This is a genomic window from Herbiconiux liangxiaofengii (genome assembly GCF_041927335.1).
GTDB lineage: Bacteria > Actinomycetota > Actinomycetes > Actinomycetales > Microbacteriaceae > Herbiconiux > Herbiconiux liangxiaofengii.
Genome location: NZ_JBHFHD010000005.1, coordinates 1 through 56,077 on the forward strand (window position 1 = coordinate 1; position 56,077 = coordinate 56,077).

Here is a 56,077-nt window from a genome sequence, read left to right on the forward strand (position 1 = left end):
TGGGGGCAAGAGGCGTTTTTTTGTGGGGGCGAGAATCACCCCCCCCCCCCCCCCCAACCCGCGCGCGAGCACGAGTTTGCGCAACCCGAGGGCGCGCGCGGAGCTCGCTAGCGGCCCTGGCGGTTCTTGTAGGGCTTGGGCTGGCCCTTGACCACGGGCGCCCGGCCCCGGCCCTTCGACGCCTTGGCCTTGCCGCCGGCCCTGGGGGCCGGGGCGGGTGCCGCGGCCACGCGGGCGCGAGCCTCGGGGCGGAACGCGATTCCGGCCGCGGTGAGCGTCACGCCCGACTCGTCCTCGACGAGGAGCTGCTCGTCCCGCAACTCCTCCAGTGCCTTCACCGAGGCCTGCACGGTCGCCCGCGAGACGTGCGCCGCGTTGGCGCCCTCAGACCAGCCGCCCTCGTCGGCGACCGCGAGAAAGTGCCGAAGCGCATCGATGTCCACCACTCCAGAGTACCGTCGCGCGTGGTGCCCGGCCCGCGCGCCTCTTGCCGCATCCGCCGTCACCAGCGTTGACTGGGGTCATGAGTTCCGAGATCGACGACCCCACCCGCCGACCGCAGACCCTTCAGAAGCCGCGCGGAGGCGTCGACGCCATCGCCGTGGTCTCGCTGCTGGCCGGCATCGGGGCCATCGTCACCCTCGCCGTCGGCATCCCCACCTGGCTGCCGCTGCTGCTCGCGGCGGTGGGCCTGTTCCTGGGCATGATCTCCGTGCTGCGTTCGCGACCCTCGGCCGCGCGCTGGGTGAGCACCATCGCCATTCTGGCCTCGGCGGTTCCGTTCGTGATGATGTTCTTCTTCATCACGACCTGATCGCCCGGTCACCGTGGCTGAACCCGACGTCTCCGACCAGGAGCGCATCCCCGACGAGCCCCCGCGCCACACCGCGCTGTGGGTCGTGCTGTCGCGCTGGCTGCTCGGCACCGAGGCCTGGCTCCGCTCGCACGGCGGTGCGCGCCTGCGCAACGGCATCCGGGCCTTCTGGGCCGTGGTGGCCGCGGCTGGGCTGGTGCTGCTCTTCGGCCCGGTGATCAACGCCCCTCTCACCCTCGACGACATCACGGGATCGGCCGAGACCGTCACCGACACGTGGATCGCCCGCGACTTCACCGTCTCGTACGACATCCAGAGAACGGATGACGGCCGCCTCACCGCCCGCGTCGAAGAACGCATCACCGCGCAGTTCCCCGACGGCGTCGACGAGCACGGCATCCGCCGGGTGCTCGCCACGCAGTATCAGGGGCACGACCTCGCGCCCAGCGACATCACGGCCACGATGGACGGCGAGCCCGTCGACCTCGGCCGCGCCGAGACCTCGGAAGACCTCACTCTGACGCTCGACAGACCGGGCGGCGACCAGACGGCCCTCGACGGCACTCACGAGTTCGTGCTGAGCTACGTCCTGCACGATCTCGCCTACTCCACGGTCGACGAGAGCACTGGAGACCCCGTCGACCTGCTCGAGTGGGACGTCTTCGGGCCGGACTGGCAGCAGGGCCTGTCGGGCCTGGACGTGTCGGTCACGCTGCCCGACGACGTCGACGCGCAGCTGGTGCGGCAACCGCGCGGCACCCTGGCGTGGCTGCTCATCGGCGGCGGTGAGTGGCTCACGCCCGAGAAGAACGCTCCCGGAACCGTGACCTACGGGTTCAGCAACGACCAGAACATGCCGCCCTACGCGCAGGCACGGTTCAGGCTGAGCTTCGAGCCCGGCACGTTCACGATGCCGGCGCCCACCGCGCTCTACTGGGTGCAGGTCTACGGCCCGCTCGCGCCGCTCGCGATCCTGGCGCTCACGCTGCTCTTCGCGCTCGCCGCCCGCGCCGTGGCGTGGAGCGACGCCAGGGGCCGCCCGTGGTTCGTGGCCCAGTACGATCCGCCGGCCGCCGTGTCACCACGACTGGCCGCCCAGATCGTGAGGCAGCCGGTGGCGCTGGAACTGGCCACCCGGCTCGACCAGGCTCAGGCGGCGCGACGCAGCTCGGGGAGCTCGTCGTGGTGGAAGCGCGCGGCATCGGCGCGCAAGGCGGGGCGCCCGCGGCCCCTCACCGCCGACCGCGCCGAACGTCTGCGCGCCGCCGCCAGGGCCGCAGCCCGCGTCGGCCGCATCGGCGACCGGCCGCGCGCCCTGCTCGCCTACCTGCGTGCGCCGGAGCGCCGCAGCCAGGTGCCCGCCGGTTATCGCCGCATCCCGCGCGGTTTCGTGCGCGACCTGTTCATCGCGGCCCCGCTCGCGCTCACGCTGGTGCAGTGGGGCATCGTGCGGCAGCTGTCGTTCCAGACCAAGCTCGCCGTGGTGTGGTGGCCGGTGGCCTTCGTGCTCGTGTCGTCGGCGGTGGCCCTGGTGGTGCTCGCCATCGCCCTGAGTTCCCGGCCGCTCACCCGGAAGGGCGCGCTCGTGAAGCAGCACCTGCGCGGCATCGGCGTGTTCGCGGAGCGCACGCAGCTGCTCAAGCGCGGCCCGCTCAACGAGCGGCTCGTGCCGTACGCGGTGCTGCTCGCGCCGCCCCGCGAGGCGGGCCGCCAGGTGGGCAACCTGATCATCGGCGAGCTCGGCGACGCGGATGCGGCCCGGGGATGGCGCACCAGCGTCTTCCTCACCGGCCCGCGACTGCTGCTGCGCCTGCTGGGCGTCGCCGTGGTGGTGGCGGCCATCGTGGCGATGTCGGTGCTGACCCCGCCGTATCCCCGGTCGTACGACTATGCGACCTACTCGGGCGATGTTCCCGGCACGCTCTTCACGAAGGTGCAGTCGGTCGACATCAGTGCCGAGCTCGGCCGCGACGAGGAGCGACGTGCTCGTCTCGCCGTGACCGAGACGCTCACGGTGCAGTTCGACGACGAGGGGTCGAGCGTGCCGCAGTTCGCCCAGCAATGGCCGAACCAGCTCGAGGGGCAGAACCTGGGGCTCGCGGTGCAGTCGGTGCGGGTCGACGGAGCCGAGGTGCCGTTCGACACCCGGCCCGACGCCGACACCGTGCTGATGTCGACCCGGCTCGCCGAGGTGCTCAGCGGGAGCCACGACGTGCAGGTCGACTACACGCTCGGTTCGGCGGCCGTGGCGGCCGACGGCGCGGACGGCGGGCTGGTCGACCGGGTTCGCTGGGCGGCGCTCCTGAACGGGTGGGAGTACGACTCCGGGTGGGGTGACGATCCGGCCCCCGACCCCGTGCGGGTGGAACTGCGGATGAGCGACGAGCTCGCCGCCGATGTCGTCGAGGGCGGCTGGCTCACCGAGGACACCTCGTCGTCGGAGCATCCGCGGTCGTGGGACGACGCGGTGCTGCCGTTCGGCGCGATCGCGGCCGACGAGGTGTACGGGGTCGATCCGGCGATCGAGCCCGACCCGGCCGCCGAGGCGGACACTGCCGGGGGCGACGCGGCGTCCGCGTCTGCGTCTGCGTCCGCATCCGCTGACGGCTCAGTGGATGGCTCGTCGCACGTGCTCGAGCTGGTGCCGGACGAGTACGGTGGCTGGCCGTTCGACCTCACCGTCACCGACCTCGGCGCCCGGCTCGACTTCCCGGCCGGCACCTTCGCGGGGCCCGATGCCGAGGCGAAGAACGCGATGTCGCTGGGTCAGCTGGCGCCGATGGCGTCGGTCGTGGGCCTCGGTGCGCTCGCGCTGCTGCTCGGGTTCGGTGGGGTGCTGCTCAAGGCGGCGCGCCGCGAACTCACGACCGAGCCCGGTGCGGTGCGCGACCTGCTGCTCTGGTTCACCACCGGGGTCTCGGTGGCGGGGGTGCTGTTGTTCATCTGGACCTCGGGCGACATGCCGAGCGACTGGCCCGAACTGCTGCCGCTCGCCCTCGGCGGCGCGGCGGCGCTCCTGGGCGGGATCGCGGCCGTCGTCGCGGCCTACCGCCCCTCGAAGAAGCCCGCCTAGCGGGGGTGCCGGAAGGTCAGGCGGGGAGGGCGCCCGCCACCACGCGGCCACGGCTGACCACCGCGACGATGCGCGCGGTGTCGAGCGTGGCCAGATCGCTCCAGGGGTGGCCGTCGATCACCACGAAGTCGGCCGCGGCGCCCGGTGCGAGCACGCCGAGGGTGCCCTCCGCGCCGAGCGTGCGCGCGGCACGGCTGGTGGCCGCCTCGAGGGCGCGCTCCGGCGTCCACCCGAAGGTGGAGGCCATCAGCCGCACCTCCTCCATCTGGTCTCCGAACCGCACGTGGTGGCCGTTGGCGTCGGTGCCCAGCACGAAGTCGACCCCGGCGTCGGCCGCCTCGCGGAACAGGGCGTCGCGACGCTGGACGAGCTCGCCGGCCTTCTCGGCCTGGTCGGACGAGACGCCGTTCAGGCCGGCGGCGATGCGGTCGTTGATGAGCAGGGTGGGGGCGATGGTGATGCCGGCCTCGGCGATGCGCCGGGCCTGGTCGGCGGTGAGCAGCGTGCCGTGCTCGATCGAGTCGACGCCGTGCCCGAGGGCCGCCTCGATGCCCTCGGCGGTGTGCGCGTGCGCCGCCACCCGCAGCCCGAGGGCGTGCGCCTCGTCGACGATGGTCTCGATCTCGGCGCCGGTGTAGTTGCGCCAGGCGCTCTTGTCGCCCACGGAGAGCACTCCGCCGCTGGTGGCGATCTTGATGCCGTCGGCTCCGGCCCGCGCCCAGTGCCGCACGAGCTTGCGGCACTCGTCGGGCCCGTCGGCGAGCAGCTTGCGCAGGGGGAAGGCCGGGGGGATGAAGAGGTCGCCGTGCCCGGCGGTCATGCTGACCATGCCGTGCGCCTGCATGCGGGGCCCGTCGACCACGCCCTGCCCGATCGCGCGCTGCAGCGAGAACTGGATGTCGTCGGCCGCCAGATCGCGAACCGTCGTGACACCGGCCCGCAGCGCGGCGCGGGCATTGGCGAGCCCGTGCAGGGTCTGCTCCTCGGGCCTGGTCATCAGGGGCCAGGTGAGGAAATCGGCGGTGGCGTGCCCGGCGTAGCCGACCAGGTGCACGTGGGTGTCGATCAGGCCGGGGATGATGCCGAGCCGGTCGGTGCCGGACCCGGCGGCGTGATCGCCGCCGGCATCCGTCGCCGCGGTCACCGACGTGATCACCCCGTCGACGTCGTCGACCGCCCATTCCAGCGTGGTGAGACCGCGGGCGGTGGTGCCGTCCCAGAGCGGGGCGGTGAAGGAGTGGTTCATGTGGTCCTGACGGAGGCGGCGGGGGCCGGAAACGGAAGGGGGAACGGAAGACGGAGATCGAGGGTGGGCCGGGGCGAGGACGGAAGCGGCACCATGCGGCCTCAGCTGCGCGAGTTCTTGCGGGGGAACAGGTGGCCGAGCGCCGCCGGCGGCCGCATGGTGGTGCCGGCCACCACGAGCACCGCGAGGGTGACGAGGTAGGGGGCGGCCGTGGCGAGCTCGGGCGGCAGCGGCACGAACAGGAACACCAGCACGAGCACGGCCCCGAGCAGCAGCGGCGCGATGGCCCCCTTCGGCGACGTGAGGCGCGCGGCCGGCCGCAGCCTCAGTGCACCCACCACCAGGAAGATCACGGCCAGGATGAACAGCAGCGCCCGGAACGTCTCGGGCCGGCCGAGGCCCACCGCGTCGCTGAAGCCGAACAGCGACGACCCGAGGAAGACGCCCGACGGCATCCAGTTGCCGAAGATGAGCGTCGCGAGACCGATGAAGCCGCGGCCCGCGGTCTGGTTCTCGACGTAGGCCTGTGAGATCAGCGCGAGGTAGCCGCCCGCGAAGCCGGCCAGTGCGCTGCCCGTGAGCACGGCGATGTAGCGGGTGCGGTGCACCTTGCCGCCGAGTGCCTGCAGAGCCGCTGGTTCCTCGCCCGCGGCCCGCCAGCGCAGCCCGAACCGGGTGCGCCAGAGCACGTAGGCGGTGGCCGGGATGAGCAGCAGGCCGATCACCGCGGCGAGCGACACGTCGTGCGTGAGCCCGCCCACGATGCCGCCCACCTGCGACACCACCGGCAGGCCGGAGTCCTCCATGGTGGCCGTGAGGTCGGGTGTTCCGAGCCCGCCCGACAGGAACGGCACGCTGAGCACCGGCAGCGAGCCGTCGATGCGCGGCGACCGGGCGATGGTGCCGCCGTCGACGCCGTTGAACACGATGTCCGACGCGAAGCGCGCCGAGGCGCCCGCGATCACGTTGATGGCCACACCCACCACGAGCTGGTTCAGCCCCATCTCGATGCAGAGCACGGCCATCAGCAGTCCGAACACCAGCCCGCCCACCACGCCGCCGCCGAGGGCGGCCCAGGGGCCCCAGAGCCAGCCGAACACGCCGGCCATCCAGGTGCCGCCGATCATCATGCCCTCCAGGCCCACGTTGATGACGCCCGCGCGCTCGGAGTACAGCCCGCCGATGGCCACGACGGCGATCGGCACGGTGAGCCGCAGCGCCGAGCCCCAGGTGGAGGAGGCCGAGATGCCAGGGGCGTCGGCCACGTACTGCGCCACGATGATGAGCCCGAGACCCAGCAGCCCCCAGCGGAGCCCTGCGCGCAAGCGGTAGCGGCTCGGCGTGAGCGACCGAGGCGCGGCCGAGGGGGCGCCCGCGGTGGAGGGTTCGACGGTGTCGGTCATCGGGTTGCCTCCAGTTCGGTCGACGGATGCGCGCGGGAACGGCGTCGCACGGCGTTCCACAGCGCGATGCGCTGGTCGGCCCGCTCGGTGAGCCAGTAACCCACCGCCGAGCTGAGCAGCACGACGGCCATGAACACCGACCCCACCTCGGTGGGCAGCTGCACGAGCCCGAGAACCTGCGAGCTGCGCTCGACGAACGCGAGGATGAACGCGCCCACCGCGATGCCGATGGGATGCGACCGGCCGAGCAGGGCCGCCGCGAGGCCGGTGAACATGAGGTCGGTGGGCAGGGTGCCGTCGAAGCGGAAGGCCGTGCTCAGCACGTGCGGCATGCCCACCAGCCCGGCGATCGCGCCCGATCCGAGCATGGCCCAGATGATGCGCCGGTTCACCTTGATGCCGGCCGACTCGGCGGCTTCTGGCGAGCGGGACGCGACCTGCAGGGTGAAGCCGAACACCGTGCGGTACTGGATGAGGTAGAACAGGATGCCCACCACGATGGCGAGCACGAGGAACCCCGAGATCGAGGTGCGGTTGCCGATGCCGAGGTCGATCAGCACGGGCATCGCGCCGTCGGGCCCGATGATGGCGGTGCCGGTGTTCTGGCCGCCACCGGAGCGGAACACGTCGGCGAGCAGGATGGCGACGACCGTGGTGGCGATGGCGTTCATCAGGATGGACGTGATCACCTCGCTCACGCCCCGGTACACCTTGAGCAGGGCCGGCACGAGAGCCCACGCCGCTCCGGTGAGGCAGCAGACGATGAGGGTGATGGGCAGGCGCAGGTAGAGCGGCAGGGGCAGGTTCGCGGCCACCACGGCACCCACCAGCGCGGCGACGCGGTACTGCCCGTCGACGCCGATGTTGAACAACCCCATGCGCAGCGCGAACGCCGCGGCGACGCCGGCGAGGTAGAGCGGCACGGCGTTGTTCAGGGCGGAGACGAGCGATGCGGGTTCGATGCCGTAGTTCCACATCACCTCGTAGGCGCTGGAGGCCGAGTAGCCGCCCACCGTGAGGAAGAGGGTGGTGACCACGAGGGCCAGCAGCACCGAGATGACGGGCCCGGCCAGGGTGACGGCGATGCGCCGGATCATGCGGCGTCTCCTTCGCGGGTGTCGAGGGTGTCGCGACGATCGTCGGTGGAGGCCGCTCGGGCTCCGGTCATGTACTCGCCGAGCACCTGCGCGTCGACCTGCCTGGGGTTCAGCTCGCCCACGATGCGGCCCCGGTAGAACACCAGGAGCCGGTCGGAGAGGGCGAGCAGTTCGTCGAGATCGGCCGACACCAGCAGAGTGGCGAGGCCCCGGTCGCGGGCCGCCGTGAGCTCGGCCCAGACGGCCGACTGCGCTCCGATGTCGACGCCGCGGGTGGGATGCGCGGCGACGAGCACCCGCGGATCGGAACCGAGCTCGCGGCCCACGATGAACTTCTGCTGGTTGCCGCCCGAGAGCGCCGACGCCGGCGTTCCGACGTCACCGCCCCGCACGTCGAAGCGTTCGATGATGCGCCGGGCGGCCTCGGCGGCACCCGAGCGGCTGAACCAGGGCCCGCGCTTCACCGGCGGACGGCTGTGGTAGCCGAGGGCGGCGTTCTCCCGCAGCGCCATCGAGAGCACGAGCCCGTCGCGGTGGCGGTCTTCCGGGATGTAGGCGAGCCCCTTCGCGCGGCGTTCCTCGGTGGGCAGCGAGCCGATGTCCGCTCCGCCCATCACGATGCTGCCGGTGTGGGCCACCCGGCCGAGCAGAGCCATCAGCAGCTCCGACTGCCCGTTGCCCTCGACCCCGGCGATGCCCACGATCTCGCCCGAGTGCACCTCGAGGGTCACACCGTCCAGCGCGGGAACCTCCCCGGGAGCCCCCACTGTCACGTCGACGGCCGCGAGCACCACGTCGGTGCCGGCTGGGACCGTGCGGGGCTCGACCGCCGGCATGGCCACCTTCACCATCAGGGCGGCCAGGTCGGAGGCGGTGGACTCGGCGGGGGTGGTGCGGCCGACCACGGCGCCGTGCCGGATGACCGTGATCTCGTCGGCGAAGTCGAGCACCTCGTCGAGTTTGTGCGAGATGAAGATGACGGCGGCGCCGGCTTCGGTGAACCGGCGCATGGCCGCGAACAGCGAGGCGGCCTCGCTCGGCACGAGCACGGCGGTCGGCTCGTCGAGGATGATGATGCGGGCGTCGCGATACAGCACCTTGAGGATCTCGACGCGCTGACGGCCGCCGACCCCCACGTCGCGCACCACGGCGTCGACGTCGACCGAGAAGCCGTTGGCCTCGGCCAGCGCCGCGACCCGCGACCGGGCGGCGGCGCTGTCGAGCCGGAACGCGGTGCCCGGCTCGTCGGCCAGCACCACGTTCTCCCACACCCGCAGGGCCGACGCGAGCAGGAAGTGCTGGTGCACGATGCCCACGCCGGCCTGCTGGGCGTCGCGGGGGGAGCCGAACGAGCGGCTCACCCCCGCGATCTCGATGGTTCCCTCGTCAGGGCGCTCCTCACCCGCGAGGATCTTCATGAGGGTCGACTTGCCCGCACCGTTCTCACCGACGATGGCGTGCACCGACCCGGCCCTGACCGTGAGGTCGATGCGGTCGTTCGCCACGAAGGTGCCGAATCTCTTCACGATCCCCGTCAGGCGCACGAGCACCTCGTGCTCGGTGGTGTCGCTCATCGGTCCTCCAGCTGGTGCGGTGCGGTGTGCTGCGGATGGTGCGGGCAGGTCGATCAGACCGCGCTCGGCACCTCGATGGTGCCATCGACGATGTCGGCCTTGGCCTTCTCGAGCTGATCTGCGTACGCATCCAGGAATCCGCCGCTCGTGGAGTATCCGACGCCGTCGTTGGAGAGGTCGAAGTCCTGCTCGCCGGCCTCGAGGCTGCCGTCGAGGAACGACTTGATCGAGTCCTCCACCGCCACGTTCACGTTCTTGATCGCCGAGGTGAGGATGTAGGGCTTGATCGAGTCGTCGACCTGGTTGTAGACGTCGCCGTCGACCCCGATGGCCCAGTTCTTCTGCGCATCCGTCGACGAGGCGGCGGCCTGCTCGTACACGCCCTGGCCCGAACCGCCCGCGGCGGCGTAAATCACGTCGGCGCCCCCGGCGTACATCGAGGCCGCGGCCTCCTTGCCCTTGGTGGGGTCGGAGAAGCCGGTGAAGTCGCCGAGCGGCGAGAGGTAGGTGGTGTCGACCGTGATGGCCGGGTTCACCGACTTGGCACCCGCCTCGTAGCCGACGAAGAAGTTCTGGATGCTGGGCTGGTCGACACCGCCGACGAAGCCGATGTGTCCGGTCTTCGAGGTGAGGGCCGCCGCGACGCCCACCAGATACGACGACTGCTCGGCCGCGAAGGAGATGGTCGTGACATCCGGGATCGACGTGCCCTTGTCGATGTCGACGGCCACGAACTTGGTGTCGGGGTGGTCGGTGGTCTGCTCCATGGGCGTGGCGTACTGGAAGCCGATGCCGATGGCGAGGCCGGCGCCCTGCGAGATCGCGAGGTCGAGCCGGTCCTGGTAGTCGTCGGTGTTGGGGCTGGAGAAGTCCAGGGGAGTGAAGTCGTACTCCGACTGCGCGTCGGTGAAGCCCTTGTAGGCGCTGTCCATGAAGGAGAAGTCGCCGGTGGTGCCGTAGAGCATCGCCACCTTGGGGGCGTCGGCGTCGGCGCTCGGCTGCACCGTGGCGGTCTTGCCCGTGCAGGCGGAGAGCAGCAGCGAAGCAGCGAGGGCGGTGGCGCCGAAGACGGCGGCCTTGCGCGAGAACGTCATGGGACTCCTTGGTAATCGATTGCAGGAATGGGGGCGATGGAGGGTGATGAGGGTGCGATCATCAGTGTTCGCCCGCGCGGAGTCGACCGTATTGCTCGAATGTTTCGGGCATGTTTAACCTCGGCAAATCGCTGCAAACGATTGCCTGAATTTGCCCACGGCGCCCCGTGGCCCGCCCTATAGTGACGGCATGCAGAGCACCGAGCCGACCCTGGCCGACGTCGCTGCCCGTGCCGGGGTGAGCGTGGCCACGGCGTCGCGCGCGCTCACCGGCGCCCGCCCGGTCTCCGACACCCTGCACCGCAAGGTGAGCGACGCGAGTCGCGAGCTCGGCTACCGTCGCAACGCGGTGGCGAGCGCCCTGCGGCTGCAGCGCACCGAGACGGTGGGCCTCGTGCTGCCGCGGTACACCACCGGCTTCCTCTCGGCCCTGATCGAGTCGGTGAGCGAGGGCCTCGAGCGCAACGACCTCTCCCTCGTGCTGCGCTACTCCGAACCCGACGCGGTGCACGACCTCGGCAACGTGGAGTCGCTGATGGCCCGACGGGTCGACGGCATCATCATCTGCCCGTCGTCGCTGGAGGCGAGCCAGGTGTCGATCGACGCGGCCAACGGCGTGCCGCTCGTGCAGGTGGGCCGGTTCGTGGCCACCGACCGCTCCGACTCCGTCGGCCTCGACGAAGACCGCGCCACCGGCATGCTGGTCACCCACCTCGTGGAGCGGGCCGCGCGGCGCATCCTGGTGGTCGGCCTCGACGCCGACGCCCCCGCCGACGCCCGCCGCATCCGGGCACTGAGGGCGGCGCCGGCCGAGTCAGAGCACGTGCTGATCGAGATCGCTCCGTTCACCCCCGCGGTGCTCGACGGCGGCATCCGTGCAGCCGAGCGGCTCATCGTCGGCGGCCCCTCCGCGCTGCCCGACGCCATCGTGTGCGCCAACGACGACGTGGCCTCCGGCGTGCTCGCCGTGCTCCGGATGCGCGGGATCGCCGCCCCGGAGACGGTGCAGGTGGCGAGCCTGCTCGATCTGACCCCCGGTCGCGAAGACCTGTCGGTGACCACTCTCCGGCATCCGTGGCCCGAGATGGGGCGCGAGGCGGTGCGGCTCCTGGTCGACGCCCACGACCGCGGGCCCGAGCGCATCGCCCGCCGCGTGAGCCTTGCCCCTCAGCTCGTCCCCGGCCACTCCACCCGCACCCTTCGCCCCTCGAGAGGAACCCCGTGACCCGAATCCTGCTGCTCGGCGAGTCCTGGTTCGTGCACTCCATCCACCAGAAGGGCTTCGACTCCTTCACCACGTCGGAGTTCACACTCGGCGGCGCGGAGTTCACCGCCGCACTGCGGGCCGCCGGCCACGAGGTGACGCACCTGCCGTGCCACGAGATCGTCGACGGGCTGCCGGCCACGGCCGAGGAGCTCAGGGCGGTGGCCGACGTGGTGGTCGTCTCCGACGTGGGCGCCAACACGCTGCAGCTGCCGCCCGCCACCTTCGCCCGCTCCGAGACGGCGGTCGACCTGGTCGACGTGCTGCGGCGTTTCGCCGAGCTGGGCGGCGGCCTGCTGATGGCCGGCGGGTACATGACCTTCTCGGGCATCGACGCGAAGGCCCGCTGGGGCCGCACCGCGCTCGCCTCGGCTCTCCCGGTCGGCGTGCTCGACCGCGACGACCGGGTCGAACTGCCCGCGGGCGCGGTGCCGCGCGTGCTGGCGCCGCATCCGATCACGGATGGCCTGGGCGACGTGTGGCCGGCTCTGCTCGGCCTGAACGAGGTGACCGTGCGCGAGGGGGCCACCGAGCTGGCGAGCTGCGCGGGGCATCCGCTGCTCGTGGTGGGCGAGTACGGGGCGGGGCGCACGGCGGCGTACACCTCCGACATCGCGCCGCACTGGGCGCCGCCCGGCTTCGTGCAGTGGGAGGGCTACGGGCCGCTGTTCGACCGCCTGGTGCGCTGGCTCGCGGGCGACCCGCTGGGTGACGGCGGCGACGACGGGGCCGCGGCTGCCGTCGCCGGCGTCGTCCTGCCGGCCGAGACGATCGACGGAGACGCGGCATGAGCGCCCTCGACGGTCTCCGCGCCGACGACCGGATGCACCCCGACGCCGTCACGCTGGCCGACGGCACCGACACGGTCGACACCGTCATCACCCGGGTGACCGTATTGGCCGGCACCACCAGGCCGGCTCCCGGCTACCCCGACCTGCCCCGCGACGACACGGCCGCCCGCGGAACCGCCATCTTCCTCGCCGACCACGCCATCGGCATCCGGGACGGCGTGATCGTCTTCATCACGCCGACCGACCGCCTCGACCCGGCGGTGCTCGCTCAGGCCCACGTCATCGACGGCACCGGTCAGGTGGCCGTCCCGGGACTGATGAACTCGCACACCCACTCGCCGATGACGATGTTCCGCGGATCGGCCGAGGACGTACCGGTGAAGGACTGGTTCAACAAGTACATCTGGCCGATGGAGGTGAACCTCACCGAGCGCGACGTGACGCTCGGGGCGCAGCTCGCCGTGGGCGAGATGCTGCTGGCGGGGGTGACGAACTTCGCCGATCACTACTTCTTCACCGATCGTGTCGCCGAGGTGGTGGCCGAGAGCGGCGCGCGCGGACACCTGGCGTCGACGTTCTTCTCGTCGCAGGGTCAGGAGGGGATCGAGCGTTCGGCCGCGTTCGCCGAACGCTGGAACGGCGCCGCCGACGGCCGCATCACCACCGCGATGGGGCCGCACGCCACCTACACGGTGAGCGACGCGGATCTGGAGGCCACGGCCGAGCACGCCCGGCGCCTGGGGGTGCGCACGCACATCCATGCCGCTGAGAGCATGAACCAGACGGAGTCGAGTCTCGCCGCGCACGGCAGGACGCCGATCCAGGTGCTGCACGACGCCGGCATCCTCGAGACGGGCGCGATCATCGCCCACGGCGCCGGCATCGTGGAGAGCGACCTGGAGTGGCTCGTGCCCTACGCCGACCGGGTGGCCGTGGCCTCCTGCACGAAGGTGTACATGAAGCACGCGCACACCACGACGCCGGTACGGATGCTGCACGACGCCGGCATCACCGTGGGACTCGGCACCGACGGCCCGGCCTCGCACAACACGCTCGACGTGCTCGAGAGCATGCGGATGATGGCGCTGAAGCAGAAGGACGACCACCTCGACGCCACCTGGCTCACCTCGGCCCACGCGCTCGACCTCGCCACGCGGCAGAGCGCGGCGACGTTCGGTCTGCAGGACTCGCTCGGCACCCTGGCCCCCGGCTACCGCGCCGACATCGTGCTGATCGACCTGCGCCGCCCGCACGTGCAGCCCCTGCACGACCTCGCGGCTGCGCTCGTGCTCAGCGTGAAGTCGAGCGACGTGACGACGGTGCTGGTCGACGGGCGGGTGCTCGTGCAGGACGGCCGGCTGCTCACCCTCGACGTGATGGCCGCGGCCGACGAGCTGACCCGGCGCATCCCCGAGCTCACCGACCGCTCGCGCGGCAGCATCCAGGAGTACGCACCGTGATCGAGGCCTACTCGACCCCCTGGACCGACGTCGCCCGCCACCTTGCCTCGGGCGATGGCCTGGCCTTGCTTCCCTTCGGCGCGCTCGAGCAGCACGGCCCGCACCTGCCGCTCGGCACCGACACGGCCACGGCCGATGCCGTGGCCCGCCGGCTGGCCGAACGACTCGACGCCGTGCTGCTGCCCCCGGTGCACTACGGCGACACCTGGAACAACGCCGGGTACCCGGGTACCGTCTCGCTCTCGCCCGCCACCGTCACGGCCATCGCGGTCGACATCGGGCGGTCGCTCGCCGCCTCGGGCGCGCGGGCGCTGGTGGTGGTGAACGGCGACTGGGGCAACCGGCAGCCGCTCTATTCGGCCGTGCGCACGCTGAACGCGGAGCGCATCCTGCCCGCCATCGCCCTGGACTACCCGGGCATGGACGCCGCCATCGACGAGGTGCGCACGAGCCGGGGTGCGGCCCCGGGGCTGAACCACGCCGAGGAGGTGGAGACCTCGATCATGCTGGCCATCGACCCGGCGCTCGTGCACCCCGAGCGCTACGAGGCCGTGTACCCGGAGTTCCCGAGCGACTTCGGTACCCGGCCGATGCAGCTGCACCCGTTCTCGGCGTCGGGGGTGTTCGGCGACCCGTCGCACGCGACCGCCGAGAAGGGGGAGCGCATTCTCGCGGCGACCGTGCAGGGATCGCTCGCGGTGCTCGCCGACTTCGTGGCCGGCCTGCCGCCGCGCTGAGCGGGCGCCAGTCGCGGGGGTAGCGGGGGTAGCTGGGGAGTCCTCCCCATCGCCTCGCCGCTGTGCCCACTTGTAGGGTCGTCGGAGACCCTGCCGTTCGAGGCAGACCGGATTCGGGGGAGTACCGACATGCGCAGTTCGACCACGTCACGACGCGGCATCCGGCGTGGAGGGACCGCAGCCGCCGCACTGGCGCTGACGGCCGCCCTCGCCCTGGCCGGCTGCACCACCACGCCCGAGCCGGAGCCCGACCCGCTGTTCACCGCCGCCAAGGCGCTGCGGGAGCAGCTCGGGACGGTCGAGGGGATCACCGACGTGGGCCTCGAGCTCAGCGGCCTCGAGCTGACTCTCGAGTTCGCCGTCGACGACCCGGCCCGGGCCGAGCAGGCCACCCTCGACGTGCTCGCCGCCCTCGACGCCTCGGACGTGCCCGCTGCCGTCGTCGACGAGACCGCCGCCGACTACGGGTCGGAACCCCGGTACATCCTCTCCGTGGTCGAACCCGGAACGGAGGGTGCCGGTTGGTCGGTCGACCTGCCGTTGGCGCCCGACGCCGACCGCGCCACCCTCGCCCGGGCGGTCGACGCCTGGGTGCAGATGGACTCCATCGAGGGCGTCGACGTGTACGGCGGCACCTTCGCGTCGGGTGGGTTCGAGGCCTACTACGGCGTCGGCTACGAGGGACTCCTGGCCGGGGTCCGGCCCACCGCGGTGCAGCCTCAGCTCGCCGGCATCCTCACCGAGCGCGGGTTCGACCCCGCCGCTTCTGCCCTCACCCCCGTCATCTCCGCCCCCGACGTGCTCAACACCCCGGGGGGAGAGGGCAAGTCGGTGCTGGGCAGCCGACTGAACGGTGCCGACGGCCCGCTCAAGGCGGTGGCCGGGCCGAACTACGGCTCCGTGCTCTACTTCGTGCCGAGCTCGTATCTCGTCGACATCGTGCTGCTGCCGAAGCTGGCGGCCGACGGCACCCTGCTGCCGCTCGAGCTCACCGAGCAGTCGGTGCTCGACGCCCGGCCCGTCATCCAGGCCGAGCACCTCCACGACGCGTGGGAGCTGCGCGACGTGATCGTGTTCACCCAGGAGGGCTCGATCACCTACCCCCAGCCCTGACGCCCCGCGACCCGTCGCAAATCGCCCTCTCCGTGCGATCTGAGGGCGGTTTGCGACGGGACGACGACGGGCACGGGGAGGGGGGCTACGCGTCGTAGGTCTGGATGCTGCGGCCGTGCGAGCGGTCGGTGAGGCGCGCCAGGCGGGGCTGCAGCTCGGCCACCACCCCGGGCACGTCGACGGTGAGCACCCGGCGGTCGCGCATGAGCACCCGGCCCTCCACGATGGTGGTGTCGATGTCGTTCGAGCGGGCGCTGTAGATCAGGGTGCTCGCGAGATCGTGCACCGGCTGCACGCGCGGGTCGCTCAGGTCGACCAGGATGAGGTCGGCCCGGTAGCCGGGCGCGATCCGGCCCACCACTCCACCGAGCTGCACGGCCGCGGCGCTCTTCGTGGTGGCGTGCACGAGCAGCTCCTCGGCACGCATCCAGGTGGTGTCGAGCTCGGTGGCCTTCTGCACGAACGCCATGTAGGTCATCGACTCCCACACATCGAGCGTGTTGTTCGACGCGGCGCCGTCGGTCGCGAGCCCCACGTTCACCCCGGCCGACTCCAGCAGGCGCACGGGCGTCGTGTCGAAGCCGAGCTTGAGGTAGCCCTTCGGTGCGCTGCCCACACCCACCCGGCCCTCCGCGGCGGCGGGGGCGAGCAGTGGCAGGTCTTCGGGCACGATGCCGATGCCGTGCGCGATCAGCACCTTTCCGTCGAGCAGCCCCGTGTCGTGCAGCACCCCGATGGGCGTGCGGCCGGTGCGCTCCCGGCTGTGCACGGTCTGCGACCGGCCCTCGGCCGCATGGATGTGCACGAGCAGGTCGTGCTCCTGCGCCGCCGTGGCGGTCGCCACGAGGTCGTCGTCGGTCACCGTGTAGGTGGCGTGCGGGGCGAGCGCCGTGGTGATGCGGCCGCCGGCCGACCCGCGCAGGCGGGTGGCGAACTCGAGCGACTGCTCCAGCCCGGCCTGTCCGTCGGAGGAGAAGTAGGTGCTGCCGAGCACTGCGCGCAGGCCCGATTCGTCGGTCACCTTCGCGATCCGGTCCATGGTGAAGTAGTGGTCGGCGAACGTGGTCACCCCGTGCCGGATCATCTCCGCCGCCGCGAGCCGGGTGGCGAGCTCCACGTCGTCGTCGGTGAGATTCACCTCCATCGGCCAGATGAAGTCGTTGAACCAGCGGTCGGCCGGCACGTCCTCGGCGGCACCCCGGAACATCACCATCGGGGAATGCGTGTGGCAGTTGATGAACCCCGGCATGGCCACCTTGCCGCGGGCGTCGATGGTCTCCAGGGCCGGCGGCGGGGTGACGGATGCGCCCGAGCCGTCACGCGCATCCGTCACCGAGGCGAACGCCCCGTCACGGATGACGATGATCTGGTCGGGGGCGAAGGCCACGCCGCCGAACTCGTCGTGCACGAGCACGGTGGCGCCCGTGATCACGAGGTCGGCGGGGCCGAGCTCGGGGGAGGAGGTGGGGTCGCCGAGGCCGCCGCCTGCCGGGTCGCCCAGGCCGGTCATGCGAGCGCCGCCAGCCCGAACGACACCATGTTCTCGAACGTGGCCTCGCGCTCGGCGGCCGTCATCTCCGAACCGGGGAGGTCGCTCACGGTGCCCACCATCAGTGCCTCGAACGACTCCTTCAGGGCCACGGCGTAGAGTCCGGCGGCCTCCATGTCGATGCCGATCGTGCCGTACGCCAGCAGCTTCGGCACCAGGCCCTCGTCGGGGTTGTAGAACGCGTCGGTGGTGAACAGCGGGCCCACGTGCATCCGTTTGCCCGTGGTCTCGCCGTACTCGACGGCCTTGCGCAGCAGCCCGAACGAGGGTGCGTGGCTGAGCGTCACGCCCGGCACCCACTCGCTCGTCATGGCCGAATTGGTGTGGGCGGCGCTCGCCGCGATCACGTCGCCGAGCTGGAGGTAGGGGGCGATGCCTCCGATGGTGCCCACCCGCACGATGCGCTTCACGCCGTAGTGGCGGGCGAGCTCGGTGCTGTAGATCGACATCGACGGAATGCCCATGCCCGACGCGAGCGCCGAGATCGGCCGCCCCTCGAAGGTGCCGGTGTAGCCGAGGATGCCGCGCACCTCGGTGACGAGGCGGGGCGAGTCGAAGAAGGTCTCGGCGATGAGCTTGGCGCGGCGGGGGTCGCCCGGCATGAGCACGTCGGGGGCGAAGTCGCCGTCGGCGGCGCCGATGTGAGGGGTGGGCACGGTGGGGGTCCTTCCGGATGCGGTGGGTGATGGAGTGGGTCGGTGGCCGGCGGGGCGGGTGAGGGGCGGATGCGCCGGTTCGGCGCTCAGCTCGCCTGCGCCGGCGAGTAGCGCGCCAGCACCGCCCGCTCGGCCCAGCTCACGAGACTGTAGAAGATCAGCGACACCGCCGTGAGGATGGCGGCGGCCGCCCACAGCCCGGTGTAGTCGGAGTGTGCGCGGGAGGCCACGATCTCGTGCCCCAGGCCGTCTCCGGTGGCGAGCCACTCGGCCAGGGTCGCGGCCAGCACGGCGGTGGGAGCCGCGATGCGGGCCGAGGCGAAGATGGCCGGCAGCGTGTACGGCAGCTGCAGCCGCCACAGGTTGCTCCACACCGACGCGTCGTAGCTGCGCATGAGCGTGAAGGCGTCCTTCGGCACCCGGCTCAGCCCGTTCTGGGTGTTCGCCAGCGTGGGGAAGAAGGTCACGATCGCGGTGATCGCCACCACTCCGCCGAGGCCGCGCCCGAGCGCCAGGATGAGCACGGGGATGAGCACGATGATCGGAACCGAGCGCAGCGCGACCGCGAGCGGCGTGAGCACGCGCTCCACCACCGGGAAGGTCACGAACGCCACCGCCATCGCGATGCCGATCACGAGGCCGGCGACGTAGCCCACCCCGGCGTGCACCAGGGTCTCGCCGAGCGCCTTGAGCATCACGGCCTGGTTGGCGGCCGCATCCTCGCCGGTGAACAGGTACTGGAACACGTCGATCGGGGTCTTGCCCACGAACGGCGACATGTCGAACACGATCAGGTAGGCCCACCAGGCCGCGAGGATGACGAGCAGCGAGCCCACCGTCCACGCCACCGTGCGCAGCAGCCGGGTGGCCACCGAGCCGCGGCGCACTGCGGAGGCGGCCTGGGCGGTCGAGATGGAGGCCGACCACGGGGTGAGCCAGCGCCGCAGCAGCCCGAACAGACCGTACGGCACCGCCGCCATCACGGTGGCGATGAGGGCCACCGACCACACCCGGCCGAGCTCGAGCGACATCAGCCCGTTGATCAGCAGCACGCCGAGGCCGGCCTTGGCGCCGATGAACTCGCCGAAGATCGCTCCGAGCACCGCGGCAGCCGCACCGATCTGCAGCCCGGTGAGGATGGCGGGCACCCCCGACGGAAACCGCACGAAGCGCAGCGCGGCCAGCGAGCGCCCGCCCCACGCGGTCACCATCGTGAGCGGCCCGCCGTCGGCGGAGCGCAGGCCCAGCATGGTGCCGACGAGCGTGGTGAAGAACACCGAGAGCGCCGCGAGCACCACCTTCGCGGTGTCGGGGTCGAAGGTGAGCTGCAGCAGCGGGTTCACGGCCACCAGCGGCAGGCAGAACAGCGTCAGCGCGAGCCGCAGGAAGAGCGACTCCAGGGCGGGCAGCTGCACGAACAGCACGGCCACCACCACGGCCGCGAGGTTGCCGAAGAACCAGCCGCGCACGGCCACCCAGGCGGTGGCCTGGAAGGCTCCGAGATAGGTGGGGGCGTCGTCGATCAGGCTGGTGACGATGGCCGAGGGCGAAGCGAGCACGCCGAGTCGGGTGAGCCACAGGTCGGCGGCCACCTCCCACACGATCACGAGGGCCACACTCACCAGCGCGGTGGTGACCCAGCCGCTCACGGCGCTGCGGCGGCCCTCCCGGCGCATCCGGGAGCGTTCGGCGGCGACGGCTGCGGCACGGGCGACGGATGCGGGCGACTCGTCGGTGCTGGGCGCGGGTGCGCCGGCTGCCGTGGTCATGACTCGGCCGGGGCGAGCTCGCCGTCGCTGACGAGGTCGGCGGGGTCGTCGGCGCCGTCGTGGCCGCCGTGCAGCATCGCCGAGAGCTCGTCGCACACGGCGTGGAACTCGGGGCTCGAGAGCAGCTCGCGCCGGCGCGGACGCGGGAAATCGAGATCGATCTCGCCCACGATGCGTCCCGGCCGCGGCGACATCACCACCACCTTGTCGGCGAGGAACGCGGCCTCCGAGATGGAGTGGGTCACGAGCAGCGCCGTGGCGTTCGTGGCCGACCAGAGCTTCTGCAACTCCTCGTTCATGCGCTGCCTGGTGATCTCGTCGAGCGCGCCGAACGGCTCGTCGAGCAGCAGGATCTCGGGTTCGGCGACGATGGCGCGCGCGATGGCGACCCGCTGCCGCATGCCGCCCGACAGCTGCGCGGGGCGCGCATCCGCGAACCCGTCCAGGCCCACCAGGGAGATCAGTTCGTCGATGCGAGCAGCCGGGATGGCGGTGCGCATCACCTGACCGGGCAGCCGGATGTTGTCGCGCACGCTCCGCCAGGGCAGCAGCGACGGATCCTGCAGCGCCAGGCCCAGCCGGTGCGCCTTGCGGATGGCGGCCGGCGACTCGCCGTGGATGCTGACCTCGCCGGCCGAGTACGATTCGAGGTCGGCGAGGATGCGCAGGATGGTCGACTTGCCGCAGCCGGACGGGCCGAGGAGCGCCGTGAACGAGCCCTCCGGAACGGCCAGCGAGACGTCGTCGAGGGCGAGCACGTCGCTCTTCTTCGACGAATAGACCTTCGTCAGGTTGGTGAGGGTGAAACCGGTGCCGTTCACAGCGCCTCCGTCGGATCAGTGGGAGCAGGAGAAGACGCGGTGCGGGGCCGTGGAGGACGGCCCCGCACCGCGTGGGGATCACTGGATGGTGGTCTTGCCGTCGTACACCTCGTCGAGCACCGAGGTGTCGAAGAGCGAATCGTCGACACCGGTGATGCCGAGGGTTCCGAGGGTGGTGACGTTCTTGGCGATGCCGTCGGCCGACATGGTCAGCAGTCCGTTGGCCTTGGTCTCGTCGGTGACGAGGAGGTCCATCTGCAGCTGGGCCTGCTTGGTCTGCTCCTCGATGGTGAGCCCACCGTCTTTCGCGTAGTCGTTCACCGTGAGGTCGACGGCCTCGGTGGGGTCGGCAACGTAGTCCTGCCAGCCCTTGATCTCGCCCTTCAGGAAGCCCTCGATGGCGGCGCGCTTGGTGTCGTCCTGCAGACTCTCACGGGTGACCGCGTACACCTGGGCGTAGATGTCGAGCCCGTAGTCGGCGGTGAGGAAGACGGTTCCCGGCTTGCCGGTGGCCTCCTCGTAGGCGATGGGCTGCTCGGAGTAGAACACCCACAGCCCGTCGACCTCGCCCGACACCAGTGGTGCCACGTCGAAGCCCACCGGAACGCTGGTGACCTTCGAGGCGTCGACGTCGTTCGCGGCGAGCAGCGCCTCCTGGGCCGCCTCGTCGCCCGCGGGCACACCGATCTTCATGCCCTCCATGTCGGCGGGCGTGGCGATCGGCTTGTCGGGGCTGGAGAGGATGGCGAGCGGGTTCTTCTGGAAGCCCGCGGCGATGATCACCAGATCGGCGCCCTGCTCGTTGGCGCGCGCCACGGTGTCGGCGTTGCCCATGCCGATGTCGGCCTGGCCCGAGACCACGGCGGCCATCGAGTCGACGTCGGGGCCGCCGGGGAGGATGTCGACGTCCACGCCGTTCTCGGTGTAATAGCCCTCCTTGTCGGCGACGTAGCTGCCGCCGAACTGCACGAGCGGAATCCAGGAGGTCTGCAGGGTGAGCGGCGTGGGCTCGCTGCCGCCGTCGGAGGTGCTGCCGGTGGAGGAGGAGGCGCAGCCGGCCAGGACGGCCAGGCTCAGCGCGCCGGCGGCGGCCGCGAGCAGGGCTCGGCGGGCGCGGCGGGTGGGGGACAGGATCATGGACGTTCTCCTTGGGTCACGGGGGAGGTGCGGTGCGGGAGGGGCTGTGTCGCAAACCGTTTTGCGGAAGGTGCGTGGCCACGACCCTACGGCGTGACTGTTTCGGTGCAATTTCCCGGTGTTTCCGGGGTGTAAACGACGGGGCCGCGCGCCCGGGCGCCCGGCGGGCACCGGTGCAACACGTTTTGCGAAATCACCCATCCGTGGTTCTGGGCGGCCGTCTCGCTCAGCTACTCTGAGGGCGTGGACGAGCGAACCCGGCCCTGGACGATGCAGCAGATCGCGACTGCCGCGGGCGTCAGCGTGACCACCGTGTCGCACACGCTCTCGGGAAAACGGCCCGTGCATCCCGACACCGCCCTCCGCATCCGCCGCCTCGTCGACGAGCACGGGTACGTGCCCGACGCGGGTGCCCGGCGGCTCAAGTCGGGTCGCAGCAACGTGATCGGGCTGGCCGTGCCCGACATCTCGCACTGGTACTTCGGGCGCATCGCCCGGGGGGTCGAGGAGATGGCGAACGAGCACGACTACGGGCTCCTCATCGCCAGCACCTCGAACTCCGACCCCCGGCGCGAGAAGCGCTACTTCAATCTCCTGCGCACCCGGGCGATCGACGGTCTGGTGTACACCGCGAGCCGCGAGATCGCGCCCTCCGACGAGCTCGCCTCGATGGTCTCGGCACCCTCGCCCATCGTGCTCGCCGACGAGGACATCGACGAGCTCGGCGGCCTGCCCTCGGTGACCTCCACGAACTACTCCGGTGCGCGCGACCTCGGCCGCCATCTCCGTGAACTCGGGCACACCAGGGCGGTGATCATCGCGGGGTTCGCGGGGTTGCACTCCACGGTGCAGCGGGTGCAGGGCATCCGGGAGTCGTTCCCCAACGCGCTGGTCATCCACGGCGACTTCGAGATCCGCTCCGGCTACGACCTCATGTCAGACCTGCTGGCCCACGAGGTGCGGTTCACCGCCGTCTTCGCGTGCAACGACTTCATGGCCATCGGAGCGATCAGCAGGTTGCGCGAGGCGGGACTGCGGGTTCCGGATGATGTGTCGGTGGTGGGGTTCGACGACGTCGACATGGCGTCGGTGGTGACACCCGGGCTCACCACGGTGCGGCAGGACATGCTCGAGATCGGCCGGCAGTCGGCCCGGCTGCTGCTGGAGGGCATCGCCGCCGGAACCATGGCCGACGTGCAGTCGGTGCGTCTGCCCGTGCAGCTCGTACTGCGCGGCACGACCGGTCCCGTGCGCCCCTGACCCAATCCCGCCCGCTACCGCCGGCTTCGCGTGGGCGTCAGACGGCGATCGGCTCGATCAGCGTCGCGTCGCCCTTGGGCACCGAGGAGTCGCGCACGTTGTTCACCCGCTTGGAGACCGGGTACGTGGTGATCGTCGACGCCACCACGAGCGATGAACGGTCGATCAGCGCGAGCATCTCCTCCTTCTCGTCGGTCTTGTCGAGCTTGAGGGGCTCGACCCAGTGCTCCCAGGTGTCGGGGGTGAGGAAGACCGGCATCCGGTCGTGCACCTCGCCGGAGGCGTCGGCGGCCTCGCGGGTGATGATGGTGAACGACACCGACCACTCCTCGCCCTCCTTGCGCACCTCGTAGAGCCCGGCCGCGGCCAATATGCTCTCGGGGGCATGGATGTAGTGGGGCTGCTTGCCGGTGGGGGTCGTCTCCCATTCGTAGTACCCGTTCATCGGCACGATGCAGCGCCGCTGGGCGAAGGCGTTGCGAAAGAGCCCGTTCGTCGCCACACTCTCGAGGCGGGCGTTGATGGGTGCCGGGCCGCCGGGCTTGGCCCAGGACGGCTTGAGGCCCCAGGCGGCGGTGTCGAGCTGCCGTACGAGCTCCCCGTCGATGAGACGTTCGCGCACGATGGGGGCGTGCTCGGTGGGGGCGACGTTGTACGAGGGCCGCCAGTCCTCCAGGCGGCCGCCGCGCGCCACGAACTCGCTGATCAGCTCATCGGTCTCGGCGCTCATCGCGAATCGGCCGCACATGAGGTTCCCTTCGTCGGGGTGGTCTGGGGACACGCCCTGGTGCCCATTGTGCTCCCGGGGGCCGACATCCGTGGTTCGGTGTCTGCGCGGGCGGGGGCTCCGGGTCAGCGCAGCTCGGCGAAGGCGGGGTCGTCCGAGTGCACCACAGCAGCCGGATGCGGCCCCGCACCGCGCAACTCGGTGGCCAGCCCGGCCAGCTCGGGGTGGTTGCCCGGCCGGGGCGCGCTCGACGCGACGATGACGGCGTTGCCGGCACGCGCATCCGTCACCACCGATGCCGGGCCGAACACGATCAGCTCGCCGAAGGCCTTTTCGAGGGCGGCGAGCTGGGAGCGGAGCGCCGGCAGCCCGTCGTCGTCGGCCACGTTCACCACGAGCAGTCCGTTCGGCGCGAGGAGATCAGCCAGCGCGCGGAAGAACGCGGGGGTACGCAGGTGCGGCGGGGTGGTGGTGCCGCGGTACAGGTCGCTCACCACGAGGTCGGCCTGCCGCTTCGGCAGGGTGGACACGGTGCGGGCGGCGTCGCCGGGGTGCACGTGCAGCCGCGTTCCGGCGGGCAACGGCAACGACCGCAGCACGAAGGGAACGAGGTCGTCGGCCAGCTCGGCCACGTGCTGCACGGATGTCGGACGGGTGGCCTGCACGTAGCGGGGGAGCGTGAGCGCGCCGGCCCCGAGGTGCACGGCGGTGACGGGGGATCCGGGCATCCGGAACCGGTCGATCACCGTGCCGATGCGGCGCACGTAGTCATGGAAGAGGTTCGCCGGGTCACCCAGGTCGACGTGCGACTGCGCCGTGCCGCCGATCGTGAGCTCGAACGTGCCCGGCACGAGCGGGTCGCGGCGGATGACGGCCTCGTCGCCGGTGGCGCGCAGGACGGTGCGGGCCACCACTGCGTCGTCAGCAGGCACACCGTCAGTCATCGGCCACCGCGGTCGTGGTCGCCGGCGCGATCACCAGGGGCAGCCCCAGGAACTCCGCGTACCGCGCGAACGCCCGCTCGAACCCGCGGAGCTCCGTGGCGGAGGGCGTCGAGAACGGTTCGGGCGTCACCGTGACGGCCTTCGCGGCGATGCGCCGCCGCCACGTTCCGACGATCGCCCCGCGCGACACCAGCATCGGCAGGAACATGCCGTTCTCGCCCGGCACCACCCGGCCGCTGTACTCCTCGGCGAGCGCGGGCTGGCGGCTGCGGTAACCCAGCAGGTACTCGTCGAACCCGGGCAGCACGAGCTGAGCCGGCGGCGTCCGCCCGGGCTGCGCCAGCCCGGAACCGGCATCCGCACCGACCTCTACCAGGTACGTCGAGGCGCGCCCGAGGTCGACCTCCTCGACCCGATCCCGGATGCGCCCGAGCGCCGCAGTGGCGTCCGCCACCAGCAGCTTGCTCCACCAGCAGAAGTCCTTCAGCGTCGTGGGGCCGTGGCCGCGGACGTACCGCAGCAGCAGTTCGTCGTGCGCGTCATCCGGAGACCACTGACGGGTGGCGGGGGCCCACTCGTCGAGCAGCACGAGGGTCTGCTGGGTGCGGCCATCGTCCATCGGCCCCCAACAGATGAGGCCCTCGTGCGCGAGCAGCCAGATGAGGTGCATGCCGCGCTGGCCGGAGGGCTCGAGACCGGCCGCTTCGAGCGCCGCGGTGAACTGCTCGCGCGTGGCCCGCCCCCTGCCCCGCAGCAGCCCGGTGGCCACCTCGCGGGCGCGTTCGACCGTCGGCTGGTCGATGCCGAGCCCCCGGTGCCTCGATGCCGCACCCGCCACCGTCCGCGCGGCGGTGATCGAGAGGAACCCGCGCAGATCATCGGGCGCGATCAGGTGCAGCGTGCCCCGCATCGGCCACGACCGAACCACGGATGCGTCGTCCAGCGCCGCGAACACGTCCTCTCGCGTGCTCCCCGGCGTTCGCACCCCGAGCGCCCAGACGCCCTGGCCGAAGTCCTGCGCCTGCGTCGCGAGCATCCGCCGCGCGCTCGCGGCGACCCGCGCGCTCCCGCCCGCTGCGCCGGCCTCCGGCCCACCGGCCGGCGCCAGCCACTGCGCTGCGAGCCGCCGCCTCAGCAGCTCCCGCTCCGCCTGTCGCGCACCCGCCGTGGTCATGCGCCCAGTATGCCGCCCCCCTCCGACCCCGCGACGATCCACCCCGGCACCTCACTCACGGGCTCCCCGGCCGCGGATTCAGAACCGCAGCTGCCCGGCGTCGGTCAGCTCGATCCACACGTCGCGATGCAGCGCCACCGAGGCCGCCACCGGTGCCAGCACGTCCGCCCTCACGAGCGGCCCGAAGTCGAGCCCGGTGAGCTCGGCGAGGTCGGCGACCGGAACCTGGAACGTGCGGAACGCCCCGAGCGGCGGCGGAGCATCCGGAGCCTCGTCAGCGCGCGCCAACCCACCCGCCACCCGTTCGTCGAGGTCGATGCCGCCGAGCTGCGGCGACTGGTCGAGCAGGTATCCGCTCGCCCGCAGCCGGCCGCCCGACGCCCACGCCGCCACTTTCCAGAACAGTTTCGGGATGCGCACGCCCCGGTACTGCACGTCGTCGTCGCCGAACACCGGCCCGGTGAACACGCTCAGCCGCAGCCGGTTCACGCTGGCGTAGGCGAGCACCAGATCTTCGAGCCCGTTCCACAGCTCGAGCGACTGGTTGAACTCGGCCGCCTGGGGAGCCGCGTTCGGGTAGCTGAAGGTGTCGAAGTTGGCCTGCGACGCCAGTTCGGCATCACCCCACACCGGATCCCGCCGCCGCACGAGATGCCCCCGGTCGAGGTCGTTCTGCGCATACAGCTCGGGCGCGGCCTGCTCGGCGGCGTCGACGCGCTCGTCGAGATGCCAGTCGTCGCCTCGCCCCAGATCGAGCAGGCTCCCGCCGTCGATGTTCACACCGGTCGCCGCGGCGAGCCGCCTCTCGGCATCGAGCAGCACCGTGAAGTGCACGTAATCCAGTCTCCGGATGCGCCCCGCCGCCGCGTCCTCCCGCGGCCCCGGCAGCGGCACCCCGCCCCCGCCTCCGCTTCCATCCGGGCGGCCGTCAGCCCCGGCGCCCCCGTCATCCGCACCCACCCCGAGAAACCCCGCGTCGTATCCGCTCATACTCCGAGCCCACCACGCCCCACCGACGCCGCAACCCCACCCCCCCAAGAGTTCACCCACCGCGCCGGCACCGTATCTGGCTCCGCTGCCCTCCCGTGTGGCGCAGCAGCCTGAGCCGCCAGGTCAGCGCTGCGCCCCCGCGAAGCTCGCCGTCACGAGCGCAGCCGGGTCGCGCACCACGCAGAGCTCCGAGCGCTCACCGGCCGCCCATTCGATCTCCCCGGGCAGGCGCGAGCTCACCTGAAGAGAACTGCCGTCGACCGGATGGCCGATGAACCCCGCGAAAGCCGCCTCGCACCCGGGCGGGGAGACCGAGGCGAACCACGACGCATCCGGGTACCCGGCGACGGGAGCCTCGGGGAGGGCGACCTCGGCGAACACCTCGCCGTGGTGCGGCTGGTCGCACGCGACGATGGTCGGCGCCCCATCCGCGACCGGATCGCCGTCGAGCAGGCAGTCGCCCACCGTGAGGTGCACCCCGTCGGCGCCACCACCGGCATCCGGTGCGCCGATCGGCAGCTGGTTCGCCACCCAGACCACGACGACGGCCGCGCCCAGCAGCGCCACCGAGACGCCGATCGAGGTGCGCCGACCGATTCGGCGCCCACGCAGGGCGAGCAGAATCGGGAAGACCCCCGCGGCGGCGAACAGCAGTCCGAGCGCCAGGTCGACGGCGTTCGAGGCGAAGATCCTGCCGGTCACGACCTGCTGCTCCCAGAGCCGCACCCAGAAGGCCGGGTCGGCGAGGGCGGCGAACGGCGACACGGGGCCCGCCGGCATCCCGGATGCGTATGCCGACGCACCGGCCCAGAGCGCACCCGCGGCGACGCACGCGATCACGCCCACCACCACGATCACGGTGATCGCCCGCGCCCCGCGAGCGGAGACCAGGCCACCGCTGCCGCGCGTGAACAACCACACCACCGCCAGGGCGAACAGGTAGGCGATCAGCGACGAGATGATTCCCACGCTCGCCAGCAGCACCCAGCAGACCACCGCGACCGGCACTGCCGCCGTCGCCGACCAGACACCCCGGCTGAACGACCCGCCCGACCGTCGGCGCACTCCACGACCGAGCGTCGGGATGTCGGGCTGGATCCAGTCCCGTGGGCCTCGCTGTGACATGGTTCCCCCGCATCGCGCTGCAACCGGATCGGGCAGCGCTCGCGAATATGGCCCCCGCACGCGAACGGCACCTGAACGCCACCCGACGAGCACGAATCCGTCGAACGTTCCCAGGTGAATCGAACGACATCCTTTCGAATATTTCGAATATGATGCAGCCATGTCCAGCGTAACCCAGAGCACTTCGTCGGCTTCGAAGGCCCACACCTACCTACCCGACGCCTCGTCGCAGGGCGAGATCGTCGATTTCGCCAACACTCTTCGGCAGCTGGAGACCTACCTGTCGGCCGGTTTGGGCAGAGCGGCTCTCATCGACCCGGCCGGCGTCCTGAGGTCCATCCCCGACGAGATCTTTCGAGCGCTGGAGCAGGTAGCCAATGCTCTCGCCAATGGGAACGGGGTGACAGTGGCGCCGTACGGCATGCAGCTCACTACGCAGGAGGCTGCGGATTTCCTCGGCATCTCGCGTCCCACACTCGTGAAGCTGCTGGAGAGCGGTCAGATCCCCTTTGAGTTGAGGGGTCGCCACCGCCGCGTCACTCTTCGCGACATCGTCGACTACCAGGCCCGGTTCCGGGTGGAGCGGAGGTCGTCGTTGGACGAGTTGGCTCGCGCGGGCCAGGGCGCCGTTCCCACCGAGCGGGGAGTGCCTGAACTGGACCGCATGCACGGAGACGAATCTGCGTGAGCTTCCCGGCCTTCTTCGACACGAATGCCCTCTACGGCTCTTGGCTGAACGATCTGCTGCTACGCCTGGCCGATCGAGGGGCCTTCCGTCCGTTGTGGTCATCCGACGTGATGGAGGAGCTTCGCCGCAACCTCGTGAAGAACGGCGTCGTCCCGGATTTCGTGGACAAGCGGCTGGCCACGATGGTCACGTACTTCCCCGATGCGATGGTGAGTGGCTATGACGACCTGGTCGACGGGATGACCTGTGATCACAAAGACCGCCATGTCCTGGCTGCGGCCGTGCGTGCGAACGCGGAAGTCCTCGTGACATTCAACACGAAGGACTTTCCGCCCGGTTCGGTCGCGCCGTTCGACATCGAGGTGGTCCATCCCGACGACTTCCTGCTCGACCAACTCGACCTCTTTCCAGGTCTGGTCGCGACCGTGCTCAAAGAGCTCATCGCGGTGTACGAGAACCCGAAGATCACGATGGACCAGCTGTTGCAGTCCCTGTCTCGGGCCGGAGTGCCCAAGTTCGCCGGAGATGTTCCGCGATTCCTGTGATCATCGCAGAACGGAGATGAGGGCTGCACTGGCCGAGGTGCGAAAAGTAAGAAACCCCCACCATGTAGAAGCTAGGCGGGGGTTTCAGTGGCTCCGACGGGCGTCGATCCCGTGACCTCACGATTTTCAGTCGTGCGCTCTACCAACTGAGCTACAGAGCCGAAGTGGCGAAAAGCGCCGCTTCGAGCGAAAAGCCCTTCCGATTGGAAGGGCTTCACGCCTGGCGACCCTGACGGGACTTGAACCCGCGACCTCCGCCGTGACAGGGCGGCACGCTAACCAACTGCGCTACAGGGCCTTACTTGTGTTCCTATTGTATGTGTTGTCGCACTGGAGCTTGTGACCCCAACGGGATTCGAACCCGTGCTACCGCCGTGAAAGGGCGACGTCCTAGGCCGCTAAACGATGGGGCCGCGGCGCGACAACTCGTCGAGTATGCCACATCCTCGACGCGGTCGCCAATCCGGCCCCGTCGGGCCCAGTTCGGCACATGCGGGGGGATGTGCCGGACATCGACGCGCGGCCGGGTTAGATTCGCAACCAGCTATGAGCATCGACCACATCCCCACCGGCCGTCTGCGGGCGCGACGACGAGTCGTCGCCGCCCTGGTGAGCAGTGCCGTCGCCGTCGCGGTGGTGTTCGGCGCGGGCGCCGCCCCCGCGTTCGCCGACGACTACCCCACCTGGGACGACGTGAAGAACGCCCAGGCCGACGAGGAGTCCAAGAGCCAGGAGGTCACCCGCATCCAGGGCCTGATCTCCGAGATCGACGCCCAGGTGACCGAGGCCCAGGCGGTCGCCACGCAGCGCGGAACCGAGTACCAGGCGGCCCAGGAGAAGTACGACACCGCGAACTACGTCGCCGCCGAGCTCGAGCAGCAGGCCGCCGACGCCGGAGTCGCCGCCGCCGCATCGAACCGGCAGGCCGGCCAGCTCGCGGCGCAGCTCTCCCGCACGGGCGGCAACGACCTCAGCATCAACCTGCTGGTGGGCGGTGAGCAGTCCAGCGACCTGCTCTACCAGCTCAGCGCCATGTCGAAGCTCGCCGAGAAGACCTCGCAGATCTACGCCAAGGCCCAGCAGGACACCAACACGGCCGCATCGCTCACCGCCCAGGCCGAGGTGGCGCGTGACGAGCTGAAGGGCCTGGCCGACGCCGCCCAGGAACTGCGCGACCAGGCGGTCGCCGCCCAGCAGTCGGCCGAGGCGGCTCTCGCCGAGCAGCAGGACCACCAGGTGGAGCTGAACGCCCAGCTCACGGTGCTGCAGGAGAACCGCGTCGCCACCGAGGCCGACTTCCAGAAGGGCGTCGACGCCCGTGCCGAGGCCGCCCGCGCCGCCGCAGCGGCCGGCCTGTCGACACTCCCGTACATCGCGGCCAGCGGCTGGGCCAGCCCGTTCCCCGGCGCCTTCTCCTCCGACGAGTACGGCATGCGGGTGAACCCGGTGTCGGGCGCCTACCTCCTGCACTCCGGCATCGACCTCGTCTACAACGGCGGCACCTGCGGAGCCACGGTCTACGCAGCCGCCGAGGGCATCGTGAACTACGCCGGCTGGAACGGTGGCTACGGCAACTTCATCCAGATCGACCACGGCGGCGGCATCGCCACCGCCTACGGCCACAACACCACCCTGCTCGTGGGCAACGGCAGCTACGTCTCGGTGGGCCAGCCCATCGCCTACGCCGGCACCACGGGCAATTCGACCGGATGCCACGTGCACTTCGAGGTGCGCCAGAACGGCACCGCCATCAACCCGCGCCCCTTCATGGCGGCGCAGGGCATCGAGTTCGGCTGATCCATGGCCCGCTCGTCCACCTCCTCCCGTCGCCGGTGCGCGGCGACCCCCACGAACGAGCCCCCGACCCCGGAACGAGCCCGACGATGAGCACAGCCCCGCCCGACACCACCTCCGCCGGCACCCTGAATCCGGATGCCGCACCAGCCGAGCACGCGAGCAGCCCGGCCAGGCGGTCGCCCGTCCGTCGCCCCCTCCCCACGTTCTTCGCCGCCCTCCTGCTGGTCTTCGGCATCGTCTTCGTCGACGTGCTCCGCGGTTCGGAGTCGGCCTCGGCCATCGACTACCCCTCCTGGGAGGACGTGCTCGCCGCCCGCGGCAACGAGTCGGCCAAGCAGGCCGAGGTCGAGCGCATCCAGGGCCTCATCGGCCAGCTGCAGTCGGAGGTCGAGGCGGCTCAGCAGTTCGCCGCCGTGAAGGCCGACGAGTACTCGGCCGCACAGCAGTCGTTCGACACCGCGACCTTCCGGGCCGACGAGCTCGACCGCCAGGCCGCGGAGGCCACCGCGCGGGCCGATCTCTCCAACGCTCAGGCCGGCCAGCTGATCAGCCAGCTCTCCCGGGCGGGCGGCACCGACCTCACGCTCAACCTCATCGTCTCCGGTGACGGCTCCGACGACCTGCTCTACCAGCTGGGCGCGATGAGCCAGCTCTCGCAGCAGACCAGCCGGCTCTACGAGCAGGCCGCTCAGGATCGCAACACCGCTCAGGGTCTCACCGACCAGGCCGTCGTCGCGCGTGACGCCCTCGAGGGTCTCCGCGACGCCGCCGAGACGGCCCTGGCCGCGGCTCAGGACGCGCAGGCCCAGGTGGAGAGCGCGCTGGCCGAGCAGGAGGCCCAGAGCGTGGTGCTCGACGAGCAGCTGAAGGCGCTTCAGGCGAGCACGGTCAAGACGGTGGCCGACTACGAGGCGGGGGTCGCCGAGCGCAAGCGCCTCGAGGAGGAGGCCCGCCAGCGGGCGCGCGAGGAGGCCATCCGGCGGGCGCAGGAGGCCGCCGCGGCGGCCGGCAACGGCGGCGGTGGTGGTTCTTCCGGGCCGATCCCCTCGGTCGACGGCTGGACCAGTCCCCTCGCCAGCTGGCGGGTGTCCGACGAGTGGGGCCAGCGCTTCCACCCGATCTACCTCGAGTGGCGGCTGCACGCGGGCATCGACCTCGTCGCCCCCGGCGGCACCTGTGGCGCGCCCGTGTACGCCGCGGCCAGCGGCACGGTCAGCCAGGCCAGCTACAACGGCGGCCTCGGCAACTCGGTCACCATCAACCACGGCGGTGGCCTGACCACCGTCTACGGTCACAACAGCTCGCTCACGGTCGGCCGCGGCCAGTCGGTGGGCGTGGGCGAGCTCATCGCCCTCGCCGGCACCACCGGGTCGTCGACCGGATGCCACGTGCACTTCGAGACCCGTGTGAACGGCGTCTCGCAGAACCCGCGCAACTTCGTGGGCTTCTAGCCGCACCCGGAACGCCGAACGCCCCGCCTCTCGAGATGAGAGACGGGGCGTTCGCACGATCAGAGGTCAGTGCCCCTCTTCGGCCAGCTTCGCGATGCCGGCCTGCACGATGGCGTCGGCCTCGGCCGCGTCGCCCCAGCCGTCGATCTTGACCCACTTGTTGGGCTCGAGGTCTTTGTAGCGGGCGAAGAAGTGCTCGATCTCGTTGCGGGTCTGCTCGGGAACATCCGAGATGTCCTGGATGTGCGCCCAGCGCGGGTCCTTGTGGGGAACCACGACCACCTTGGCGTCGGAGCCGGCCTCGTCGCTCATGTTGAGCACGCCCACCGGGCGCACCTTCACACCCACGCCCGGGAACACGGGGTACTCCAGCAGCACCAGCGCGTCGACGGGGTCGCCGTCCAGGCCCAGGGTGTTCTCGAAGAACCCGTAGTCGGTGGGGTAGACGAAGCTCGTGAAGAGCACGCGGTCGAGGTACACGCGACCGGTCTCGTGGTCGACCTCGTACTTGTTGCGGCTTCCCTTGGGGATCTCGACGACGACGTCGTACTCGGCCATTCTCCACTGCTTTCTCGAGGGGGCCACGGCGCCGGATGTGCGCCGCGAAACTGCAATAACGTTACTGGATGCACCTGCCAGATCGCCGCCCGCGTCTCACCCCGGCCATCGCCGACGTGCGTCGAGCGGTGCGCGACGCCCTCACCCGGGTCGAGGGGGTTCCGGATGCCGGTGCCGACCTCCTGGTGGCGCTGAGCGGCGGCCCCGACTCCCTCGCGCTCGCGGCCGCGACCGCTTTCGAGGCGCCGCGGGCGAACCTCCGCGCCGGTGCCGTCATCGTCGACCACGCCCTGCAGTCAGGATCCGACGTCGTGGCATCGACGGCCGCGCGCCAGGCGACGGAGCTCGGGCTCGACCCTGTGATCGTCACCCGCGTCGAGGTGCAGCACGGCGCCTCCGGGCCTGAGGCTGCCGCCCGAACCGCTCGCTACGCGGCCGTCGACGCCGCACTCGCCGCCACGGGGGCCCGAACGGTGCTGCTCGGTCACACCCTCGACGACCAGGCGGAGACCGTGCTCCTCGGTCTTGCCCGGGGCTCCGGCGCGGTGAGCCTGCACGGGATGGCGGTGACGAGCGAGACCGACGCGGGCGCGCGCATCCGCCCTCTCCTCGGGCTGAGGCGGCAGGTCACGCTCGACTTCTGCGCCGATTCGGGGCTGCAGCCGTGGCACGACCCGCACAACGTCAGCCCCGACTTCGCCCGGGTGCGCGTGCGCGCCGAGGTGCTGCCGCTGCTCGAGCGTGAGCTCGGGCCGGGCGTGGCCGAGGCGCTCGCCCGCACGGCCGAGCAGCTGCGCGAAGACGACGACACGCTGCACGCGATCGCCGTCGAGACCATCGAAGACCTCGTGGAGCACGCCGAGGCGGGTATCGCGGTGTCGGCGGGCGCGCTGGCCGCGAATCCGCCGGCCCTTCGCAATCGCATCATCCGGTACGTGGTCGACAGCGAGTTCGGGGTGTCGCTCTCGCGGGCCCAGACCCTGGCCGTGGCGGCGCTGGCCACCGACTGGCACGGCCAGAAAGGCGTCGATCTGCCAGGGATTAGAGTGGTGCGGCGAGGCGCACTGCTGGAGTTCGCGCGCGCCGCCACCGACCGGCAGTCCACCGATGCCGGCGGCATCCCCGGGCAGGAAGAGACCGCATGAACATCGACGACGTCAGCTCCGACATCACCGAGGTGCTGCTGACCGAGCAGCAGATCGCCGACAAGATCGCCGAGCTCGCCCGCCGCATCGAGGCCGACTACGCCGACGACGACAACCTGCTGCTGGTGGGCGTGCTGCGCGGCGCCGTGATGGTGATGGCCGATCTCGCCCGCGAGCTCCGCATCCAGCTCAACATGGACTGGATGGCGGTGTCGTCGTACGGCTCCGGCACGCAGTCCAGCGGTGTCGTGCGCATCCTGAAAGACCTCGACACCGACCTCACCGGCCGCAAGGTGCTCATCGTCGAGGACATCATCGACTCGGGCCTGACGCTGTCGTGGCTGCTCGCGAACCTGCGTTCGCGCGGCGCCGCGTCGGTGGAGATCTGCGCGCTGCTGCGCAAGCCCGAGGCCGTCAAGGTCGAGATCGACGTGCGCTACGTGGGCTTCGACATCCCGAACGCCTTCGTGGTGGGCTTCGGCCTCGACTACGCCGAGCGGTACCGCAACCTCAAGTCGATCGGTGTGCTCGCCCCGCACGTCTATTCCTGAGTGATGCTCGACTCAGCGGGCGAGGTGCGCTAGCATCGGCGAGGGGTCGGGCCCGAGAGAGGTCTGCCATGCGTGCTCGAACTGCCGTCCCCGCCCTTCTGCTCACCGCCGCGCTGGTCGCGGCTGGGGCCCTTCCTGCTGAGGCGTACGCCGATCCGCGCGCCCCGCAGTGCACGGTGCCCGTGGGCCCGGTGCAGACCGTGGTGGTGGGTGAGCTCACGGCCCTCACCGCACGATGCACGAGTCCGAAGGGCGGCGCGCTCGCGGCCACGGCGCTGAACGGCACGGTCGCGATGACCTTCGGGCTGCTGCTGTACCGGGCGACCGACGCATCGTGGGGGTACGACAAGATCACCGTGCATCTCGCCTCGGAGGGGCCGACCGGACCAGGCGCGACGGTGCTGGTGCGGGTCGTCGAGCCCTGACGGGCGTCTCGTTACGCCCACGGGGAACACGGAGGCCCCGCTCAGTCCGCGGCGGGTACCCTTGCAGCACGACATAGGCACCGTGCCGTCTCCCCGGCACACAAGCGATGAAGAGACATGAACGCGAAACGCATCCTTCGATCTCCCATTCCGTACATCCTGCTGGGTGCGATCGCTCTCTGGATCGGGTTCAGCCTGATCACCGGTGCCGGGTACCAGCAGGTCACGACCCAGCAGGGTCTCGGGTTCCTCTCCAGTGGCAAGGTCTCCGAGGCCACCGTCGTCGACGGTGAGCAGCGCGTCGACCTCACGCTCTCGAGCCCCGACGACACCTACGGCTCGAAGGTGCAGTTCTACTACGTGGCCCCTCGCGGCACCGAGGTCGTCAACGCGGTGACGGATGCGAACCCGTCCGACGGCTTCAACGACGAGGTTCCCCAGGCCAACTGGTTCCTCTCGGCCCTCGGTCTCCTGCTCCCCATCATCCTGATCGGTGCCTTCTTCTGGTTCATGCTCTCCGGCATGCAGGGCGGCGGAAACCGCGTGATGCAGTTCGGCAAGTCCAAGGCCAAGCTCGTCTCGAAGGAGTCGCCGAAGGTGACCTTCGCCGACGTGGCCGGTGCCGAGGAGGCGCTGGAGGAGCTCGAGGAGATCAAGGACTTCCTGAAGGAGCCCGCCAAGTTCCTCGCCGTGGGTGCCCGCATCCCGAAGGGCGTGCTGCTGTACGGCCCTCCCGGCACCGGCAAGACCCTGCTGGCCCGCGCCGTCGCGGGTGAGGCGGGCGTGCCGTTCTACTCCATCTCGGGCTCCGACTTCGTGGAGATGTTCGTGGGCGTCGGCGCCAGCCGTGTGCGCGATCTGTTCCAGCAGGCGAAGGAGAACTCCCCGGCCATCATCTTCATCGACGAGATCGACGCTGTCGGCCGCCACCGCGGGGCCGGCATGGGCGGCGGTCACGACGAGCGCGAGCAGACCCTCAACCAGCTGCTGGTCGAGATGGACGGCTTCGACGTGAAGACCAACGTCATCCTCATCGCCGCCACCAACCGGCCCGACATCCTCGACCCCGCGCTGCTGCGCCCGGGCCGCTTCGACCGCCAGATCGGCGTCGACGCCCCCGACCTCAACGGCCGTCGCAAGATCCTCGAGGTGCACGGCAAGGGCAAGCCCCTCGCTGCCGGTGTCGACCTCGAGGTGGTCGCCCGCAAGACGCCCGGCTTCACGGGCGCCGACCTGGCCAACGTGCTGAACGAGGCCGCGCTGCTCACCGCGCGCAGCAACGCCCAGCTCATCGACAACCGGGCCCTCGACGAGGCCATCGACCGCGTGATCGCTGGCCCCCAGCGCCGCACCCGCATCATGCGCGATCAGGAGAAGCTGGTCACCGCCTACCACGAGGGCGGCCACGCCCTGGTGGCCACGGCGATGAACTACACCGACCCCGTCACGAAGGTCACCATCCTGCCGCGCGGCCGGGCCCTCGGGTACACGATGGTGCTGCCGCTGGAAGACCGTTATTCGGTCAGCCGCAACGAACTGCTCGACCAGCTCGCCTACGCCATGGGCGGCCGCGTCGCCGAGGAGGTCGTGTTCCACGACCCCACCACGGGTGCCTCCAACGACATCGAGAAGGCCACCGGAACGGCCAAGAAGATGGTGACCGAATACGGCATGAGCTCCTCGCTCGGTGCCGTGAAGCTCGGCAGCGCCTCGGGTGAGATGTTCCTCGGCCGCAACATGGGCCACGAGCGCGACTACTCCGAGAACCTCGCCCAGCAGGTCGACGCCGAGGTGCGCGGGCTCATCGAGGCCGCGCACGACGAGGCCTGGCAGGTGCTGAACGACAACCGGGAGATCCTCGACCGGCTGGCCGCGGAGCTGCTCGAGAAGGAGACACTCGACCACGACGAGCTGGCCGAGATCTTCACCGGCATCAAGAAGCTCCCGCTGCGACCCCAGTGGCTCTCCAGCGAGAACCGCCCCGTGTCGTCGCTGCCCCCGGTGGTCTTCCCGGCCGCCAAGGCTCCCATCGACGGCGCGGCCGTCGATGGCGCCGTGGGGTCCGAGCCCGAGCCCGAGGCCGAGGCGAACCCCAAGCGCGCCCCTCGCATCAACCCCCGCCCCGCCACCGCCTAGGCACTCGTGTCCGTCGACCGCGACAGGATCGAGGCGGCCGTCAGCGAGATGCTCGCGGCCATCGGCGACGACCCCGGCCGCGAGGGTCTGGTCGACACGCCCCAGCGCGTGGCGGCGCTGTTCGCCGAACTGTACGGCGGCACCGGCAGCGATCCGGCGTCGGCCCTCGGGGAGACGTTCGTGGCCGAGGTGGCCGCGGGAGCAGCGTCGACCGGCACGCAGGCTGATGCCGGCCCGGCCACCGGTGCGGCACCCGGGCCGGTGCTGATCCGAGACATCGCGTTCCGCTCGGTGTGCGAGCACCACCTGCTGCCCTTCGACGGGGTGGCCCACGTGGCCTACCTGCCGGGCGACCGGGTGGCCGGGCTGGGGGGAGTGGTGCGCGTCGTGGAATCGGCCGCATCCCGGCCCCAGCTGCAGGAGCGGCTCACCGACGACATCGCCGACGCGCTCGAACGCGGCCTCGGTGCCCGGGGTGTGCTCGTGGTGATGGATGCGCGGCACGGCTGCGTGACCCTGCGCGGCCCCCGGCAGACCGGCAGCACCACCCTCACGCTCGCGGCGCGGGGCGCTCTCGCCGAACCCGAGGCGAGGGCGGAACTGGTCGCGCTGATCGCGGCTCCGCGGCAGGCCGACCCCGGCGCCGATGGCGCGGCCGACCCCGGCGCCGATGGCTCTGTCTCCGAAGGCCGTGCTCGGTCGGTCGCGAGCGACGGAGGGTCGGCATGACGCGCATCATGGGCATCCTGAACGTCACGCCCGACTCGTTCAGCGACGGCGGACTCTGGACCGATCGCGCCGCCGCCGTGAAGCATGCCCTCGGCATGGTGGAACGCGGGGCGGACATCATCGACGTGGGCGGCGAGTCGACCAGGCCCGGCGCGCAGCGCGTCGCCGTCTCCGAAGAACGTCGCCGTGTTCTGCCGGTGGTGCGCGAGCTGACCGACCGTGGGGTGACGGTGAGCATCGACACGATGAACGCCGCCACGGCCGCTGCCGCGCTCGATGCCGGGGCCACCATCGTCAACGACGTCTCCGGCGGTCTCGCCGACCCCGAGATGGACGACCTCATCGTGGCCACCGATACCCGGTTCGTGGTGATGCACTGGCGCGGTCACAGCGACGGGATGAACGACCTCGCCCGCTACGACGACGTGGTGGAGGACGTGGCGCGCGACCTGGAGTACCGAGCCGCGCAGCTCATCGTCAAGGGTGTCTCGCCCGATCGCCTCATCCTCGACCCGGGCCTCGGCTTCGCCAAGACCGCTGAGCACAACTGGGCGCTGCTCGGCCGGCTGGGCCGGCTGGTGGCCCTCGGGCTGCCGGTGCTGGTGGGGGCGTCGCGCAAGCGCTTCCTCGGCGACCTGCTGGCCGGCGGCGCCACCGCCGCCGAGCGCGACCTCGCCTCGGCCACGGTGGCCGCACTGGCGGTGCGCGAGGGCGCCTGGGGGGTGCGGGTGCACGACGTGGCGCTCACGCGCCAGGCCGTCGACGTGGCCGACGCCTGGAACCGAGGGCGGGACGCCCGACCGAGCCGCGATGACGGAACCGCACGACGGGAGCGCGCATGACCACCGACGACCACAGCGCAGCACCGCCATCCGGTGCCCGCACCCGGGCCGCAGAACTCGAGGCCCTCGACGTGCTGACGCTCACCGGCCTGGAGGTGTTCGCCCACCACGGCGTGTTCGACTTCGAACGCGAGAACGGCCAGCGCTTCGTGATCGACGTGCAGCTCTGGCTCGACACCGCCCCGGCTGCCGGCGGCGACGACCTCGGCAAGACGGTGCACTACGGCGAACTGGCCGAGGAGATCGCGGCCGCCGTGGCGAGCGACCCGGTCGACCTGATCGAGACGCTCGCCGAGCGGGTGTGCGGCGTGGTGCTCGCCCACGAGCCGGTTCGGCAGACCAGAGTGGTGGTGCACAAACCGGATGCGCCCATCACGGTTCCCTTTCACGACGTCTCGATCACCCTCACCCGGCCGCGGCCCGGTGACCACTCCAGCCTCCGCAGCAGAACGGCCGACGAATGATCCCCCGCCCCATCGACAGCGTGGAACGCCGCATCATCCGGCTGCCGGCCGTGCTGGCCTTCGGCAGCAACCTGGGCGACCGGGAGGCCACCATCCTGGCCGCGGTCGACGACCTGCGGGCCACCCCCGGCATCGAGGTGGGCGCGGTGTCGCGGCTGTACGAGACCGTCGCCATCAAGCCCGGCGGCGCCGACTACGACGCGCCGTCGTACCTCAACGCGGTGGCGCTCATCCGCACGAGCCTGCACCCCGAGGAGCTGCTCGGCGAGGTGAACCGCATCGAGCACGACCACGGCCGGGTGCGGGCCGAGCGCTGGGGCGACCGCACCCTCGACGTCGACATCGTCACCTTCGCCTCCATCATCCGCACCACGCCGCGGCTCACGCTGCCGCATCCGCGTGCCGCTGAGCGCGACTTCGTGCTGGTGCCCTGGCTCGAGGTCGACCCGGCGGCCAGCCTGCCGGGCCTCGGCCGAGCGGATGCGCTGCTGGCCGCCATCCCCGAGTCGACCCTGCGCCCCTACGCGGGGGAGCACCGGTGAGGCACACCCGACCGCTCACGCTGATCGGCTTCGGCCTGGCCGGCCTCGCCATCGGCTTCCTGCTGCAGGTGGGGCTGGCGGCCGCCGGGCAGCCCGTGCTCATCCCGCCGTACACGCTGCCCATCACCCTCGTGGCCGCAGCGGCCATCGTGGTGGTGCTGGCGGTGCCGATCGGCCGGGCCATCCGGGGTCGTTCGAACGCGCGCATCAACCCCTTCCGGGCCATGCGCGTGGTGGTGCTCGCGAAGGCGTCGAGCCTCGTGGGCGGCCTGACCGCGGGGTTCGCGGCGGGCATCGTGGTGTTCCTGCTCACGCGACCGGTGATCGCCGACGTGGGCTCGGTGTGGCCCGGCGTGGCGGCGGCGGTGTCGGGCGTGGCGCTCCTGGTGGCGGGCGTGGTGGCCGAACGGCTCTGCACCCTGCCGCCCGACGAGCCCGACGAAGCAGGCACGGCGTGAGCCCGCGGCTGGAGGTCGAGGGCGACTGGCAGGGCGTGAGCCCGAAGTACGTGGGTGTCGAACTGGTGTCGAGCTTCCTCGGGGCGCTGGTGCTCTGCGGGGTGACGGTGCCGTTCATCCTGCTCGGCACGTGGTTCGGCTGGCCGGCCTTCGCGGTCGCCGCCGTGATCGGCGTGGTGATGCTGGCCCTCGCACCGCGGCGGGTGCGCTCGATCGGCTACCGGCTGCGCGACGACGATCTCGTCTTCCGGCGCGGCATCATGTTCCACCGCGTGGTGGCCGTTCCCTACGGGCGCATGCAGCTCATCGACGTGAACCGGGGGCCGGTGGCGCGGGCGCTCGGGCTCGCCGAGCTGAAGTTCGTCACGGCGGCGGCGTCGACCGGCGTGTCGATCCCAGGGCTCGTGACGACGGATGCGGATGCGCTGCGCGATCGCCTGGTCGAGCTCGCCGAATCGCGCCGCGTGGGGCTGTGACCGACCCGGACTCGGGGGCGCCCGGCCCCGGCGACCCGGCCGCGTCGCCTTCGGCCGCGGGACCCCGGGGTGGGAGGGTGCTCACCGACGGAGAGTGGCACCGCCTTCATCCGGCCACGCCCCTCCTGCGCGGTGGGATCGTGCTCATCGCCATCCTCGGCTTCGTGCTGGCCAACTTCCGCGAGCGTCTGGTCGACTGGGTGTTCGGGGCGCCCGAGCTGCCGGGCGACCCGCTGCAGACCGCCTACGAGCGCGGCCAGATCGGCTGGATCTCGCTGATCGTGGTGGCCGCCCTGGTGATCGGCGTGGTCAGCTTCTCCGTCTCGTGGCGCCTGCACACCTTCCGGGTGGGCGACGACGTGGTCGAGGTGCGCAGCGGCGTGCTCTTCCGCACCCACCGCCGGGCGCGGCTCGACCGCATCCAGGGCGTGTCGATCGCTCGGCCGTTCTTCGCGCGCCTGTTCGGCGCCGCCCGGCTCGAGGTGAGCGTGGCCGGGCAGGACGCGAAGGTCGAGCTCGCGTACCTCGGCAGCGCCCAGGCCGACTCGCTGCGCCGCGACGTGCTGCTGCTGGCCTCGGGAGCGCAGCTCGCCCGCGCGGAGCAGACCGGCGCGACGCCCCCGCTCCCCGGCGCCACCGAACTCGCGGCGGCCCCCGGCCTCGTCAACCAGCGGATGCGCGAGCTGCTCGCGCCCGAACTCGACCCGGCGCTGGCCGCTCCCGAGTCGGTCGTGAAGATCCCGCCGGGCCGTCTGATCGGCTCGCTCGTGCTGAGCGGGGTCACCGTGGTGCTGCTCGTGGTGGGCGCTCTGCTGGTGTCGGGTTCGCTGATGGGGCGGCGGGAGCTGTTCGTCATCCTGCTCGTGCCCGGCGCCGCGGCGGCCGTGGGCTTCTACTTCAACCGCTTCACGAAGTCGCTGCGCTACAGCATCGCGGGCACCCCCGACGGCGTGCGCGTGGGCTTCGGCCTGCTCTCGACGAGCAACGACACCCTGCCGCCGGGGCGCATCCACGCCGTGGAGGTGAGTCAGCCGCTGCTCTGGCGGCCGGCGGGCTGGTGGGCCATCCGCATCAACCGCGCGGGCGCGGCGGGGGAGGGCGCGGCACAGACCAGCACCACGATGCTCCCGGTCGGCACCCTGGCCGACGTGCGCGTGGTGCTGGGCCTCCTCCTGCCGGGTCTCGCCCCGGCCCAGGACGCCTCGGATCCTCGTCTCGAGGAGTCTCCGTCGGCCGGCCACCTCAGCACCCGCGACATCGTGGTGGCCGGGCTCACCGCGCGTTCGGGGCAGGGCTTCACCGATGCACCTCGCCGGGCCTGGCCCATCCGCCCGCTCTCGTGGCGACGCACCGGATTCGCCCTCACCGACGACGCGGTGCTGCTGCGCTCGGGATTCATCTGGCGGCACCTGTCGATCGTTCCGCTGGCGCGCGTGCAGAGCCTCAAGATCGATCAGGGCCCGCTGCTCCGGATGCTCGACCTCGTCTCCTTGACCGTGCACACCGTCGCGGGCCCGGTGCGCGCCACCGTGCCGGCCGTCGACCGCGCCGAGGGGATCGCGGCCTTCGACGACTGGGCGCGCCTGGTGGCCGCCGCGGGGGCGGCCGACCCCACGCAGCGCTGGGCCAAGAAGCCCGCCGCGAGCCCGCCGCACTGGGCACCGCCGTCCGGGCATCCGGTCGCGGCTGCCGCCACCGAATTCCCACCCCCGCCCCCGCCCCCACCCACGCCCCCACCCACGAACGAGGCCGACCGATGAGACCTTCCGACCGCACCGGACGCCTGGGCGTCGGCATCATCGGCGCCGGGAGGGTGGGCCCGGTGCTCGGAGCCGCCCTGGCGGGGGCCGGCCACGCGCTCGTGGGCGTGTCGGCCATCTCCCTCGACAGCCTCGAACGCGCCGACGCCATGCTGCCGGGCGTGCCCGTGCTCACCATCCCCGAGCTGGTCGAGCGCAGCGAGCTCGTGGTGCTCGCCGTTCCGTCGAGCGAGCTGCCGACGCTCATCGCGGGGCTCGCCGAGACCGGCACCTGGCAGGCGGGGCAGCTCGTGCTGCACACCGCAGCGGAGTACGGCGTCGACGTGTTCGCGCCCGCCCGCTCGGCCGGCGTCATCCCGCTCGCCGTGCACCCGGCCATGTCGTTCACCGGAACCTCGGTCGACCTCGCCCGGCTCGCCGGCACCCACTTCGCGGTCACGGCGCCCACCCCGGTGCTGCCGATCGCCCAGGCGCTGGTGGTGGAGATGGGTGGCGAACCCGTGGTGGTGGCCGAGGCCGACCGTCCGGCCTACGCCGAGGCCATCGAGACGGCCACCACGTTCTCCACCGCCATCGTCGACCAGGCGGCCGGCATCCTCGAGGCTATCGGGGTCGACGCTCCGGGCCGGGTGCTCGCCCCCCTCGTGCGCTCGGCGGTCGAGAACGCCCTGGCTCGTGCGGGCGGTGCCCTGCCCCCGCTCTGACCCGGCCGGCGGCGCTGGGGGCCGGCGGCATCCGGATGGCGTGGCTTCGGGCACGGCTGGCCGGCACCGCGCCCGTGAGCAGCCCGGCACCCGGCATCCGTGCGCCAGCCCTGAGCCCCGAGCGGCGCCCGGGGTGCGCGAACGCGGGTACCATCGTCGTGGCGCTCTGCGAGGCAGGCGCCGCAAGCGAGGGAGTACCACCGGTGACCGATGCCGCATCCGACGCCACGATCACCGACCTGACGGCCACCGGTCAGCCGCTCGTCGCCACCACGGTGGCCGAGGTGCGCGCCGCCGTCGAGTCGGCCGTCGGCCGCCGTCGTGCCGACGACGAGCCCTCTGGCTACCGCCCCCGCGTCGCCCTGGTGCCCACCATGGGCGCCCTGCACGCCGGGCACCTCGCCCTTGTCGAGCGTGCGGCCGAGCTCGCCGACATCGTGGTGGTGTCGATCTTCGTCAACCCGCTGCAGTTCACCGACCCGGCCGACCTCGAGCGCTATCCGCGCGACCTGCCCGCCGACCTCCGCACCCTCACCGGCCGCGGGGCCGACATCGTGTTCGCCCCCGACACCGCCGAGCTCTACCCGAACGGCGAGATCGCGACGCGGGTGGTCGCCGGAAGCCTCGGCTCCCGGTTCGAGGGCCGCAGCCGCCCCGGTCACTTCGACGGGATGCTCACCGTGGTCGCCAAGCTGATCAACTCGGTGGGCCCGCAGGTCGTGCTCTTCGGCCAGAAGGACGCGCAGCAGATCTTCCTGGTGCGGCGCATGGTGGCCGACCTCGACCTGCCGGTCGCGGTGGAGGAGGTCGAGACGGTGCGCGACCACGACGGCCTCGCGCTGTCCAGCCGCAACCGCTTCCTCGACGCCGCCGAGCGACGGGCCGCCCTCACGCTGCCGCACGTGCTCGAGGCGGCCGCCTCCGCGTCCGACCGCGGGATCGACGCCGTGCTCGCCGCCGCCCAGTCGGCCGCGATGGGTGAGCAGCTCGTGGCCGTCGACTACCTCGCGGTCGTGCACCCCGACACCTTCCTCCCGGTCGACGACGACTACACCGGCAAGGCGCGCGTGATCGTGGCGGCTCGCGTCGGCGACACCCGCCTGATCGACAACGCCCCCATCTACCTCGGGCGCTGACCCGGGCGGCGACGGGTACGGATGCGCCGGCTCGGCACCCCGGCGGCCGGGTGGTGCGCGCCCGGTAAACTGAGGGCGACTTCCGAGGAGATCCGTTCCGCATGACTGACGCCCGCACGCCGTCCACGCCCGCCGCACCTGCCGCTGCCGCACCCGACGCCGCCGCCCTCGACGCTGCCGCACCCGACGCCGCCGCGCAGACCGACGACGCGGCCACCCAGGCCGCCGCCGACGAGGTGAGCGAGCAGAAGGCCGTGCGCCTGGCCAAGCGCGAGCGCCTGATCGAGTCGGGTGCCGAGGCCTACCCCGTGAGCGTGCCGGTCACCACCACCATCCCCGCCGTGCGCCAGAAGTGGGGCCACCTCGCGGCCGACGAGCAGAGCGGCGAGACGGTCGGCATCGCCGGCCGCGTCGTGCACCTGCGCAACACGGGCAAGCTCTGCTTCGTGTCGCTCCAGTCCGGCGACGGCAGCCGCATCCAGGCCATGATCTCGCTCGCCGCCGTCGGCGAGGAGTCGCTCGCCGCCTTCAAGGAGCTCGTCGACCTCGGTGACCACTTGTTCGTGGCCGGCGAGGTCATCTCCTCCCGCCGCGGCGAGCTCAGCGTCATGGTCACCTCCTGGCAGATCGCGTCGAAGGCCGTGCTGCCGCTGCCCAACCTGCACACCGAGCTCTCCGAGGAGACCCGGATGCGCAGCCGCTACCTCGACCTGATCGTGCGCGACGAGGCCCGTCAGATGGTGCGCACCCGGGCCCTCGCCAACGCGTCGCTGCGCAAGACCTTCGCCGACCGCGAGTTCCTCGAGGTCGAGACCCCCATGCTGCAGACGATCCACGGCGGCGCCGCGGCCCGCCCCTTCGTCACCCACTCCAACGCGTTCGACACCGAGCTCTTCCTGCGCATCGCGCCCGAGCTCTTCCTCAAGCGGGCCGTGGTGGGTGGCATCGACCGCGTGTTCGAGATCAACCGCAACTTCCGCAACGAGGGCGCCGACTCCTCGCACTCGCCCGAGTTCGCGATGCTCGAGGCCTACGAGAGCTACGGCGACTACACCAGCATCGCCGAGCTCACGCAGACGCTCATCCAGAACGCGGCCCTCGCGGTGGCCGGGTCGCACGTGGTGACCTGGGCCGACGGCACCGAGTACGACCTCGGCGGCCAGTGGGACCGCATCAGCATGTACGAGTCGCTGAGCCAGGCGGCGGGCACCGTCATCACGCCCGAGACCCCGGTGGCCGAGCTCCAGCAGCTGGCCGACCGTGAGGGCGTCGAGGTGCACCTGGCCAACCACGGCAAGCTCGTGGAGGAGCTGTGGGAGCACTTCGTCAAGGGCTCCCTCACCCGCCCCACCTTCGTGATGGACTTCCCGGTGGAGACGAGCCCGCTCACCCGCGCCCACCGCTCCATCCCCGGGGTCGTGGAGAAGTGGGACCTCTACATCAACGGCTTCGAGCTGGCCACCGGCTACTCCGAGCTCGTCGACCCGGTGATCCAGCGCGAACGCTTCGTCGAGCAGGCGAAGCAGGGTGCCGCGGGCGATGTGGAGGCCATGCGCCTCGACGAGGAGTTCCTGCGCGCACTCGAGTTCGGCATGCCCCCCTCGGGTGGCATGGGGATGGGCATCGACCGCCTGCTGATGGCCCTCACCGGCCTCGGCATCCGCGAGACCATCCTGTTCCCCCTGGTCAAGTAGCCCCGCACCATCAGAAGCCCGCACCACCCAACGAAGGAGTCCGGCATGAGCATGTTCGGCGGCAAGAAGAACGATCCGCTCGAGCCCGGCAAGAGCGAGCGCGAGAACAACGAGGGCGGAAAGGGCGACGGCAGCGGCAACCCGAACAAGCCCACCCCCACGCGCATCGCCATCTGGGTGATCGTGGGCGGCGTCGGCGTGTACCTGCTGGGCTCCGGCCTCTTCGGCATCCTCACGCACTGAGCACAGGCGCAGCGGGTATCCTGAACCAGATGGACATCCTCTGGCCCGCGCTCTCCGCACTCGCACCGACCGTTCTGATCGGGCTGGTGTTCTGGTTCATCATGCGTGCCGTGCTGCGGGCCGACAAGTCGGAGCGCCGGGCCCTCGCCAAGGTCGAGGCTGAAGAGCGTGCGAAGCTCGGCCTGCCACCGGCCAAGGCGTCCGCAGAGTAGCTCGCCTTACCGCTACGGTATGTCTCAGGGCAGACCGTAGGAGGCCGCATTGTCTGGTGGAGACGTCGCGGTCATCGTCGCGCTCCTTCTCCTCCTGATCGATCTCGCCATCCGCATCGGCTCCATCATCGTGGTGCCGCGCAACCGCCGGCCGTCGACGGCGATCGCCTGGCTGATGGCCATCTTCGTGCTGCCGTACGTGGGCTTCCTGCTGTTCCTGCTCATCGGCAGCTACAAGCTCCCCAAATCGCGACGCGACAAGCAGCACGCCATCAACGAGTTCATCGTCGAGACCACCGAGGGCATCGAGCGGGTGAGCGCCGACGCCCCGTGGCCGCCGTGGTTCAAGAACGTGGTGGAGCTCAACCGGACCCTCGGCGCGATGCCCCTCGTGGGCGGCAACACCGCCACGCTCGTGGGCGATTACGACGACAGCATCCGCCAGATGACGGCCGACATCGCCCAGGCGCGGCGCTATGTGCACGCCGAGTTCTACATCCTCTCCTACGACCACACCACCAAGCCGTTCTTCGAGGCGCTCGAAGCGGCCGTGAAGCGCGGCGTGACCGTTCGCGTGCTGCTGGACCACATCGCATCCGTTCGCGCGCCCGGCCACAAGGCGACCGTGAAGATGCTCAACCGCATCGGCGTGAAGTGGCACTTCATGCTGCCGGTGCAGCCCCTCAAGGGCCGCTGGCAGCGCCCCGACCTGCGCAACCACCGCAAGATCCTCGTGCTCGACGGCGAGGTGGCCTACATGGGCTCGCAGAACGTGGTCGACCGCAGCTACAACAAGAAGGGCAACCTGCGCCGCGGCCTGATGTGGCAAGACCTGATGACCAGGCTCGAGGGCCCCATCGTGGCCGGCATCAACGCCATCTTCATCACCGACTGGTACAGCGAGTCGAACGAGCTGCTGCTGCGCGAGACCCGGGCCATCACCGACGACATCATCGAAGACGAACCGGATGCCCTCGACATGCAGGTGGTTCCGTCGGGCCCCGGGTTCGACGGTGAGAACAACCTGCGCCTCTTTCTCGCGCTGCTCTACAACGCGCAGGAGCGCATCGTCATCACGAGCCCGTACTTCGTGCCCGACGACGCGATGCTCTACGCCATCACCACCGCGGTGCAGCGGGGAGTGGCCGTCGACCTGTTCGTGTCGGAGATCGGCGACCAGGCGCTGGTCTACCACGCTCAGCGCTCCTACTACGAGGTGCTGCTGCGAGCCGGGGTGCGCATCTACATGTACCAGGCGCCCTACATCCTGCACGCGAAGCACTTCACCATCGACGACGAGGTGGCGGTGATCGGCTCGAGCAACATGGACATGCGCTCCTTCAGCCTGAACATGGAGGTGTCGCTGATGGTGCGCGGCCGCGAGTTCGTCACGGCGATGCGGGCGGTCGAAGACGGCTACCGCGCGGTGAGCCGCGAGCTCACGCTCGACGAGTGGCACAAGCAGCCGCTGCGCTCCACCATCCTCGACAGCCTGGCCCGCCTCACCTCCGGCCTGCAGTAGCCCGCGTCACAGACTGTTCGGTGTCGACGAGGCAGCTCGGGCACGCTCGAGCACGACCACGCGAAGTCGATCGGCGGCCGGTTCGTCGAGGCCGGGGATGGTGATGTTGCTCTGATCGGCTGCCGACTGACACACGAGATTCGTGATGTTCAGCAACCGCTCGATGACGCCATTGTGCGTGGTCACGGTCTGAACCCGTGCGTAGGGCAGGGAGATCGCCGTGCGGGTCAGGATCCCGCTCCGAAACCGGATCTCGGTTTCGCCGAGCTGATAGCGGATCGTCCAGGCTCGAACAATGGTCGCCAGGCTGGTCAGCACGGCGATCCCGATGAGACCCGTGGCGGCCACGGGTACATAACCGAAAGCGAGCCTCAGATCAGGAACGAACATCGGAGCGACCGACGTCGCGCCGATGATGACGATCGCGATGATCGTCAGTGGCAAGACGGTTCGCAGCACGACGCTGACTCTGTACTTCATGCTCGTCGGCAACCACACGGATGAGTCCGGAAGAGAAGATGACATTCCGTGAGGATAACTCACTCACGGTCGGTGTGCCAGCGTCAGGGGCGGGGCTGCAGGCGAACGCCCGGGAGCACCGGGGCCGGCAGGGGTGAGCCGGCGAAGTGGTGGTCGCTGGCGCCGAAGCGGGGGCGGGCGTCGGGATGCGCGTCGGCGTCGGCCGACGCGACCTCCGGTACCGAGCCGTCGGGTTCCGCCGCCCCCGACTCGCGTTGCCAGGACGCGCGGTAGGCCACCACCTCGTCGTGGCTGCGGCCGACGAAGTTCCACCACATCAGGATCTTCTCGCCCAGCGGTTCGCCGCCGATCAGCACCAGCCGCACGGGCTCGTCGCCCGCCCGGAGCGCGACGGTGTCGCGCCCGACGCCGAGGTGCACCAGCTCGGTACGGGTCGCGGTGATGCCGTCGACCGACACGGGCCCCGCATCCACCAGCACGCCGTGCTCGAACGACGGCTCGACCGGCAGGTCGACGACGCCGCCCGCCGGGAGCGAGATCTCGGCGGCCACCAGGGGGGTGAACGTGGTGGCGGGCACACCGACGCCGGCGAGCGAGCCGACGAACACGCTGATGGCGGCATCCTGAACCACCACGCGCGACGCCCGGTGGTTCTCGAAGAAGGGCTCGGTCTGGCGCGAGGCCTCGGGCAGCGCCACCCAGAGCTGAACCCCGTGCAGCACGGTGGTGGCCGGTGTCGACACCTCGGAATGCGAGATGCCCCGCCCCGCGGTCATCAGGTTGAGCTCGCCGGGCCGCACGAACGCGTGGCTGCCCACGCTGTCGCGGTGTTCGATCTCGCCTTCGAACAGCCAGCTCACGGTCTGCAGGCCGGTGTGCGGATGCGGGGGCACGACCATGCCTCCCGTCTCCGACACCGGCGACGGCCCGTAGTGGTCGGCGAAGCACCAGGCGCCGATCATGGTGCGCTGCTTGCTCGGCAGGGTGCGGTGCACGGTCATGGCGCGGGGGCCGCCGAGCGGCACCTCGCGAGCGGTCACGATCTCGGGCGGGGTGGGAGCTCCCGCCTCGATGGTCGTCTCGCAGGCGGCCCAGGTCTCGTCGGGGCGGCGCTCGAGGTTGCTCACGCGGTCATCCTACGTCGCACCGTCACGCCCACGGCGAACAGGGGCTGTCTGGCCCCCGCCCCCTGGTTAGTCTCTTGATATCGGTCGCCATCCACCGGCCCTGGCGATCAAGGAGACAGACATGTTTGAGAGATTCACCGACCGAGCCCGTCGTGTCGTCGTCTTGGCGCAAGAAGAAGCCAAGATGCTCAACCACAACTACATCGGCACCGAGCACATCCTGCTCGGGCTCATCCACGAGGGCGAAGGGGTCGCCGCGAAGGCGCTCGAGTCGCTCAACATCTCGCTGGATGCGGTTCGCGAGCAGGTTCAGGACATCATCGGCCAGGGCCAGCAGCAGCCCACCGGGCACATCCCCTTCACGCCGCGAGCGAAGAAGGTGCTCGAGCTCTCGCTGCGCGAGGCGCTGCAGCTCGGCCACAACTACATCGGCACCGAGCACATCCTGCTCGGGCTCATCCGCGAGGGCGAGGGCGTCGCCGCCCAGGTGCTCGTGAAGCTGGGCGCCGACCTCAACCGGGTGCGCCAGCAGGTCATCCAGCTGCTGAGCGGCTACCAGGGCAAGGAGCAGGTCGCGGTCGGCGGAAACGACCAGGCCCCCGACAAGGGATCGCAGATCCTCGACCAGTTCGGGCGCAACCTCACGCAGGCCGCGCGCGACAACAAGCTCGACCCCGTGATCGGTCGCGAGAAGGAGATCGAGCGGGTCATGCAGATCCTCTCGCGCCGCTCGAAGAACAACCCCGTGCTGATCGGTGAGCCCGGCGTCGGCAAGACCGCCGTGGTCGAGGGCCTCGCCCAGGCCATCGTGCGCGGCGACGTGCCCGAGACGCTGAAGGACAAGCAGCTCTACACGCTCGACCTGGGTTCGCTCATCGCCGGCAGCCGTTACCGCGGTGACTTCGAGGAGCGTCTGAAGAAGGTCACCAAGGAGATCCGCACCCGCGGCGACATCATCACCTTCATCGACGAGATCCACACCCTCGTGGGCGCCGGTGCCGCTGAGGGTGCCATCGACGCGGCCTCGATCCTCAAGCCGCTGCTCGCCCGCGGTGAGCTGCAGACCATCGGCGCCACCACGCTCGACGAGTACCGCAAGCACTTCGAGAAGGATGCCGCGCTCGAGCGCCGGTTCCAGCCCATCCAGGTGGCTGAGCCGTCGCTGCCCCACGCGATCAACATCCTCAAGGGGCTGCGCGACAAGTACGAGGCGTTCCACAAGGTGTCGATCACGGATGGCGCCATCGTCGCCGCTGCGAACCTCGCCGACCGCTACGTGCAGGATCGCTTCCTGCCCGACAAGGCGATCGACCTGATCGACGAAGCGGGCGCCCGCCTGCGTCTGTCGATCCTCTCGGCCCCGCCGGAGCTGCGCGAGTTCGACGAGCGCATCGCCGCCGTGCGTGGCCAGAAGGAGGCCGCGATCGAGGATCAGGACTTCGAGAAGGCCGCTTCGCTCCGTGACGAGGAGAAGAACCTGCTCGGTGAGCGTCTTCGCCTCGAGAAGCAGTGGAAGGCCGGAGACGTGCAGACGTCGGGCATCGTCGACGAGGGGCTCATCGCCGAGGTGCTGGCTCAGGCCACGGGCATTCCGGTGTTCAAGCTCACGGAGGAGGAGTCGGCTCGCCTCGTGTTCATGGAGAAGGCCCTGCACCAGCGGGTCATCGGCCAGAACGAGGCCATCGCCGCCCTGTCGCGCACCATCCGTCGTACGCGTGCGGGCCTGAAAGACCCGAAGCGCCCCTCGGGCTCGTTCATCTTCGCCGGCCCCACGGGGGTCGGTAAGACCGAGCTCGCCAAGGCGCTGGCCGAGTTCCTGTTCGACGACGAGAACGCGCTGATCTCGCTCGACATGTCGGAGTACGGCGAGAAGCACACCGTCTCGCGGCTGTTCGGTGCCCCTCCCGGGTTCGTCGGCTTCGAAGAGGGTGGCCAGCTCACCGAGAAGGTGCGCCGCAAGCCCTTCTCCGTGGTGCTGTTCGATGAGATCGAGAAGGCGCACCCCGACATCTTCAACTCGCTGCTCCAGGTGCTGGAGGAGGGACGTCTGACCGATGGCCAGGGTCGCGTGGTCGACTTCAAGAACACCGTCATCATCATGACCACCAACCTCGGCACCAAGGACATCACGGGTGCGCCGATCGGCTTCCAGGCCACCGGCAACACCGCGACCTCCTACGAGCGGATGAAGGGCAAGGTCTCGGAGGAGCTGAAGAAGAACTTCAAGCCGGAGTTCCTCAACCGCGTCGACGACACCATCGTGTTCCCGCAGCTGGACAAGGTGGAGCTGCTGCAGATCGTCGATCTGTTCATCAAGCGCCTCCGCGACCGTCTGCTGGATCGCGACCTCACCATCGAGCTCACGCTCGCGGCGAAGGAGCGCCTGATCGAGGTCGGCTTCGACCCCTCGCTGGGTGCCCGGCCGCTGCGTCGCGCGATGCAGCACGAGGTCGAAGACCAGCTGTCGGAGCGCATCCTGCAGGGTGACCTGAACGCCGGCGACCACGTGCACGTCGACTTCGAGAACGGCGCGTTCACCTTCGTGACCACGTCGCGCGTACCGGTCGCCATCGGCGCCGGAGCAGACGCCACGGCGTCGGCCGCTGCGGCGGCTGCCGCCCTCGGCGACCTCGACTAGCAGTCCCTCGAAGGGCCGGGTACCGCACGGTGCCCGGCCCTTCGTCGTCCCCGCCCCGCCCTCATCCCACCCCCATCCCATCCCCGCTCCCCTCGAGCCGTCGCAGATCGCCCTCTGAGAGCACCCAAAGGGCGATCTGCGACGGCTCGAGGGGCGGAGGGGTGGGGTGGGGGTGGGGTGGGGCGCGGATACGATGGGCTGATGAGTTCGAGTAAGACGCCCGTGACCGTGCGGCGGGCGCGCACCAGTGACGTCCCGTGGATCCAGAGCCTCGTGGAGCCCCTGGTGCAGCGACGAATCCTGCTCGGCAAGGACGCGGTGGTGTTCTACGAGGCGGTGCAGGAGTTCCGCATCGCCGAAGACGCCGACGGCACGCCCATCGGCTGCGGCGCCCTGCACGTGTTCTGGGAGGATCTGGGCGAGGTGCGCACCCTCGCCGTGCACGACGACCACCTCGGCCGCGGCGTGGGCCGCGCCCTGCTGCAGCAGCTCGAGGCCGACGCCCTCGACCTCGGGCTCTCGCGGCTGTTCTGCCTCACCTTCGAGGTGGGGTTCTTCGAACGCAACGGCTACACGGCGTCTCCGCTGGCGCTGGTGGAGCCCGAGGTCTACGCCGAGCTCGTGCGGTCTCCGGATGAGGGCGTGGCCGAGTTCCTCGACCTCGCCCGCGTGAAGCCGAACACGCTCGGCAACACCCGCATGCTGAAGCACCTCGGGCGGTCGGAGTGAACGACGACGTGAAGACGGCGGAAGGCGAAAGCGAGGGCGACGAGCACCGGAGCTTCAACCAGCGACTGCGCGACCGGTACTTCGGGCGGCGGGCCGGTGGCGAGACGGATGCGGAGCACGAGTCGGCCGCATCCGCTCGCCCGAAGAGCAACCAGATGGGCATCTTCGGGCGGGTGCAGCGCCCCGGCGGATTCGACGCGCCGCCGGAGGAGCCGGTGGAGCTGGAGGGCCCTCTGCCCTGGGAGCTCGGCGGCGACGCCCCCGACTCCCGCGCCTAGCCCCACCCCCGCGGGGGTGCCTAGAGGGTCGAGGCGCAGGTGACGCAGAGGGATGCTGTGGGGCGGGCGTCGAGGCGCGCCGGTGCGATCGGCAGGCCGCAGACCAGGCAGGTGCCGTAGCTGCCGTCGTCGACGCGGGCGAGAGCGGCCTCGGTCTCGCCGAGTCGCAGTTCGGCGGCCAGCAGCAGGCCCCGGATGCGCGACCACTCACTCGACAGGGTCGGCCCCTCCGGGTCGTGCTCGTCGTCGTCGGGCGACGACTCGCGCATGGTGCGGAGGGCCGCCATCGTGGCCGTCAGCTCGTCGATGTCGGCGCGCGCCACGGCACGTGCATCGAGGAGGCGGTCGAGCGGTGTCGCCGTGACGTCAGCCCGCCGGTGAGGGGCCGTCAGCGGGGGTGGCCTCGCCGACGAACTCCTTGAACTCGGTCTCGAGGTTCTCGTCGAACGAGTCCCTCTCGTCGTCCGCTGCTTTCGCGGTGTCGGTGGCGTCGCTCTCGTCGACGTCGGCGCGCACAGCCGACTCGTCGACGTCGCTCTCGTCGACTTCGGGCTTCTGGCCGTTGTGCTCGAACGACTCGGGCTCGAGGGGATCGATGAAGGTGCTCATACCTCAACGGTACGCCCGAAACATCCCGAACACATGGTCGGGATACGATCCACGGGTGTCTCCCGTCTCGCCCTACCAGGTCTGCGTCGCGTTCCTCACGCGCACCGGCGCCGACGGCCGCACCGAGGTGCTGCTCGGTCGCAAGAAGACCGGTCTGGGCTCCGGCAATGTGGTGGGGCTGGGCGGCAAGATCGAGGCGGGCGAGACCGCGCTCGAGGCGATCGTGCGCGAGATCGAGGAGGAGTCGGGTCTCCTCGTCGAACCGGCCGATCTCACCGAGATGGGGTTGGTGAAGTTCGCGTTCCCGTTCCGAGAGAATTGGAGCCAGGACTCGACGGTCTTCGTGGGCTCGCGCTTCACCGGCGAGCCGGAGGAGTCCGACGAGGTGTCACCCGCCTGGTACCCGCTCGACGACCTGCCGCTCGACGCGATGTGGGACGACGCGAAGTACTGGCTGCCCGGTGTGCTCGCGGGGAGCCGGGTGCTCGGAGACTTCACCTTCGGGGCCGATTGCGCCACCGTGTCGGCGTACGAACTGCACACGCCCTAGCTTGGGAGCGACCGCCAGCACGTAGAATCTGCTGTGCCCTCCGAGACCGACCCCGCCGCGACCGACGCTGCTGCGCCCGAACCCGCCGCGTCGCCCATCGACCCCGCCGAGCTCGCCGTGGCGCTCAAGGTGCTGAAGCAGATGGTGCAGCTCGACGAGGAGCACCCCGACTTCGTCACCATGCGCCACGCCACCGCCAGGATGTTCAAGGCGGTGAAGCAGAAGCGCCGGCGGGAGATCCGGGCCGAGATCGCCGAGGCCGACCGCGGCGTGGTGGCCGCCACCGCCACAGGGGCCCCCGATCGCATCGACGACGAGACGCGCGGGATGCCGATCCGCAGCGCCACCACGGCTCCCACCGCGGGCACCCTGCTCAAAGCGCGCAAGTGCTACATCTGCAAGCAGCCCTACACGCTCGTGGACGCCTTCTACCACCAGCTCTGCCCGTCCTGCGCCGCCCTCAGCCACGCCAAACGGGAAGCGCGCACCGACCTCACGGGCCGGCGTGCGCTGCTCACCGGCGGCCGCGCGAAGATCGGCATGCACATCGCGCTGCGACTGCTGCGGGATGGCGCGCACACCACCATCACCACCCGTTTCCCGCGCGATGCGGTACGCCGGTTCACGAGCCTGCCCGACTCGGCGGAGTGGATCCATCGACTCACCGTCGTGGGCATCGACCTCCGCGATCCCGCTCAGGTGATCGGGCTCGCCGAGGCCGCCGCCGGTCCGCTCGACATCCTGATCAACAACGCCACACAGACCGTGCGGCGTTCGCCCGGTGCCTACCAGCCCCTGGTCGACGCCGAGCTGGCGCCGCTGCCCGACGGGCCGCTGCCCGAGCTGGTGACGTTCGGGCACACCAACGACCGGCATCCGCAGTCGCTCGCCCAGTCGGTGAGCGCGCATCCGATTCTCGCGGCGGCCGCGGCGAAGGCCGACGAGCTCACCGCCCAGGCCCTCGCCGCCGGGTCGAGCTCGCTCGCGCGGCACGCGGCGGGTACGGCCATCGACGCCGGCGGGCTCGTTCCCGACCTGCACGACATCAACTCCTGGACCCAGCGCGTGGAGGAGGTCGACCCGCTCGAGATGCTCGAGGTTCAGCTCGCGAACACCACGGCCCCGTTCATCCTGATCTCGCGGCTGCGGCCGGCGCTCGCCGCGAGCGAGGCCCGCCGCCGTTACGTGGTGAACGTGAGCGCCATGGAGGGCGTGTTCGGGCGCGGATACAAGGGGCCGGGGCATCCGCACACCAACATGGCGAAGGCGGCGGTGAACATGCTCACCCGCACGAGCTCGCGCGAGATGTTCGAGAGCGACCGCATCCTCATGACGAGCGTCGACACCGGATGGATCACCGACGAGCGTCCCCACCCCACCAAGGTGCGGCTTGCCGAGGAGGGCTTCCACGCCCCCCTCGACCTGGTCGATGGCGCCGCCCGCGTGTACGACCCGATCGTGCGCGGTGAGGCTGGAGAAGACCTGTTCGGCGTGTTCCTGAAGGACTACGCCCCGGGGAACTGGTGACGCGTCCGGAATGATTCGGGCGGGTCGGCGACCACTATGGCGTCCGACCCCGCCGAATCATTCCGGAGCGCCTACTCCGAGGCGGCCGCGAACTGTGCCTCGTACAGCGCGGCGTACGCCCCGCCGGCGGCGAGCAGCTCGGCGTGGGAGCCCTGCTCCACGATCGAGCCCGACTCCATCACCAGGATGAGGTCGGCGTCGCGGATGGTCGACAGCCGGTGCGCGATCACGAAGCTCGTGCGG

56 protein-coding genes and 3 tRNA genes (1 of these 59 cut by a window edge) are annotated in these 56,077 nt (G+C 70.9%); 34 read left to right on the plus strand and 25 right to left on the minus strand.

What is annotated here, in order from left to right; all coding sequences use genetic code 11:
* Positions 1 to 107: 107 nt before the first annotated feature.
* Positions 108 to 443, minus strand: a complete 336-nt coding sequence (locus ACEXOR_RS02285) for a helix-turn-helix domain-containing protein (protein WP_374847779.1) — start codon at positions 441 to 443, stop codon at positions 108 to 110.
* Positions 444 to 523: 80 nt separating this feature from the next.
* Between ACEXOR_RS02285 and ACEXOR_RS02290 the strand changes: the two genes are divergently transcribed.
* Both ACEXOR_RS02290 and ACEXOR_RS02295 read left to right on the plus strand, forming a co-directional pair.
* Positions 524 to 814, plus strand: a complete 291-nt coding sequence (locus ACEXOR_RS02290; protein WP_374847780.1) for a hypothetical protein — start codon at positions 524 to 526, stop codon at positions 812 to 814.
* Positions 815 to 827: 13 nt separating this feature from the next.
* Complete coding sequence (locus tag ACEXOR_RS02295; RefSeq protein WP_374847781.1) at positions 828 to 3,887, plus strand: DUF2207 domain-containing protein; 3,060 nt, start codon at positions 828 to 830, stop codon at positions 3,885 to 3,887.
* A 16-nt stretch (positions 3,888 to 3,903) separates the two neighbouring features.
* On the opposite strand, the gene ACEXOR_RS02300 is transcribed toward ACEXOR_RS02295, so the two are convergent.
* The 5 genes from ACEXOR_RS02300 to ACEXOR_RS02320 all read right to left on the minus strand — a co-directional run bounded on the left by ACEXOR_RS02300 (position 3,904) and on the right by ACEXOR_RS02320 (position 10,301).
* Positions 3,904 to 5,133, minus strand: coding sequence for a metal-dependent hydrolase family protein (locus ACEXOR_RS02300; protein ID WP_374847782.1), 1,230 nt, complete (start codon positions 5,131 to 5,133; stop codon positions 3,904 to 3,906).
* A 101-nt stretch (positions 5,134 to 5,234) separates the two neighbouring features.
* Positions 5,235 to 6,536, minus strand: coding sequence for an ABC transporter permease (locus ACEXOR_RS02305; RefSeq protein ID WP_374847783.1), 1,302 nt, complete (start codon positions 6,534 to 6,536; stop codon positions 5,235 to 5,237).
* The gene (locus ACEXOR_RS02310) at positions 6,533 to 7,633 is read right to left on the minus strand and encodes an ABC transporter permease (RefSeq protein WP_374847784.1); all 1,101 of its coding nucleotides are present in this window, start codon (positions 7,631 to 7,633) and stop codon (positions 6,533 to 6,535) included. The genes ACEXOR_RS02305 and ACEXOR_RS02310 overlap by 4 nt, the downstream gene beginning before the upstream one ends.
* Positions 7,630 to 9,207, minus strand: a complete 1,578-nt coding sequence (locus ACEXOR_RS02315) for an ABC transporter ATP-binding protein (RefSeq protein WP_374847785.1) — start codon at positions 9,205 to 9,207, stop codon at positions 7,630 to 7,632. Before ACEXOR_RS02315 ends, ACEXOR_RS02310 begins: the two co-directional genes overlap by 4 nt.
* Positions 9,208 to 9,260: 53 nt before the next feature.
* On the minus strand, positions 9,261 to 10,301 hold the full coding sequence (locus ACEXOR_RS02320; protein ID WP_374847786.1) for a BMP family lipoprotein: 1,041 nt from the start codon (positions 10,299 to 10,301) through the stop codon (positions 9,261 to 9,263).
* 190 nt (positions 10,302 to 10,491) lie between these two features.
* Between ACEXOR_RS02320 and ACEXOR_RS02325 the strand changes: the two genes are divergently transcribed.
* The 5 genes from ACEXOR_RS02325 (at position 10,492) to ACEXOR_RS02345 (ending at position 15,666) form a co-directional block, all read left to right on the plus strand.
* The gene (locus ACEXOR_RS02325; RefSeq protein ID WP_374847787.1) at positions 10,492 to 11,526 is read left to right on the plus strand and encodes a LacI family DNA-binding transcriptional regulator; all 1,035 of its coding nucleotides are present in this window, start codon (positions 10,492 to 10,494) and stop codon (positions 11,524 to 11,526) included.
* On the plus strand, positions 11,523 to 12,356 hold the full coding sequence (locus tag ACEXOR_RS02330; protein WP_374847788.1) for a glutamine amidotransferase: 834 nt from the start codon (positions 11,523 to 11,525) through the stop codon (positions 12,354 to 12,356). The genes ACEXOR_RS02325 and ACEXOR_RS02330 overlap by 4 nt, the downstream gene beginning before the upstream one ends.
* Positions 12,353 to 13,816 carry an amidohydrolase gene (locus ACEXOR_RS02335; RefSeq protein ID WP_374847789.1) on the plus strand — a complete coding sequence of 488 codons (1,464 nt, stop codon included), beginning with the start codon at positions 12,353 to 12,355 and terminating at the stop codon, positions 13,814 to 13,816. The genes ACEXOR_RS02330 and ACEXOR_RS02335 overlap by 4 nt, the downstream gene beginning before the upstream one ends.
* Positions 13,813 to 14,553: a creatininase family protein gene (locus ACEXOR_RS02340; protein WP_374847790.1), complete on the plus strand. Its 741-nt coding sequence runs from the start codon at positions 13,813 to 13,815 to the stop codon at positions 14,551 to 14,553. The genes ACEXOR_RS02335 and ACEXOR_RS02340 overlap by 4 nt, the downstream gene beginning before the upstream one ends.
* Positions 14,554 to 14,682: 129 nt before the next feature.
* Entirely contained in the window at positions 14,683 to 15,666 is a 984-nt protein-coding gene (locus tag ACEXOR_RS02345) for a hypothetical protein (RefSeq protein ID WP_374847791.1), read from the plus strand.
* An 85-nt stretch (positions 15,667 to 15,751) separates the two neighbouring features.
* Here ACEXOR_RS02345 and ACEXOR_RS02350 read toward each other — a convergent pair whose 3' ends face one another.
* From ACEXOR_RS02350 to ACEXOR_RS02370, 5 genes are all read right to left on the minus strand, one after another.
* On the minus strand, positions 15,752 to 17,176 hold the full coding sequence (locus tag ACEXOR_RS02350) for an amidohydrolase (protein WP_374847792.1): 1,425 nt from the start codon (positions 17,174 to 17,176) through the stop codon (positions 15,752 to 15,754).
* A complete protein-coding gene (locus ACEXOR_RS02355) occupies positions 17,173 to 17,871 on the minus strand; it encodes a purine-nucleoside phosphorylase (protein ID WP_374847793.1) in 699 nt (232 codons plus the stop codon). The genes ACEXOR_RS02350 and ACEXOR_RS02355 overlap by 4 nt, the downstream gene beginning before the upstream one ends.
* A gap of 86 nt (positions 17,872 to 17,957) precedes the next feature.
* Positions 17,958 to 19,640, minus strand: a complete 1,683-nt coding sequence (locus tag ACEXOR_RS02360; protein ID WP_374847794.1) for an ABC transporter permease — start codon at positions 19,638 to 19,640, stop codon at positions 17,958 to 17,960.
* Entirely contained in the window at positions 19,637 to 20,461 is an 825-nt protein-coding gene (locus tag ACEXOR_RS02365) for an ABC transporter ATP-binding protein (protein WP_374847795.1), read from the minus strand. The genes ACEXOR_RS02360 and ACEXOR_RS02365 overlap by 4 nt, the downstream gene beginning before the upstream one ends.
* Positions 20,462 to 20,539: 78 nt before the next feature.
* The gene (locus tag ACEXOR_RS02370) at positions 20,540 to 21,598 is read right to left on the minus strand and encodes an ABC transporter substrate-binding protein (RefSeq protein ID WP_374847796.1); all 1,059 of its coding nucleotides are present in this window, start codon (positions 21,596 to 21,598) and stop codon (positions 20,540 to 20,542) included.
* 243 nt (positions 21,599 to 21,841) lie between these two features.
* Here ACEXOR_RS02370 and ACEXOR_RS02375 point away from each other — a divergent pair, with 243 nt between their 5' ends.
* On the plus strand, positions 21,842 to 22,858 hold the full coding sequence (locus tag ACEXOR_RS02375; protein WP_374847797.1) for a LacI family DNA-binding transcriptional regulator: 1,017 nt from the start codon (positions 21,842 to 21,844) through the stop codon (positions 22,856 to 22,858).
* Between the two features lie 37 nt (positions 22,859 to 22,895).
* Here the strand turns inward: ACEXOR_RS02375 and ACEXOR_RS02380 are convergent, their stop codons facing one another.
* The 5 genes from ACEXOR_RS02380 to ACEXOR_RS02400 form a co-directional block, all read right to left on the minus strand.
* Positions 22,896 to 23,606: an SOS response-associated peptidase gene (locus ACEXOR_RS02380; protein WP_374847798.1), complete on the minus strand. Its 711-nt coding sequence runs from the start codon at positions 23,604 to 23,606 to the stop codon at positions 22,896 to 22,898.
* A gap of 104 nt (positions 23,607 to 23,710) precedes the next feature.
* Complete coding sequence (locus tag ACEXOR_RS02385) at positions 23,711 to 24,517, minus strand: spermidine synthase (RefSeq protein WP_374847799.1); 807 nt, start codon at positions 24,515 to 24,517, stop codon at positions 23,711 to 23,713.
* Between the two features lie 4 nt (positions 24,518 to 24,521).
* Positions 24,522 to 25,703: a winged helix DNA-binding domain-containing protein gene (locus tag ACEXOR_RS02390; RefSeq protein WP_374847800.1), complete on the minus strand. Its 1,182-nt coding sequence runs from the start codon at positions 25,701 to 25,703 to the stop codon at positions 24,522 to 24,524.
* A gap of 78 nt (positions 25,704 to 25,781) precedes the next feature.
* Positions 25,782 to 26,693, minus strand: coding sequence for a DNA/RNA non-specific endonuclease (locus ACEXOR_RS02395; protein ID WP_374847801.1), 912 nt, complete (start codon positions 26,691 to 26,693; stop codon positions 25,782 to 25,784).
* Between the two features lie 123 nt (positions 26,694 to 26,816).
* A complete protein-coding gene (locus ACEXOR_RS02400) occupies positions 26,817 to 27,818 on the minus strand; it encodes a septum formation family protein (RefSeq protein ID WP_374847802.1) in 1,002 nt (333 codons plus the stop codon).
* A 160-nt stretch (positions 27,819 to 27,978) separates the two neighbouring features.
* On the opposite strand from ACEXOR_RS02400, the gene ACEXOR_RS02405 reads away from it, so the two are divergent.
* The gene (locus ACEXOR_RS02405) at positions 27,979 to 28,506 is read left to right on the plus strand and encodes a helix-turn-helix domain-containing protein (protein ID WP_374847803.1); all 528 of its coding nucleotides are present in this window, start codon (positions 27,979 to 27,981) and stop codon (positions 28,504 to 28,506) included.
* Entirely contained in the window at positions 28,503 to 29,051 is a 549-nt protein-coding gene (locus tag ACEXOR_RS02410) for a VapC50 family PIN domain-containing toxin (protein ID WP_374847804.1), read from the plus strand. The genes ACEXOR_RS02405 and ACEXOR_RS02410 overlap by 4 nt, the downstream gene beginning before the upstream one ends.
* A gap of 88 nt (positions 29,052 to 29,139) precedes the next feature.
* Here ACEXOR_RS02410 and ACEXOR_RS02415 read toward each other — a convergent pair.
* The 3 genes from ACEXOR_RS02415 to ACEXOR_RS02425 form a co-directional block, all read right to left on the minus strand.
* A tRNA-Phe gene (locus tag ACEXOR_RS02415) sits at positions 29,140 to 29,212 on the minus strand.
* Positions 29,213 to 29,272: 60 nt separating this feature from the next.
* Positions 29,273 to 29,349: transfer RNA gene (locus ACEXOR_RS02420), tRNA-Asp, on the minus strand.
* 42 nt (positions 29,350 to 29,391) lie between these two features.
* Positions 29,392 to 29,464: transfer RNA gene (locus ACEXOR_RS02425), tRNA-Glu, on the minus strand.
* Positions 29,465 to 29,597: 133 nt separating this feature from the next.
* Here ACEXOR_RS02425 and ACEXOR_RS02430 point away from each other — a divergent pair.
* Together ACEXOR_RS02430 and ACEXOR_RS02435 are read left to right on the plus strand one after the other, a co-directional pair.
* Positions 29,598 to 30,848: a M23 family metallopeptidase gene (locus tag ACEXOR_RS02430; protein WP_374847805.1), complete on the plus strand. Its 1,251-nt coding sequence runs from the start codon at positions 29,598 to 29,600 to the stop codon at positions 30,846 to 30,848.
* Positions 30,849 to 30,934: 86 nt separating this feature from the next.
* Positions 30,935 to 32,299 carry a M23 family metallopeptidase gene (locus tag ACEXOR_RS02435; protein WP_374847806.1) on the plus strand — a complete coding sequence of 455 codons (1,365 nt, stop codon included), beginning with the start codon at positions 30,935 to 30,937 and terminating at the stop codon, positions 32,297 to 32,299.
* A gap of 66 nt (positions 32,300 to 32,365) precedes the next feature.
* Here ACEXOR_RS02435 and ppa read toward each other — a convergent pair whose 3' ends face one another.
* Positions 32,366 to 32,857 carry an inorganic diphosphatase gene (gene ppa / locus ACEXOR_RS02440; RefSeq protein ID WP_374847807.1) on the minus strand — a complete coding sequence of 164 codons (492 nt, stop codon included), beginning with the start codon at positions 32,855 to 32,857 and terminating at the stop codon, positions 32,366 to 32,368.
* A 68-nt stretch (positions 32,858 to 32,925) separates the two neighbouring features.
* On the opposite strand from ppa, the gene tilS reads away from it, so the two are divergent.
* The 17 genes from tilS (at position 32,926) to cls (ending at position 47,896) form a co-directional block, all read left to right on the plus strand.
* Complete coding sequence (gene tilS, locus ACEXOR_RS02445; protein ID WP_374847808.1) at positions 32,926 to 34,002, plus strand: tRNA lysidine(34) synthetase TilS; 1,077 nt, start codon at positions 32,926 to 32,928, stop codon at positions 34,000 to 34,002.
* Positions 33,999 to 34,553, plus strand: a complete 555-nt coding sequence (hpt, locus tag ACEXOR_RS02450) for a hypoxanthine phosphoribosyltransferase (RefSeq protein ID WP_374847809.1) — start codon at positions 33,999 to 34,001, stop codon at positions 34,551 to 34,553. The genes tilS and hpt overlap by 4 nt, the downstream gene beginning before the upstream one ends.
* A 68-nt stretch (positions 34,554 to 34,621) precedes the next feature.
* Positions 34,622 to 34,978, plus strand: coding sequence for a hypothetical protein (locus tag ACEXOR_RS02455; RefSeq protein WP_374847810.1), 357 nt, complete (start codon positions 34,622 to 34,624; stop codon positions 34,976 to 34,978).
* 117 nt (positions 34,979 to 35,095) lie between these two features.
* A complete protein-coding gene (gene ftsH, locus ACEXOR_RS02460; protein ID WP_374847811.1) occupies positions 35,096 to 37,114 on the plus strand; it encodes an ATP-dependent zinc metalloprotease FtsH in 2,019 nt (672 codons plus the stop codon).
* 6 nt (positions 37,115 to 37,120) lie between these two features.
* A complete protein-coding gene (gene folE, locus ACEXOR_RS02465; protein WP_374847812.1) occupies positions 37,121 to 37,843 on the plus strand; it encodes a GTP cyclohydrolase I in 723 nt (240 codons plus the stop codon).
* On the plus strand, positions 37,840 to 38,685 hold the full coding sequence (folP, locus tag ACEXOR_RS02470) for a dihydropteroate synthase (RefSeq protein ID WP_374847813.1): 846 nt from the start codon (positions 37,840 to 37,842) through the stop codon (positions 38,683 to 38,685). The genes folE and folP overlap by 4 nt, the downstream gene beginning before the upstream one ends.
* Complete coding sequence (gene folB / locus ACEXOR_RS02475) at positions 38,682 to 39,149, plus strand: dihydroneopterin aldolase (RefSeq protein ID WP_374847814.1); 468 nt, start codon at positions 38,682 to 38,684, stop codon at positions 39,147 to 39,149. The genes folP and folB overlap by 4 nt, the downstream gene beginning before the upstream one ends.
* Positions 39,146 to 39,691 carry a 2-amino-4-hydroxy-6-hydroxymethyldihydropteridine diphosphokinase gene (folK, locus tag ACEXOR_RS02480; protein ID WP_374847815.1) on the plus strand — a complete coding sequence of 182 codons (546 nt, stop codon included), beginning with the start codon at positions 39,146 to 39,148 and terminating at the stop codon, positions 39,689 to 39,691. The genes folB and folK overlap by 4 nt, the downstream gene beginning before the upstream one ends.
* Positions 39,688 to 40,149, plus strand: coding sequence for a DUF3180 domain-containing protein (locus ACEXOR_RS02485; RefSeq protein ID WP_374847816.1), 462 nt, complete (start codon positions 39,688 to 39,690; stop codon positions 40,147 to 40,149). Before folK ends, ACEXOR_RS02485 begins: the two co-directional genes overlap by 4 nt.
* The gene (locus tag ACEXOR_RS02490; protein ID WP_374847817.1) at positions 40,146 to 40,625 is read left to right on the plus strand and encodes a PH domain-containing protein; all 480 of its coding nucleotides are present in this window, start codon (positions 40,146 to 40,148) and stop codon (positions 40,623 to 40,625) included. The genes ACEXOR_RS02485 and ACEXOR_RS02490 overlap by 4 nt, the downstream gene beginning before the upstream one ends.
* 77 nt (positions 40,626 to 40,702) lie before the next feature.
* The gene (locus ACEXOR_RS02495) at positions 40,703 to 42,385 is read left to right on the plus strand and encodes a PH domain-containing protein (protein ID WP_374847818.1); all 1,683 of its coding nucleotides are present in this window, start codon (positions 40,703 to 40,705) and stop codon (positions 42,383 to 42,385) included.
* Entirely contained in the window at positions 42,382 to 43,089 is a 708-nt protein-coding gene (locus tag ACEXOR_RS02500; RefSeq protein WP_374847819.1) for a Rossmann-like and DUF2520 domain-containing protein, read from the plus strand. Before ACEXOR_RS02495 ends, ACEXOR_RS02500 begins: the two co-directional genes overlap by 4 nt.
* Before the next feature lie 203 nt (positions 43,090 to 43,292).
* Complete coding sequence (gene panC, locus ACEXOR_RS02505) at positions 43,293 to 44,225, plus strand: pantoate--beta-alanine ligase (protein ID WP_374847820.1); 933 nt, start codon at positions 43,293 to 43,295, stop codon at positions 44,223 to 44,225.
* A 101-nt stretch (positions 44,226 to 44,326) separates the two neighbouring features.
* Positions 44,327 to 45,919 (plus strand): lysine--tRNA ligase, encoded by a 1,593-nt coding sequence (gene lysS, locus ACEXOR_RS02510; protein ID WP_374847821.1) that lies wholly within the window; start codon positions 44,327 to 44,329, stop codon positions 45,917 to 45,919.
* A 45-nt stretch (positions 45,920 to 45,964) separates the two neighbouring features.
* A complete protein-coding gene (locus ACEXOR_RS02515) occupies positions 45,965 to 46,162 on the plus strand; it encodes a hypothetical protein (protein ID WP_374847822.1) in 198 nt (65 codons plus the stop codon).
* A 29-nt stretch (positions 46,163 to 46,191) separates the two neighbouring features.
* Positions 46,192 to 46,374, plus strand: a complete 183-nt coding sequence (locus ACEXOR_RS02520) for a hypothetical protein (protein ID WP_374847823.1) — start codon at positions 46,192 to 46,194, stop codon at positions 46,372 to 46,374.
* A gap of 49 nt (positions 46,375 to 46,423) precedes the next feature.
* Positions 46,424 to 47,896 carry a cardiolipin synthase gene (gene cls / locus ACEXOR_RS02525; protein WP_374847824.1) on the plus strand — a complete coding sequence of 491 codons (1,473 nt, stop codon included), beginning with the start codon at positions 46,424 to 46,426 and terminating at the stop codon, positions 47,894 to 47,896.
* Positions 47,897 to 47,902: 6 nt separating this feature from the next.
* Here cls and ACEXOR_RS02530 read toward each other — a convergent pair whose 3' ends face one another.
* Positions 47,903 to 48,355: a PH domain-containing protein gene (locus ACEXOR_RS02530; RefSeq protein ID WP_374847825.1), complete on the minus strand. Its 453-nt coding sequence runs from the start codon at positions 48,353 to 48,355 to the stop codon at positions 47,903 to 47,905.
* A 104-nt stretch (positions 48,356 to 48,459) separates the two neighbouring features.
* A complete protein-coding gene (locus ACEXOR_RS02535; protein ID WP_374847826.1) occupies positions 48,460 to 49,503 on the minus strand; it encodes a pirin family protein in 1,044 nt (347 codons plus the stop codon).
* 121 nt (positions 49,504 to 49,624) lie between these two features.
* Between ACEXOR_RS02535 and ACEXOR_RS02540 the strand changes: the two genes are divergently transcribed.
* The 3 genes from ACEXOR_RS02540 (at position 49,625) to ACEXOR_RS02550 (ending at position 53,148) form a co-directional block, all read left to right on the plus strand.
* Positions 49,625 to 52,141: an ATP-dependent Clp protease ATP-binding subunit gene (locus tag ACEXOR_RS02540; RefSeq protein WP_374847827.1), complete on the plus strand. Its 2,517-nt coding sequence runs from the start codon at positions 49,625 to 49,627 to the stop codon at positions 52,139 to 52,141.
* Positions 52,142 to 52,342: 201 nt separating this feature from the next.
* On the plus strand, positions 52,343 to 52,870 hold the full coding sequence (locus ACEXOR_RS02545; RefSeq protein WP_374847828.1) for an amino-acid N-acetyltransferase: 528 nt from the start codon (positions 52,343 to 52,345) through the stop codon (positions 52,868 to 52,870).
* Entirely contained in the window at positions 52,867 to 53,148 is a 282-nt protein-coding gene (locus tag ACEXOR_RS02550) for a hypothetical protein (RefSeq protein WP_374847829.1), read from the plus strand. The genes ACEXOR_RS02545 and ACEXOR_RS02550 overlap by 4 nt, the downstream gene beginning before the upstream one ends.
* 20 nt (positions 53,149 to 53,168) lie before the next feature.
* Here ACEXOR_RS02550 and ACEXOR_RS02555 read toward each other — a convergent pair whose 3' ends face one another.
* Entirely contained in the window at positions 53,169 to 53,471 is a 303-nt protein-coding gene (locus tag ACEXOR_RS02555) for a TraR/DksA family transcriptional regulator (protein WP_374847830.1), read from the minus strand.
* Between the two features lie 43 nt (positions 53,472 to 53,514).
* Positions 53,515 to 53,757, minus strand: a complete 243-nt coding sequence (locus ACEXOR_RS02560) for a hypothetical protein (protein WP_374847831.1) — start codon at positions 53,755 to 53,757, stop codon at positions 53,515 to 53,517.
* Between the two features lie 55 nt (positions 53,758 to 53,812).
* On the opposite strand from ACEXOR_RS02560, the gene ACEXOR_RS02565 reads away from it, so the two are divergent.
* On the plus strand, positions 53,813 to 54,307 hold the full coding sequence (locus ACEXOR_RS02565) for an 8-oxo-dGTP diphosphatase (RefSeq protein WP_374847832.1): 495 nt from the start codon (positions 53,813 to 53,815) through the stop codon (positions 54,305 to 54,307).
* Between the two features lie 33 nt (positions 54,308 to 54,340).
* On the plus strand, positions 54,341 to 55,834 hold the full coding sequence (locus tag ACEXOR_RS02570; protein WP_374847833.1) for an SDR family NAD(P)-dependent oxidoreductase: 1,494 nt from the start codon (positions 54,341 to 54,343) through the stop codon (positions 55,832 to 55,834).
* A gap of 71 nt (positions 55,835 to 55,905) precedes the next feature.
* Here ACEXOR_RS02570 and ACEXOR_RS02575 read toward each other — a convergent pair whose 3' ends face one another.
* Positions 55,906 to 56,077, minus strand: partial view of an ABC transporter ATP-binding protein gene (locus ACEXOR_RS02575; protein WP_374847834.1) — the final stretch only. Its footprint extends 1,832 nt past the window's final position; the window shows 172 of its 2,004 coding nt (coding positions 1,833-2,004); the start codon falls outside the window, past its right edge; it ends in the stop codon at positions 55,906 to 55,908.

Coding starts and splice junctions, on each gene's coding strand:
- ACEXOR_RS02290 (WP_374847780.1), top strand. CDS start 524: ATGAGTTCCGAGATCGACGACCCCACCCGCCGACCGCAGACCCTTCAG.
- ACEXOR_RS02455 (WP_374847810.1), top strand. CDS start 34,622: ATGCGTGCTCGAACTGCCGTCCCCGCCCTTCTGCTCACCGCCGCGCTG.
- ACEXOR_RS02345 (WP_374847791.1), top strand. CDS start 14,683: ATGCGCAGTTCGACCACGTCACGACGCGGCATCCGGCGTGGAGGGACC.
- ACEXOR_RS02360 (WP_374847794.1), bottom strand. CDS start 19,640: ATGACCACGGCAGCCGGCGCACCCGCGCCCAGCACCGACGAGTCGCCC.
- ACEXOR_RS02300 (WP_374847782.1), bottom strand. CDS start 5,133: ATGAACCACTCCTTCACCGCCCCGCTCTGGGACGGCACCACCGCCCGC.
- ACEXOR_RS02545 (WP_374847828.1), top strand. CDS start 52,343: ATGAGTTCGAGTAAGACGCCCGTGACCGTGCGGCGGGCGCGCACCAGT.
- ACEXOR_RS02350 (WP_374847792.1), bottom strand. CDS start 17,176: ATGACCGGCCTGGGCGACCCGGCAGGCGGCGGCCTCGGCGACCCCACC.
- ACEXOR_RS02430 (WP_374847805.1), top strand. CDS start 29,598: ATGAGCATCGACCACATCCCCACCGGCCGTCTGCGGGCGCGACGACGA.
- ACEXOR_RS02515 (WP_374847822.1), top strand. CDS start 45,965: ATGAGCATGTTCGGCGGCAAGAAGAACGATCCGCTCGAGCCCGGCAAG.
- hpt (WP_374847809.1), top strand. CDS start 33,999: ATGAACATCGACGACGTCAGCTCCGACATCACCGAGGTGCTGCTGACC.
- ACEXOR_RS02315 (WP_374847785.1), bottom strand. CDS start 9,207: ATGAGCGACACCACCGAGCACGAGGTGCTCGTGCGCCTGACGGGGATC.
- ftsH (WP_374847811.1), top strand. CDS start 35,096: ATGAACGCGAAACGCATCCTTCGATCTCCCATTCCGTACATCCTGCTG.
- ACEXOR_RS02520 (WP_374847823.1), top strand. CDS start 46,192: ATGGACATCCTCTGGCCCGCGCTCTCCGCACTCGCACCGACCGTTCTG.
- ACEXOR_RS02560 (WP_374847831.1), bottom strand. CDS start 53,757: ATGAGCACCTTCATCGATCCCCTCGAGCCCGAGTCGTTCGAGCACAAC.
- ACEXOR_RS02380 (WP_374847798.1), bottom strand. CDS start 23,606: ATGTGCGGCCGATTCGCGATGAGCGCCGAGACCGATGAGCTGATCAGC.
- tilS (WP_374847808.1), top strand. CDS start 32,926: ATGCACCTGCCAGATCGCCGCCCGCGTCTCACCCCGGCCATCGCCGAC.
- folK (WP_374847815.1), top strand. CDS start 39,146: ATGATCCCCCGCCCCATCGACAGCGTGGAACGCCGCATCATCCGGCTG.
- ACEXOR_RS02320 (WP_374847786.1), bottom strand. CDS start 10,301: ATGACGTTCTCGCGCAAGGCCGCCGTCTTCGGCGCCACCGCCCTCGCT.
- ACEXOR_RS02500 (WP_374847819.1), top strand. CDS start 42,382: ATGAGACCTTCCGACCGCACCGGACGCCTGGGCGTCGGCATCATCGGC.
- ACEXOR_RS02405 (WP_374847803.1), top strand. CDS start 27,979: ATGTCCAGCGTAACCCAGAGCACTTCGTCGGCTTCGAAGGCCCACACC.
- ACEXOR_RS02435 (WP_374847806.1), top strand. CDS start 30,935: ATGAGCACAGCCCCGCCCGACACCACCTCCGCCGGCACCCTGAATCCG.
- ACEXOR_RS02325 (WP_374847787.1), top strand. CDS start 10,492: ATGCAGAGCACCGAGCCGACCCTGGCCGACGTCGCTGCCCGTGCCGGG.
- ACEXOR_RS02305 (WP_374847783.1), bottom strand. CDS start 6,536: ATGACCGACACCGTCGAACCCTCCACCGCGGGCGCCCCCTCGGCCGCG.
- ACEXOR_RS02400 (WP_374847802.1), bottom strand. CDS start 27,818: ATGTCACAGCGAGGCCCACGGGACTGGATCCAGCCCGACATCCCGACG.
- folP (WP_374847813.1), top strand. CDS start 37,840: ATGACGCGCATCATGGGCATCCTGAACGTCACGCCCGACTCGTTCAGC.
- ACEXOR_RS02390 (WP_374847800.1), bottom strand. CDS start 25,703: ATGACCACGGCGGGTGCGCGACAGGCGGAGCGGGAGCTGCTGAGGCGG.
- ppa (WP_374847807.1), bottom strand. CDS start 32,857: ATGGCCGAGTACGACGTCGTCGTCGAGATCCCCAAGGGAAGCCGCAAC.
- ACEXOR_RS02335 (WP_374847789.1), top strand. CDS start 12,353: ATGAGCGCCCTCGACGGTCTCCGCGCCGACGACCGGATGCACCCCGAC.
- ACEXOR_RS02370 (WP_374847796.1), bottom strand. CDS start 21,598: ATGATCCTGTCCCCCACCCGCCGCGCCCGCCGAGCCCTGCTCGCGGCC.
- folB (WP_374847814.1), top strand. CDS start 38,682: ATGACCACCGACGACCACAGCGCAGCACCGCCATCCGGTGCCCGCACC.
- ACEXOR_RS02310 (WP_374847784.1), bottom strand. CDS start 7,633: ATGATCCGGCGCATCGCCGTCACCCTGGCCGGGCCCGTCATCTCGGTG.
- ACEXOR_RS02540 (WP_374847827.1), top strand. CDS start 49,625: ATGTTTGAGAGATTCACCGACCGAGCCCGTCGTGTCGTCGTCTTGGCG.
- lysS (WP_374847821.1), top strand. CDS start 44,327: ATGACTGACGCCCGCACGCCGTCCACGCCCGCCGCACCTGCCGCTGCC.
- ACEXOR_RS02395 (WP_374847801.1), bottom strand. CDS start 26,693: ATGAGCGGATACGACGCGGGGTTTCTCGGGGTGGGTGCGGATGACGGG.